30 protein-coding genes (1 of these 30 running past the window's edge) are annotated in these 46324 nt (G+C 41.8%); 18 read left to right on the forward strand and 12 right to left on the reverse strand.

Annotated features, from left to right (window positions below):
• From N5O98_RS15325 to meaB, 3 genes are all read left to right on the forward strand, one after another.
• Nucleotides 1-5172 carry the 3' portion of an alpha-2-macroglobulin family protein gene (locus N5O98_RS15325; RefSeq protein ID WP_004312096.1) on the forward strand. 564 nt of this gene lie to the left of the window's left edge, so 5172 of the gene's 5736 nt are visible here — the last part of the coding sequence; its start codon lies off the left edge, out of view; its stop codon occupies nt 5170-5172.
• Between the two features lie 236 nt (nt 5173-5408).
• On the forward strand, nt 5409-6476 hold the full coding sequence (locus tag N5O98_RS15330; protein WP_004301426.1) for a DUF1573 domain-containing protein: 1068 nt from the start codon (nt 5409-5411) through the stop codon (nt 6474-6476).
• 11 nt (nt 6477-6487) lie between these two features.
• Entirely contained in the window at nt 6488-7579 is a 1092-nt protein-coding gene (gene meaB, locus N5O98_RS15335; RefSeq protein WP_004305376.1) for a methylmalonyl Co-A mutase-associated GTPase MeaB, read from the forward strand.
• Between the two features lie 90 nt (nt 7580-7669).
• On the opposite strand, the gene N5O98_RS15340 is transcribed toward meaB, so the two are convergent.
• Nucleotides 7670-8587 (reverse strand): DMT family transporter, encoded by a 918-nt coding sequence (locus N5O98_RS15340; protein ID WP_118161049.1) that lies wholly within the window; start codon nt 8585-8587, stop codon nt 7670-7672.
• 122 nt (nt 8588-8709) lie between these two features.
• On the opposite strand from N5O98_RS15340, the gene N5O98_RS15345 reads away from it, so the two are divergent.
• The 7 genes from N5O98_RS15345 to N5O98_RS15375 all read left to right on the forward strand — a co-directional run bounded on the left by N5O98_RS15345 (nt 8710) and on the right by N5O98_RS15375 (nt 20275).
• Entirely contained in the window at nt 8710-9573 is an 864-nt protein-coding gene (locus N5O98_RS15345) for an AAA family ATPase (RefSeq protein WP_004315636.1), read from the forward strand.
• Between the two features lie 22 nt (nt 9574-9595).
• Nucleotides 9596-10624 carry a DUF4435 domain-containing protein gene (locus N5O98_RS15350; protein WP_118161050.1) on the forward strand — a complete coding sequence of 343 codons (1029 nt, stop codon included), beginning with the start codon at nt 9596-9598 and terminating at the stop codon, nt 10622-10624.
• A 37-nt stretch (nt 10625-10661) separates the two neighbouring features.
• The gene (locus N5O98_RS15355) at nt 10662-12002 is read left to right on the forward strand and encodes a mechanosensitive ion channel family protein (protein ID WP_008776530.1); all 1341 of its coding nucleotides are present in this window, start codon (nt 10662-10664) and stop codon (nt 12000-12002) included.
• Nucleotides 12003-12036: 34 nt separating this feature from the next.
• On the forward strand, nt 12037-12933 hold the full coding sequence (locus N5O98_RS15360; protein WP_004312102.1) for an AraC family transcriptional regulator: 897 nt from the start codon (nt 12037-12039) through the stop codon (nt 12931-12933).
• Nucleotides 12934-13306: 373 nt separating this feature from the next.
• Nucleotides 13307-16021, forward strand: a complete 2715-nt coding sequence (locus tag N5O98_RS15365; protein ID WP_008776531.1) for a TonB-dependent receptor — start codon at nt 13307-13309, stop codon at nt 16019-16021.
• A 43-nt stretch (nt 16022-16064) separates the two neighbouring features.
• Nucleotides 16065-17273: a hypothetical protein gene (locus tag N5O98_RS15370; RefSeq protein WP_118161051.1), complete on the forward strand. Its 1209-nt coding sequence runs from the start codon at nt 16065-16067 to the stop codon at nt 17271-17273.
• Nucleotides 17274-17464: 191 nt separating this feature from the next.
• Nucleotides 17465-20275: a sensor histidine kinase gene (locus tag N5O98_RS15375; RefSeq protein WP_195664320.1), complete on the forward strand. Its 2811-nt coding sequence runs from the start codon at nt 17465-17467 to the stop codon at nt 20273-20275.
• Nucleotides 20276-20415: 140 nt separating this feature from the next.
• Here N5O98_RS15375 and N5O98_RS15380 read toward each other — a convergent pair whose 3' ends face one another.
• From N5O98_RS15380 to N5O98_RS15430, 11 genes are all read right to left on the reverse strand, one after another.
• Nucleotides 20416-21855: an NADH-quinone oxidoreductase subunit N gene (locus tag N5O98_RS15380; RefSeq protein ID WP_004312106.1), complete on the reverse strand. Its 1440-nt coding sequence runs from the start codon at nt 21853-21855 to the stop codon at nt 20416-20418.
• A gap of 37 nt (nt 21856-21892) precedes the next feature.
• On the reverse strand, nt 21893-23377 hold the full coding sequence (locus N5O98_RS15385; protein WP_004312107.1) for a complex I subunit 4 family protein: 1485 nt from the start codon (nt 23375-23377) through the stop codon (nt 21893-21895).
• 38 nt (nt 23378-23415) lie between these two features.
• Nucleotides 23416-25305, reverse strand: a complete 1890-nt coding sequence (gene nuoL / locus N5O98_RS15390; RefSeq protein WP_009039049.1) for an NADH-quinone oxidoreductase subunit L — start codon at nt 25303-25305, stop codon at nt 23416-23418.
• Nucleotides 25306-25496: 191 nt separating this feature from the next.
• On the reverse strand, nt 25497-25805 hold the full coding sequence (nuoK, locus tag N5O98_RS15395) for an NADH-quinone oxidoreductase subunit NuoK (protein WP_004312109.1): 309 nt from the start codon (nt 25803-25805) through the stop codon (nt 25497-25499).
• 37 nt (nt 25806-25842) lie between these two features.
• Entirely contained in the window at nt 25843-26355 is a 513-nt protein-coding gene (locus N5O98_RS15400) for an NADH-quinone oxidoreductase subunit J family protein (protein ID WP_004312110.1), read from the reverse strand.
• Between the two features lie 2 nt (nt 26356-26357).
• Nucleotides 26358-26846 (reverse strand): 4Fe-4S binding protein, encoded by a 489-nt coding sequence (locus tag N5O98_RS15405; RefSeq protein WP_004305338.1) that lies wholly within the window; start codon nt 26844-26846, stop codon nt 26358-26360.
• 12 nt (nt 26847-26858) lie between these two features.
• Nucleotides 26859-27935 carry an NADH-quinone oxidoreductase subunit NuoH gene (nuoH, locus tag N5O98_RS15410; RefSeq protein ID WP_118161052.1) on the reverse strand — a complete coding sequence of 359 codons (1077 nt, stop codon included), beginning with the start codon at nt 27933-27935 and terminating at the stop codon, nt 26859-26861.
• A 26-nt stretch (nt 27936-27961) separates the two neighbouring features.
• Nucleotides 27962-29554, reverse strand: coding sequence for an NADH-quinone oxidoreductase subunit D (locus N5O98_RS15415; RefSeq protein WP_118161053.1), 1593 nt, complete (start codon nt 29552-29554; stop codon nt 27962-27964).
• 82 nt (nt 29555-29636) lie between these two features.
• The gene (locus N5O98_RS15420) at nt 29637-30239 is read right to left on the reverse strand and encodes an NADH-quinone oxidoreductase subunit B (RefSeq protein ID WP_117515150.1); all 603 of its coding nucleotides are present in this window, start codon (nt 30237-30239) and stop codon (nt 29637-29639) included.
• A complete protein-coding gene (locus tag N5O98_RS15425; RefSeq protein ID WP_004312114.1) occupies nt 30230-30580 on the reverse strand; it encodes an NADH-quinone oxidoreductase subunit A in 351 nt (116 codons plus the stop codon). Before N5O98_RS15425 ends, N5O98_RS15420 begins: the two co-directional genes overlap by 10 nt.
• A gap of 118 nt (nt 30581-30698) precedes the next feature.
• Nucleotides 30699-31076, reverse strand: a complete 378-nt coding sequence (locus tag N5O98_RS15430) for a hypothetical protein (RefSeq protein WP_004312115.1) — start codon at nt 31074-31076, stop codon at nt 30699-30701.
• A gap of 260 nt (nt 31077-31336) precedes the next feature.
• On the opposite strand from N5O98_RS15430, the gene N5O98_RS15435 reads away from it, so the two are divergent.
• From N5O98_RS15435 to N5O98_RS15470, 8 genes are all read left to right on the forward strand, one after another.
• Complete coding sequence (locus N5O98_RS15435; RefSeq protein WP_008020697.1) at nt 31337-32941, forward strand: DUF6377 domain-containing protein; 1605 nt, start codon at nt 31337-31339, stop codon at nt 32939-32941.
• A gap of 192 nt (nt 32942-33133) precedes the next feature.
• Nucleotides 33134-33658 (forward strand): RNA polymerase sigma-70 factor, encoded by a 525-nt coding sequence (locus tag N5O98_RS15440; RefSeq protein WP_004312117.1) that lies wholly within the window; start codon nt 33134-33136, stop codon nt 33656-33658.
• Between the two features lie 77 nt (nt 33659-33735).
• Complete coding sequence (locus N5O98_RS15445) at nt 33736-33966, forward strand: hypothetical protein (RefSeq protein ID WP_004312118.1); 231 nt, start codon at nt 33736-33738, stop codon at nt 33964-33966.
• Nucleotides 33967-33978: 12 nt separating this feature from the next.
• Complete coding sequence (locus tag N5O98_RS15450; protein ID WP_118161054.1) at nt 33979-36543, forward strand: glycoside hydrolase family 38 C-terminal domain-containing protein; 2565 nt, start codon at nt 33979-33981, stop codon at nt 36541-36543.
• A gap of 18 nt (nt 36544-36561) precedes the next feature.
• Complete coding sequence (locus N5O98_RS15455) at nt 36562-38901, forward strand: GH92 family glycosyl hydrolase (protein ID WP_118161055.1); 2340 nt, start codon at nt 36562-36564, stop codon at nt 38899-38901.
• Nucleotides 38902-38949: 48 nt separating this feature from the next.
• Nucleotides 38950-42039, forward strand: coding sequence for a discoidin domain-containing protein (locus N5O98_RS15460; RefSeq protein WP_118161056.1), 3090 nt, complete (start codon nt 38950-38952; stop codon nt 42037-42039).
• 45 nt (nt 42040-42084) lie between these two features.
• Complete coding sequence (locus N5O98_RS15465; protein WP_118161061.1) at nt 42085-43491, forward strand: SGNH/GDSL hydrolase family protein; 1407 nt, start codon at nt 42085-42087, stop codon at nt 43489-43491.
• A 9-nt stretch (nt 43492-43500) separates the two neighbouring features.
• Nucleotides 43501-46182 (forward strand): alpha-L-rhamnosidase, encoded by a 2682-nt coding sequence (locus N5O98_RS15470; RefSeq protein ID WP_118161057.1) that lies wholly within the window; start codon nt 43501-43503, stop codon nt 46180-46182.
• Nucleotides 46183-46324 lie beyond the last annotated feature (142 nt).

Below are 46324 nucleotides of genomic sequence, written 5' to 3' on the forward strand. Positions count from 1 at the left end.
CATGATATGTATCATTTATTGGCTTCCCGTAGCATTGAAGCACTGCAACGGGTGGAAGAATTGAGTAACAGGATTACTAATGACGGTACTGTGAATCCGGTCAAACAAGATATAATAGCTATTTATGGGAATATGATTCCCGCTTATAAAGCAACCGGATTAAAAGAAGGTTATGTGTTGACAGCACTTAACTACCTGGAATGGAGATGGAATGCTGATCGGAATATTCGACCTCTGCAGGCTAAGGGCGAACTTCCGGTACTGACGGAAGATACTTATCTGAAAGCTTTGAACACATTGAAAAGCAAGTATGCTTCCGAACCGATCTGTGCCGAAGTCTATTTGGCAGAAGCCCGGTATACTATTGGAAAACAACAGCAGCTCAATGCATTGCAGCTTTGCGATGAGGCAATCCGCCTTTATCCAGGCTATCGCAGAATCAATGCTTTGAAGAATCTTCGGGAAGAGATATTGGCTCCTTATTTGAATGTTAATGCATCCGATTTGGCTTTTCCGAACGAAGAGATAGAATTAAGGGTCTCACACAAAAATCTGGATGGTTTCACTGTCCGTCTTTATCAGGCGAAGAAACTGATAAAGGAACAACATTACGCTGTGCTTCGTCCGAAAGATTATCAGACGCAGGACACTGTGTTTACATTCAAAGCTCCTGAACTTGGATCTTACGTGATGCGTATCATACCGGATATTCGTGCGAAGAGAGATAGTGAAAGCAAGTTTGATGTAACACGTTTCAAAGTGCTGACATGCCGTTTGCCGGACAAACAGTATCAAGTGGTGACGCTGGATGGACAGACAGGGTATCCTATTCCCCATGCGAAAGTGACGATGTACAGTAATGACGAAAAAGTGTTGCAGGAGTTTACGACAAACGAAGAGGGTAAGGTCGTATTTCCCTGGAAATCCGAATACCGCTATCTGAAAGCTTCCAAGGGGACGGATACGGCAATGCCGAAACAAGGCATTTATGCAGGAAGTTACGGATATTACGGCGACGAAGATAAAGTGACTGAAAATATGACTTTATTGACCGACCGTTCTTTGTATCGTCCCGGACAGACTGTGTATGTGAAGGGAATTGCTTATTCTCAACAATCGGATACGGCGAATGTACTTCCGAACAAGGAATATACGGTGACTTTATTGGATGTAAACAATCAGGAAGTAGGGCAGAAGTCGGTACGTACCAATGAGTTCGGTTCGTTTACCACCGATTTCGCATTGCCTTCGGCCTGTTTGAACGGAATGTTTTCTTTGAAAGCGGGAAGAGACCATACAGGCATTCGGGTAGAAGATTATAAACGTCCGACATTTGATATCACTTTTGAAAAGCAACAAGGAAGTTACAAACTGGGTGATGAGGTACAGGTGAAGGGTAAGGTACAATCTTATAGTGGTGTGCTGCTTCAGGATCTTCCGGTGAAATATACGGTAAAGCGTTCTGCATACAGCCTTTGGCGGTTTGCGGAATCTGTGCAGATTGCTTCCGGTGAAGTGATGGCCAATGAGAATGGAGAATTCACGATACCGGTTCGTTTGCAGGAAAGTGACTCTTATAAGAATAATGATAAGGTATATTATCGTTATTCCATTGAGGCCACTGTTACCAATGTGGCAGGTGAAACACAATCTTCTACGGACGTGATTTCGGCAGGAAACCGTTCGTTGATTTTGCAGGTGGAATTGCAAGATAAGACTTGCAAGGATCAACCCTTCGAAACAATGTTTAAAGTGCAGAACCTGAATGGACAACCTGTGGAGGTGAAGGGGAATTATTACTTGTACCCTGCCAAAGACAAGGACTTTAAGCAGTTGGAAGAGAAACCGGTTGCAACGGGAACCTTTACTTCTAATGAAGACATGACGCTTGACTGGAAGAATCTTCCATCGGGACCTTATGTGCTGAAAGCATCAGTGAAAGATAATCAGGGCAAGGAAGTGACTGCTGACACCAACACGATTCTTTTCTCTGTTGAGGACAAACGTCCGCCTGTAGAAACGACGATGTGGTTCTATGGTGCAAATACGGAATTTGATGCTGCCCATCCGGCCGTGTTCTGTTTCGGTACGTCGAAAAAAGATGCTTATGTGATGATGAATGTATTTTCCGGTGATAAATTGCTGGAGAGCAAGACGTTGAATTTGTCAGATACGATTGTACGTTTCGAGTATCCATATCGGGAAAGTTATGGGGATGGTGTCTTTGTGAATCTCTGTATGGTGAGGGACGGACAGGTTTATCAGGAACAGGTGCGGCTGACCAAACGGATTCCTGATAAGACACTGACTATGAAGTGGGAAGTGTTCCGTGATAAATTGCGTCCGGGACAAAAGGAAGAATGGAAGCTGACGATTAAAACGCCGCAAGGACAAGCTGCTAACGCGGAAATGCTGGCAACGATGTATGATGCTTCCTTGGATAAAATATGGAATCGGCAACAGAATTTCCAAATCTATTATAACCAGATTGTCCCATATTCTAACTGGATGAGTGGATATTCCGGCAATAATTCATTCAACTACTGGTGGAATACGAAGAGTCTCAAAGTGCCATCACTGGAGTATGACCATTTTGTGATGCTATCGGACTATTATAATAATGGAAGAGATTTGGGTGAAGTAATAGTGAGAGGATATGGCTTGACGAGAAAGTTGACGGTGACAGGTAGCGTTTCGACATTGGACGTTGCAACTTTAAGGAGTAATGCGCCAAAGATGAAATCGGCTATGGCTGCTGATGCCATGACTAATGTTGAATTTCAATCGGAAATGATACCCACGGGAGAAAAAGCGGATGAGGCATCTGACAACGAAATGCTTCCCGAAGCATCTGCTGACTTGCGTACCAATTTAGCAGAAACAGCATTCTTCTATCCTCAACTTCGCACCAATGAACAGGGAGAGATCTCTTTCTCATTCACGATGCCTGAAAGTCTGACGCGTTGGAACTTCCGTGGATATTCTCATACAAAGGGAATGTTGACGGGAACATTGGATGGCGAAGCTACCACAAGCAAAGAATTTATGCTGACTCCTAATCTCCCTCGTTTTGTGCGTGTGGGTGATAAGACTTCTCTGGCAGCTTCTATCTCTAATATGACTGGTAAGCCGCAAGCCGGAACGGTCAGTCTGGTCCTTTTTGACCCGATGACAGAGAAGGTTATCAGTACACAAAAACAGAAATTCAGCCTTGCTGCCGGAAAGACAATGGGTGTGGACTTCCAGTTTATCGTTAGTGATAAATACGAAATAGTGGGATGCCGGATGATTGCCGACAGTGGTACTTTCAGCGATGGAGAACAACAGTTGCTTCCGGTTCTTAGCAATAAAGAGCATTTGGTGGAGACACTTCCAATGCCAGTGCGTGGAGAAGAAACCCGTACTTTCTCACTCGATCATCTGTTCAATCAACAAAGTAAAACAGCCACAGATCGTAAACTAACTGTTGAATTTACAGGAAACCCGGCTTGGTATGCCGTTCAGGCATTGCCTTCATTGAGTCTTCCGACAAGTAATAACGCTATTTCCTGGGCTACTGCCTACTATGCCAATACATTGGCTTCGTTTATCATGAACAGTCAGCCGAAGATCAAAGCGGTATTTGAAAGTTGGAAACTGCAAGGAGGTACGAAAGAAACGTTCTTGAGCAATCTGCAAAAGAATCAGGAAGTGAAGAATATCATTTTGTCCGAGTCTCCCTGGGTACTCGAAGCACAGACGGAAGAGCAACAGAAAGAGCGCATCGCCACCTTGTTTGATTTGAATAACATCCGTAGTAATAATATCGCAGCTTTGACTCGATTGCAGGAGTTACAGAACTCAAATGGGGCATGGTCCTGGTATAAAGGAATGAACGGGAGTCGATCTGTAACTACCTATATCGCCGAACTGAATGCCCGTCTGGCTATGCTGACAGGTGAGAAATTAAGCGGATCGGCTCTTTCCTTGCAACAGAAGGCTTTCGCTTACCTTCATCAATCAGCTTTGGACGAGTATAAGGAAATCCTGAAAGCACAGAAAGACGGTGTGAAGTTTACTGGCGTTTCGGGCAGTATTCTGCAATATTTGTATCTCATCGCTATTTCGGGAGAGCAGGTACCCGCAGCCAATAAAGCGGCTTATACCTATTATCTTTCTAAGGTAGGAGAATTGCTGACTTCTCCTTCGATGGATACAAAAGCGATTGCCGCCATTGTGCTTGATAAAGCCGGACGCAAGAAGGAAGCGCAGGAATTTGTCGCTTCTCTGAAAGAACATCTGACGAAGACAGATGAACAGGGAATGTTCTTTGCTTTCAACGAGAATCCATATACATGGGGCGGAATGCAGATGCAGGCTCATGTAGATGTGATGGAAGCGCTGGAACAGACAGGTGGCAATACCGATACAGTGGAAGAAATGAAACTTTGGTTGTTGAAGCAAAAGCAGACACAACAGTGGAATTCTCCGGTAGCTACTGCCGATGCGGTATTTGCATTGCTGATGAAGGGCGCTAATTTACTCGACAATCAGGGAGATGTACGGATTGTGATTGCTAATGAAGTGCTGGAAACTGTTAGTCCAAGTAAAACGACTGTTCCTGGATTGGGATATATCAAACGTTCTTTCACACAGAAGAATGTGGTGGATGCCCGCAAGATTGAAGTGGAAAAGAGAAATCCGGGTATTGCTTGGGGAGCTGTGTATGCAGAATTTGAATCTCCTGTCAGTGATGTGAAACAACAGGGCGGCGACCTGAATGTTGAGAAACAGTTGTATGTGGAGCGTACGATGAATAACGTGCCTCAATTACAGCCTATTACTGCCAAAACGGTTCTTCAGGTAGGTGATAAAGTCGTTTCCCGTTTGAGCATCCGCGTAGACCGTCCGATGGACTTTGTACAGTTGAAAGATCAGCGGGGCGCTTGTTTCGAACCGATCGGCAGTATCTCCGGTTATCGTTGGAACAACGGGCTTGGCTATTACGTAGACATCAAAGATGCATCGACTAATTTCTTCTTCGATCATTTAGGAAAGGGTGTATACGTGTTGGAATATAGTTACCGTGTCAGTCGTGCAGGAACTTACGAAACAGGTTTGGCAACTATGCAGTGTGCTTATGCACCGGAATACGCTTCGCATTCTGCTTCGATGACAATTATTATTAAATAGTTCCGGCAGGGGATTTTTATTCTCACCGACGAGCGAGGCGTTCCTCACCGATGAAGAGGGTGTTCCTCACCGAGGAAGGCATCCTTCGTCGGTGAGGAACTTTTTTCTTATAAACAGGGGCTTACAAGGACTGCTATTAAGTAAAGTCTTTTCCCAATCTGTGTTAATCTGTGTAATCTGTGGTGAAAAACTCATCTAAAACCCCTACATTTGTGCACCAAAATAAAAAATATCGCATGAAACGTAGTTTATTATCTATATTATCTTTACTTACTGTCGCTTTGGCAGCCGTTGCCCAACCTCGTATCTCTTCAAATAAAGAGACACATAACTTCGGACAAATTGAGTGGAAACGTCCGGTGACAGTGGAATATACCATCACTAACACGGGAAACCAGCCATTGGTACTGACCAACGTCACAACCTCTTGTGCCTGTGCCGTGGCCGACTGGACTAAAGAACCGATTGCCCCGGGAGGAAAAGGAGTAGTAAAAGCTTCTTTTGACGCAAAAGCGTTAGGACATTTTGAAAAGTCGATAGGAATATATAGCAATGCCAGTCCGAGCTTGGTCTATCTGAAGTTTACCGGTGAAGTCGTGCAGGAAATAAAAGATTATACAAAGCTACTTCCTTATACAATCGGAAATATTCGTTTGGATCGTGATGAGTTTGCTTTCCCCGATGTCTATCGCGGACAGCAGCCTTCATTGACCTTTGATATCGCCAATCTTTCGGATCGTCCTTACGAACCGGTATTGATGCATCTGCCTCCTTATCTGAAAATGGAAGCGGAACCCAAAGTCTTGTTGAAAGGCAAGAAGGGAACTATCAAACTGACGCTGGATGCGAGCCAGCTAAAAGATTACGGATTGACACAGACTTCTGTCTACCTTTCCCGTTTCTCCGGTGATAAGGTGAGCGAAGATAATGAAATACCGGTTTCGGCCATTCTTCTTCCCGACTTCTCTCGTATGACGGAAAAAGATTCTTTGAACGCTCCTGCCATGCACATTTCGGAAACGGATATTGATCTTAGTATCCCGTTGATAAAGAAGAATAAGGTAAGCCATGATATATTGATAGCCAATTCCGGAAAGACTCCGTTAGTCATCAGTAAGTTGCAGGTATTCAATTCGTCGGTAGGAGTGAGCCTGAAGAAGACGGTCCTTCCTCCGGATGGAATGACGAAGCTCAAAGTAACTATTCGTAAGCGTGACGTAGGTAATAAGAAGCATCATTTACGTATCCTGATGATAACAAATGATCCGTTACGCCCGAAAGTTGAAATCAATATCAAACGCTAAATCCTATGATTATGGAACATCCTGAAAATAGTGAAGAATATAAGGGGCTTGTTGTCAATAAAGGCATTGAGCAACCCTCATCTGTGAATCCCTACTTAAAGCGGAAACCTAAGAAACGCCAACTTTCAGTAGCAGAGTTTGTAGAAGGTATCGTAAAAGGTGATGTCACCATATTGAGTCAGGCTGTGACATTGGTGGAAAGCGTAAAGCCTGAACATCAGGCTGTCTCACAGGAAATCATAGAGAAGTGTCTGCCATTTTCCGGTAATTCGATCCGGATTGGTATCAGCGGCGTTCCCGGTGCGGGAAAGAGTACATCCATAGATGTATTCGGTCTGCACGTGCTCGAAAAGGGGGGCAAACTGGCGGTATTGGCCATCGACCCTAGTAGTGAGCGTAGTAAAGGCAGTATCTTAGGGGATAAAACGCGTATGGAGCAGCTTTCCGTACATCCTAAATCGTTTATCCGCCCTAGTCCGTCAGCCGGTTCTTTGGGAGGAGTGGCACGTAAAACACGTGAGACGATTATTCTTTGTGAAGCTGCCGGATTCGATAAGATTTTTGTGGAGACCGTAGGAGTGGGACAGAGCGAAACGGCTGTTCACTCGATGGTTGATTTCTTCCTGTTGATTCAGTTGTCCGGTACGGGCGATGAACTGCAAGGGATTAAGCGTGGTATTATGGAGATGGCGGATGGTATCGTTATCAATAAGGCCGATGGAGATAATCTGGAACGTGCCAAGTTGGCTGCCACTCAATTCCGTAATGCATTACATCTGTTTCCTGCGCCTGAATCCGGATGGATTCCCAAAGTATTGACTTACTCCGGTTTTTATAATCTGGGAGTGAAGGAGGTCTGGGACATGATTTACGAATACATTGACTTTGTGAAAGAAAACGGCTATTTTGAATATCGCCGCAACGAGCAAAGTAAATATTGGATGTATGAAAGCATCAATGAACAACTTCGTGACAGCTTTTATCATAATCCGAAGATTGAAACAATGCTCTTAGAAAAAGAACAGCAGGTATTGAAAGGCAACCTGACTTCGTTTATAGCTGCAAGAAGCTTGCTCGATACTTATTTTGAGGATTTGAAATGAGACTTTAAATGATAATAAGATTCTGATTCTTAAAGAATACATTTAGCATAAGCGGGTAGGAAACGTTAGTCTTTCTACCCGCTTGTACTATTAATGAGGCTTTTCTGCTTTTTCAAGATCAGCTCTTGATTTACTTTGAGTCACAATATATACTCCCAGGAATACAAGTGCGATAGCAATCCCTTTCTCCCAGCCGAAACTTCCGATACCCATCGCGATTGCTGCAATCGTAGCCACGATCGGTTGCATATAATTGTACATACTGACTACCGTAGGACGGAGCAGCCTCTGTGCAGTCATAATGCAGAGATACGCGAGAAAACTACCTCCTAATACGACATAAAGTACCTGTATAATGGCGACAGTGGAAACAGAAGTCCATTGAATCGTAGAAATATCATAATAAGAGAACGGAATATAGCACATTGAAGCATATATGAACATCCATTTATTAATCGTTACTGCCGAATATCGTTGAGACAATCCTTTAAATACAGTCAGGTATATGGAGAAACTGATTTGCGCAACGAGACAAAGCAAGTCGCCAATCAGGCTTCCATTTCCGTTGCTTCCTGCCTGGCTACTCATAATGAGAATGAGCGCTCCCATAGCACCTATAAAAATCCCCAGTACTTTCTTATTGGTAATAGGTTCTTTCAAGTAAATGGCCGCTACAACCATTGTTACAATCGGTAGAGTGGTAGTTACGATAGAAGCATCAATAGGAGAAGTCATAGAAAGTCCGAAGATAAACACTCCTTGATTGAATACTAGCGCAAACAGTGAAGCAAAGAAGATTTTCAGCATATCTTGATGATTCACATGTTCCTGTTTGCAAAACATGGAAAGGATCCAGAAAGCGGCTGCTGCCCCCACCATGCGGAATGTAGTGACAGAAATTGGAGAAAACTCTTGAAGAGCCGACTTACCGATGGGAGACATTAATCCCCACATAACGTTTGCTGTAAGCGCAAACAAATGACCATACAGGTTCTTACTTTTGTCCATGTTGATACTATTTATTTTACCATATCTCTGATATCATTAACAATCAAATAGAGAAAACGGTTGCAAAGGTAGTCTTTTATCGTATGATTTGTTTATATTTGCCTTGATTAAACTTGAATATTATGGAACAACAAGCCAATTATATCCGTCGTATCGAGATACACGGACTATGGGAACGCTTTAATATAGGATGGGATTTGCGTCCCGATGTGAACATCCTCTCCGGCATCAACGGAGTGGGGAAGACTACCATTCTGAACCGTTCGGTGGGATATCTCGAAGAACTTTCCGGTGAAATGAAAAGTGACGAGAAGAACGGAGTGCGTCTCTTTTTCGACAATCCCCAGGCAACCTATATTCCTTATGACGTCATCCGAAGCTACGACCGTCCCCTGATTATGGGTGACTTCACAGCCCGCATGGCCGACAAGAATGTAAAGTCTGAACTGGACTGGCAACTCTATCTCTTGCAACGCCGTTACCTCGATTATCAGGTCAACATTGGTAATAAGATGATTGAAATGCTTTCCAGCACTGATGAAGAAGAACGTCGTAAGGCAGCCACATTGTCTGTAGCTAAACGTCGTTTTCAGGATATGATTGACGAACTGTTCAGCTATACACGCAAAAAGATAGACCGGAAACGGAACGATATCGCTTTCTATCAGGATGGCGAACTATTATTCCCTTATAAACTGTCGTCCGGTGAAAAGCAAATGCTGGTTATCCTGTTGACCGTACTCGTGCAGGACAACAGCCATTGTGTATTGTTTATGGATGAGCCGGAAGCCTCCCTTCATATAGAATGGCAGCAGAAACTGATTGCTATGATACGTGAACTGAATCCGAATGTGCAGATTATCCTGACTACCCATTCGCCTGCCGTCATTATGGAAGGCTGGCTGGATGCCGTGACAGAAGTAAGTGATATATCTACCACCGTAGGGCACAAGCTCGACAAGGATTCTCCCAACTGTAATTTGTAATTCGTAACCTGTAATAGAACAAATGGCAACTTCACTACGAGATAATCTGACTTCTTCTTATTTCAATGCCGCCCATAAGCTTTATCCGAAGAAAGCCCGCCGACGTATCATCGCTTACGTAGAAAGCTATGACGACATCGCTTTCTGGCGCACATTGCTTGAAGAGTTTGAAGACGACGAACACTATTTCCAAGTGATGCTTCCTTCGGCCACCTCCCTGGCAAAAGGAAAAAAGATGGTACTCATGAACACGCTGAATACAGCCGAATTGGGGAGAAGTCTGATTGCCTGTGTGGACAGTGACTATGATTTCCTGTTGCAGGGAGCTACCAATACCTCCCGTAAAATCAACCGGAACAGGTATATTTTCCAAACTTATACCTATGCTATTGAAAACTATCATTGTTTTGCCGAAAGCCTTCACGAAGTATGTGTGCAGGCTACGTTGAATGACCGTTCCATTTTAGATTTCAACTTCTTCCTGAAGAAGTACTCCGAAATTGTATATCCGCTTTTCCTCTGGAACGTATGGTTCTATCGCCAACGGGATACTTATACTTTCCCCATGTACGATTTCCATACTTATACTTCTTTGCGCGAGATTAATCTCCGGCATCCGGAAAAGAGCTTGGAATCCCTTCAACAACGGGTTAATCAGAAGTTGGCAGAGTTGAAAAGGAAATTCCCCCATAACATCAATCAGGTGAATGGATTGCGGACTGAATTTAAAGAGCTGGGCTTGGTGCCGGAAACTACTTACTTGTATATGCAGGGACACCATGTGATGGATAATGTGGTAATGAAACTACTGATTCCGGTCTGCACCGTATTGCGTCGTGAACGGGAGCAGGAAATCAAGCGACTGGCCGAACACAATGAACAGTTCAGAAACGAACTGACTTGTTATCAGAACAGCCAGGTGAACGTAGAAATCATGCTCAAGAAGAATGTAGCCTACAAAAGACTCTTCCATTATGATTGGCTACGGCAGGATATCAGTGAATATTTGGAAGAAGGAAAGAATAAAGAAGAAAAGAAACAGAGATCATAAATAAAAGAAAAACTAAAAAAGAGAGAGACGATTGCTTATGAAAGAAGTAAAAGAAGTGGTTGATACAGTGAGTGTGGCATTGGCAAACGGGCAACCGGAAGAAGCAGGTAATGTAGTGATGCAAGAGGTGAATCATGCTTTGCTCTCGATGGGAGTGGATGAAGCTATGGCTGATAAGATTGATAACTTTATCATTTTATTGTTTATTATTGGAATAGCATTATTGGCTAATCTGATTTGCCGCAAGATTATTCTGCGTACCGTGGCTAAATTGGTGAGACAGACAAAAGCTACTTGGGATGATATTGTATTTAATGATAAAGTAATGGTGAACATCAGCAGGATGGTGGCGCCTATATTGATTTATATATCTATTCCTATTGCCTTCCCCGAACATGCAGACTCTGCTTTGCTTGATTTTCTTCGAAGACTTTGCATGATTTATATCCTTGCAGTCTTTCTTCGCTTCGTCAGTGCTTTGTTCACGGCTGTGTATCTGGTATATAGCGCGCGTGAACAATATAAAGACAAACCTTTGAAGGGGCTTTTGCAGACAGCGCAAGTCATTCTCTTCTTTATAGGAGCTATCATCATTATCAGTATTCTGATAAAGCAAAGTCCGGTAGTGTTGCTGACCGGATTGGGAGCTTCCGCTGCGGTTCTGATGTTGGTTTTCAAGGACAGTATCATGGGATTTGTCTCCGGCATCCAGCTTTCCGCCAATAATATGCTGAAGGTGGGCGATTGGATCACGATGCCGAAATACGGTGCGGACGGTACGGTGATAGAAGTAACATTGAATACCGTAAAAATACGTAACTTCGATAATACCATCACCACCATTCCTCCTTATCTATTGATTAGTGATTCTTTCCAAAACTGGCAGGGAATGCAGGAATCCGGCGGACGTCGTGTGAAACGTTCCATCAATATAGACATGACCAGTGTGCATTTCTGTACACCGGAGATGTTGGCAAAATACCGGAAGATACAACTGTTGAAAGACTATGTGGATGAAACGGAAAAGGTAGTGGAAGAATATAATAAGGAACATCATATCGACAACTCTGTGTTAGTGAATGGACGTCGGCAAACAAACTTGGGAGTTTTCCGGGCCTATCTGACTAACTATCTGAAGAGTCTGCCTACCGTCAACCAAGACCTGACCTGTATGGTACGTCAGCTTCAGCCTACTGAAACCGGTATCCCATTGGAACTTTATTTTTTTTCTGCCAATAAAGTATGGGTTGCCTACGAAGGCATACAGGCAGATGTTTTCGATCATGTGCTTGCCATTATTCCCGAATTCGACTTGCGTGTCTTCCAAAACCCGTCGGGGGCAGACCTGCATCGGATAGGGGTAAAGATAGAAAACTAATCAAACGATAAAACGCTTATAAATTGTAATTACTATGACTACACCGTTATCCAACCAGATTATCCGTGAAATCACTCCTTTGTCAGATAAGGATTGCTTTTACATTGCGGAACGTTATAAAACGGAATTCACTTATCCTATACACAACCACTCCGAGTTTGAATTGAACTTCACCGAAAAGGCTGCCGGAGTAAGGCGGATTGTAGGAGACTCTTCCGAAGTGATAGATGATTATGATTTGGTATTGATAACAGGAAAAGATTTGGAACACGTCTGGGAACAGAACGACTGCCATTCGAAAGAGATACGGGAGATTACGATTCAGTTTTCTTCCGATCTTTTCTTCAAGAGCTTTATCAATAAGAATCAGTTCGACTCTATCCGCCGGATGCTGGATAAAGCACAAAAAGGGCTTTGTTTCCCGATGTCTGCCATACTCAAAATATATCCGTTGCTGGATACGCTTGCTTCCGAGAAGCAAGGATTTTATGCGGTCATTAAGTTTATGACGATCCTGTATGAACTTTCTCTCTTTGAAGAAGAAGCGCGTACCTTGTCCAGTTCGTCTTTTGCCAAGATAGATATTCATTCGGACAGCCGGCGTGTGCAGAAAGTGCAGGAGTACATCAATACACATTATCAGGAAGAAATACGTCTGGGGCAGTTGGCTGATATGGTTGGGATGACGGATGTGTCATTCAGCCGCTTTTTCAAACTGCGTACAGGCAAGAATCTTTCTGATTATATCATTGATATTCGGCTGGGCTTTGCTTCCCGGTTGTTGGTAGATTCTACAATGTCTATTGCCGAGATTTGTTATGAGTGCGGTTTTAATAACCTTTCCAATTTCAACCGGATCTTCAAGAAGAAAAAGAGTTGTTCGCCCAAAGAGTTTCGTGAGAACTACCGGAAGAAAAAGAAACTGATTTAGTGTATTCATCCTTATGAACTAATTCGCCGAATACGGAGAATTAGGTTTCGATATGCATAAAATTAATCGTCTGACGGTTGTTATCTTTTCGTCTGACTACTGTTGAACTTTCGTCTGACAATTGTCAGACGAAAGTTCAACAGTAGTCAGACGATTAATTTTATGCATAATGAGAGATAAAAGAGTGAAGTTCCGGTCTTAAATTTGCTTATAAACAAGTTAAACTAATAGCGTAAGTGATTGATAATACGTTTGTAACATCTTGTCATCATCTTGCAACGACTCTTTCAATAGATTGTATTTATTTCGTCTTATAGTTGTAATGCTCACCCTCTATCTTTGCCGACGTAATTAAAACGTAGAGCAAAGTTAGATGAAAAAACTATTTCTTATCCGATTTTCAGTGGCGGCCTTCTTTTGCCTGTTGTGTGTACTTCCTGCATTGGCTGCCAATATCAAGATTAAAGGAGCTGTGAAAGACAAACTATCCAAGGAACCTTTGATAGGAGCTACGATACGTTTGCTCGGAACTCAAGCCGGAGCAGTGACCGATATGGAGGGCAATTTCGAATTGAACAGTATGGGCATTCTGGAAGGTATGTATGATATTGAGATTAAATATGTAGGCTACAAAACAGAAGTGCGCCATAAAGTGCGTGTGGAGAATGGAAAACAGGTGATACTGAATCTGGAGTTGGAAACCGATGCACAGGAACTTGCCGATGTGGTGGTTGTAGCTAAGAAGAATAGGGAAAATGAGAATATGCTGTTGCTCGAACAGCAAAAAGCAGTCATTGCCGTACAATCTGTTGGTGTCAGGGAGCTTTCCCGCAAGGGTGTTTCGGATGCAGAAGGTGCTGTGACGAAAGTTGCCGGAGTGTCTAAACAAGACGGAGTGAAAAATGTCTTTGTCCGTGGATTGGGAGACCGGTACAATGCAACTACTTTTAATGGATTTGCTCTTCCTTCCGAAGACCCGGAATATAAGAATATCTCTCTTGATTTCTTCGGTACGGACATTATTCAGTCCGTAGGCGTAAATAAAGCATTCAACGCGGGAGGCAGCAGCGATGTCGGAGGGGCAACCATTGATATCGTATCCAAAGAACTCATTGGTAGCGGTAATCTGGGATTCGGCATTTCCGGTGGCTTGAATACACAAACGGTAGCAGCCGATTTTCTGAAACAGGATGGAGTGAACTTCATGGGCTTTGCTAATCGCACCGAACCTGCCGATGAAAACTCATGGAACTTCAGAAATAAGTTAGACCCTTCCGCTCAACATTTGCAAATCAACCGGAGTTACAGTATTTCCGGAGGTAAACGATTCTATGTCGGAAAAGACAAAAATCCACTTTCTTTCTTCCTGACTGCCGGACATACGACGGACTATCAGTATACGGATGAAATCATACGTAATACAACTACCGGCGGTACGGTCTACAAAGATATGAATGGAAAGAAGTATGCGGAGAATATCAGTCAGCTGGCACTTGCCAATGTGGATTTCGATATGCAGAATCGTCATCACATCAGTTATAATTTGATGATGATTCATGCCAATACCCAGTCGGTGGGCGATTACAACGGTAAGAACTCGATTTTTAGTGACGATTATGAAAACCTCGGATTCACCCGTCGCCAACAAACGAATGATAATATGCTGATCGTTAATCAACTGATGACTAACTGGGGATTGACCAAATCATTAAGTCTCGATGCAGGTGCTTCCTATAATATGGTGAAAGGGTATGAACCGGATCGTCGTATCAATAACCTGACTAAAGCGGAAGACGGCTATACGTTGCTAAGGGGCAACTCACAACAGCGCTATTTCTCAACTTTAGATGAAGACGACTTGAATGTAAAAGCAGGCTTGGTCTATCGTCTGAAAGATAATATAGACGAAATTTCGAATATCCGTTTCGGATATACAGGCCGATTCGTAGATGATAACTTCAAAGCTACGGAGTATAACCTGACCGTAGGACATGTTTCTACCATCCCTTCTTTGGACGACTTCTCGCTTGACGATTATTATAATCAGGAAAACTTTGCTTCCGACTGGTTCAAGATACAAAAGAACTTAGATGAATATACCGTGAAAAAGAATATCCATTCCGCTTATGCCGAGGCTACCTACCAGTTTACTCCCCGTTGGATTGTGAATCTGGGAATGAAATACGACAAGGTAGATATTGAAGTGGATTACAATGTGAATCGTGGAGGTTCTAAAGGAAACAATACCATCCAAAAAGATTATTTCCTGCCCAGCTTGAATCTCAAATACAATCTGAATGATAAAAACTCGCTTCGTCTGGGAGCTAGTAAAACATATACGCTTCCGCAGGCAAAGGAAATATCTCCTTACCGTTATGTCGGCGTGAACTTCAACAGTCAGGGGAATCCCAATCTGAAACCTTCGGATCATTATAACCTTGATCTGAAGTGGGACTTTAATCCCACTCCGACCGAGTTGATTTCTCTCACAGCTTTCTATAAATTGATTAAGAATCCGATATCCCGCATCGAAGTGGCAAGTGCCGGAGGTTATCTTTCTTATGAGAATATAGCGGATAAGGCAACCGTGGCAGGAGTGGAGATAGAAATACGTAAGAATCTGTTTGTCCGTCCGGTGAGTAATGCTGCGCACGGAATGAATAAACTCTCTTTGGGATTGAATGGCTCTTATATCTACACGAATGCAAAAATGCCTTTGGCAACGGTTACCACCGGTTCGCAACTGGAAGGAGCTGCACCGTGGATTGTCAATTTCGACCTCTCGCATAACTTCACGAAAGGAGAACGCAGTTTTGTCAATACATTGGTACTTAATTATGTGAGTGATAAGATATATACCATTGGCACGCAGGGGTATCAGGATATGATGGAGCAGGGAGTACTGACACTGGATTTTGTGTCCCAAGCCAAACTGAACAAGCATCTTTCGCTTAACCTGAAAGCCCGCAACCTGCTGAATCCCTCTTATAAGTTAAGCCGCAAAGCGAACGAAAACGGGGAAAAGGTGATATTGAATGATTATAAGAAAGGAATAAATATAAGCCTGGGAGTGTCGTGTACATTCTAAGCCGGGTGATGAAATAAGATTATTAACTAATAATGAAAGCAAAATGAAAAGATTGTTTGTGAACTTTATGACGTTTGCCGTTATGGCAACAGCACTTACATTGACTGCATGTAGCAGTGATAGTGATGGAGACGGTGATGGTAACGGAGATGGTGGAAACAACGGTGGGACCGGTAGCTCTATTGTTGTGGGCGAAAATATCCTGTCCGGCACGCTGACCGGAGAACAGACACTGGAAGCTAAGGAATATATTCTGAACGGAACGGTAGTCATTGAAAATGGAGGCCGTCTGAATATCCCTGCCGGAACAACGATTAAGGCTCGCGAAGGTTTCAGCAGTTATCTGCTGGTAGCACAGGGCGGTAAACTTTATGCTGACGGTACAGCTGATAAACCGATTGTTTTCACTGCCAATTCAACAACCCCTACATCCGGCTATTGGGGAGGAATCATTATCAATGGTAAAGCTCCGATTTCCGGTTCGAACGCCAATAAGAGTGATACAGGTCTGACGGAAATCGACAACAACTATAAATACGGTGGTAATGTCGATAATGACAATTCCGGTTCACTGACTTATGTGAAAATCTGCTATGCCGGTGCCCGCTCTACTGCCGATATCGAGCACAACGGATTGACACTGAACGGTGTTGGAAACGCTACCAAGATTGAGAATATCTACATTCTTGAGAGCGCGGATGATGCCGTCGAATTCTTTGGCGGTACGGTGAATGTAACCAACTTGTTGGCTGTGAACCCGGATGATGACATGTTCGACTTCACTCAAGGATATTCCGGTAAATTGAAAAACTGCTATGGCGTTTGGGAAAGCGGTTATACCAGTACGGAAGCAGATCCGCGCGGCATTGAAGCAGATGGTAACTTGGATGGTGACTATTCGGATCATTTACGTCAGTCGGATTTTACGGTTGAAAATATGACAATCGTAAATAATGCTGCCAATACAACGGATAATGTAGACCGTATGCAAGATGTGATTAAAATCCGTCGTGGAGCAAAAGCTACGATCACCAATGCCCTTGTCAAAGGTTCAGGCGGTACAATCGATTTGATTGATATGAATGACAGTAAAGGTGCAGGAAATGCTGCTTCCAGCATCAGCATCACCCATACATTGAACTTTAAGAATAAGCTGAACGGTACATTGAATACATTTACCGAGCCAACTACGAATACAGGTGCAGATGCATCCCTGTTCACTTGGAGCGGATATAATATTTCCTCATTATAATAAGATATAGGTTAGCGGAGTCCGTATTTTTCAATAGGAGGTGTGGGAGAATTTGTAGCAAACAGATTCTCCCATATTCTATTTATTTATTTTCGTAATCTTCTTTTAGCTTTTTTATTTGCTCCTTTATGGTATGAGTGATTACCTTTTTTGTATATTTGTCAACCTATTGTTTTACAATGATACAAAATATGCAAACAGACAACGAGCGATACAGAAAAATGGCTTCTCTTGCACAAATCGGGTGGTGGGAAGTAGATTTAACGGCAGGATATTATTTATGTTCCGATTATCTTTCTGATCTTTTGGGATTGGACGGCGACACCATCTCTACTTCGGATTTTCTGAACCTGATACGTGAAGATTATCGCAAGCAGATTGCCCAGGAGTTCCGGGCAAATTCTTCTATCCATAAGGACTTTTATGAACAAACTTTCCCTATTCATTCAAAATATGGCGAGGTCTGGTTGCATACCCGTCTGGCTTTTCGTGAGAAGGGTACAGGTGTTGATGGAGGTGATAAGGCTTTCGGAATAATCCAGCGCGTTGAGGCTCCCAAGGAAGAAGATCAAAGGGATGCATTAAGGCGTGTGAATGATTTGCTTTGTCGTCAGAATTTTGTTTCGCAATCGTTGCTTCGTTTCCTACGTGATGAGGCAGTAGAATCTTGTATCGCAGATATTTTGAGAGATATTCTGAATCTTTATAATGGAAAAGGACGTGTTTATATTTTTGAATACGACGAAATTTATGCCCATCATAGTTGTATCTACGAAGTTGTTTCTGAAGGGGTATCGGCAGAGATAGACAATCTGCAGGACATGCCTGCCAGTGAGTCAAAATGGTGGAGTGAACAGATATTATCGGGCAAGCCGATTATTTTAAATACACTGGAGCAGTTATTAGAAGAGGCTCCTGATGAATATCAGATTCTTGTAGTTCAGGGAATCAAATCGTTAATGGTGACTCCTTTGATGACAGGCGACCGCGTTTGGGGATATATGGGGATTGATTTGGTTGAGACTTACCATGACTGGAGTAATGAAGATTTTCAATGGTTCTCCTCATTGGGAAATATTATAAATATCTGTATCGAGTTGCGTAAAACTAAGGACAAGGTAATCCGTGAACAGACTTTCCTAAATAAGCTGTTTCATTTTATGCCGATGGGATATATACGTATGTCCATTATCCGTGACGAGAATAATAAACCTTGCGATTATCGGGTGACGGATGCGAATGAGGTCAGTTCAACCTTCTTCGGGCTTCCTTTGGAGTCGTATATTGGTTCTTTGGCATCTGAAAAGCATCCTGACTATCTCCAAAAACTTAATTTTCTGGAAGAAATACTGGATAGTAATTCTTATAGAGAGAAAGATGAATATTTCCCTCGAACGGAACGGTATACGCATTGGGTTATTTATTCTCCCGGAAAGGACGAAATAGTCGGTCTATTCCTCGATTCTACGGGATCGGTACAAGCTAACCGGGCATTGGATCGTAGTGAAAAACTCTTTAAGAATATCTTTGCTAATATTCCGGCAGGAGTAGAGATCTACGATAAGGACGGCTATTTGATAGATTTGAATAATAAGGATTTAGAAATATTCGGTGTAGTGAATAAATCGGATGTGATAGGGGTTAATTTCTTTGAGAATCCGAATGTGCCGCAGGGGATTCGTGATCGTGTGCGGAATGAAGATCTGGTGGATTTCAGACTTAATTATTCTTTTGAGCAAGCAGGAGGATATTATGAGACAAGCCGTTCTAATGTGATAGAACTATATTCGAAGGTTAGTAAACTATATGATAATGAGGGCAACTTCAGCGGATATATTTTAATAAGCATTGACAATACGGAGCGTATTGATGCAATGAACCGTATTCGTGATTTTGAGAATTTCTTCTTGATGATATCCGATTATGCAAAAGTAGGATATGCCAAATTGAATCTCTTGAACCGCAAAGGTTATGCTATAAAACAGTGGTATAAGAATTTAGGTGAGGAGGAAGATATTCCTTTGAGTGAGGTGGTAGCAGTTTATAGCCAAATGCATCCCGAAGACCGCAAGCGTTTCCTCGATTTTTATGATGGAGTCAGAGACGGAAAAAGGAGGCATTTCCAAGGGGAGATGCGTATTCGTCGTCCCGGAACGAAGAACGAATGGAATTGGGTCAGCAGTAATGTGATGGTCACCAATTATAAACCGGAAGAAAATGAAATAGAAATCATCGGTATCAATTATGACATTACAGAATTGAAGGAGACTGAAGCCGAATTGATTCAGGCACGTGATAAAGCAGAGATGATGGATCGTTTGAAAAGTGCTTTCCTTGCCAATATGAGTCATGAAATCCGTACGCCGCTGAATGCCATTGTCGGTTTCTCCGATTTGCTGGTAGAAACTGAAGAGCTGGCAGAACGTCAGGAGTATATTAAGATTGTACGTGAGAATAATGAACTTTTGTTGCAATTAATTTCAGATATACTCGATTTGTCAAAGATTGAAGCGGGTACATTTGAGTTTACTAACGGAGATGTAGATGTAAATCTGTTATGTGAGGATATTGTCCGCTCTATGGGGATGAAAGCGAAAGAAGAGGTGGAACTGGTGTTTGATGATCATCTTCCGGTTTGTCATGTCATTAGTGACCGTAACCGTATACATCAGGTGATCTCTAACTTTGTTAACAATGCAATGAAGTTTACCTCTGAAGGTAGTATTCATGTGGGATATAAACTAAAAGATGGCGAATTGGAATTCTATGTTGAAGATACAGGCATCGGTATTGAAAAAGAGCAGTTGCCACATATCTTTGAGCGTTTTGTGAAGCTTAATTCTTTTGTACACGGTACAGGATTGGGACTTTCTATCTGTCAGAGCATCGTTGAACAATTAGGTGGGCGGATTGGCGTTGATTCTGAAAAAGGAAAAGGATCAAGGTTTTGGTTTACTATTCCCGGAGTGATCGTGACGGAAGAGATGAACTGTGCCCGGTAGAGTGGTAATAAGGCAGGTGAATATCTTCCTTCCTCATTAATAAAAGCGGCTTTTATATAGAAGAAACGGTCTTGGTTTTGATGTCGATTGATACTGACATGAAACCAAGACCGTTTCTTTGGTGAAAAGGTGTAGTCCGTTTAAATTCCGAACGACAGTTTATCGATAGATTGATATACGATACTTGCAATACCCAGTCCGATGATACCCAATGTGCAAAGTGCCAGTCCCCATTTTGTGCAACGATCGCTGCGGAAAGTAGGAATCGGGTTGTCGGAAGGAGTGATGTACATTGCTTTTACAATCAATAGATAGTAATACAACGAAATCACTGTATTTACCAATGCGATGAATACCAGCAAGTGGAAACCTGCATCGAAAGCAGCCATGAAGATAAAAAACTTAGAGAAGAATCCGGCAAACGGAGGGATGCCTGCCAATGAGAACAGAGACAGAGTCATCAAGAGAGCGATTTTAGGATTCGTTTTATAAAGTCCTGCGTAATCTTCGAGCGTGAATTTCTGACTGCGTAATGCCACGATAGTGATAACGGCAAATACTCCGAGGTTGGCGGCAGCGTACACTAATACATAATATACCAATGCCGTCATGCCTTGTGCTGTGCCTCCGATAACGCCTAACATAATATATCCCGCTTGCGAAATACTGGAGAACGCCATCAAACGTTTCAGGTTTTGCTGACGGACAGCAAATATATTTGCAATAGTGATAGAAGCGATGGTTACCCAATAAAGTACTTCCTGCCAGTCATTAATCATTGGAGCGAATACTTTGATAAGGACAGCCAATAAAACAAATGCTGCCGATCCTTTTGATATAACACTCAAATAAGCGGTAACTGTACTCGGAGCGCCTTCGTAAACGTCTGCTGTCCATAAGTGGAACGGAACCAGTGACAACTTGAATGCCATTCCTGTGAAGAAGAATATAAATGCCATGATCTGTAACGGATTTCCGTCGATATGGGCAGGGAGGTCATCGAAATAAAGAGTCCCGGCAGAACCATAGATCATGGACAGACCAAACAACAGCAATGCACTGGAGAAAAGAGCTGTCAGAATGTATTTGGCACCTGCTTCGGCAGAGTTGTGACGGTATTTATCGAAGGCAATCAATGCTGCCATCGGAATAGAAGCTGTTTCAAGACCGATGAAGAACATCAGGAAATGTCCGGCGGAAATCATGAGATACATACCAAACAAGGTAGAGAGTGTAAGCACATAGAATTCTCCTTGTTTGAATGAAGTGTCTTCTCTTTTCATCCACTCGTGCGCCATCAGGAAAACAATCAGTGTACCGACATTCAGGATCGATTTAACAACTGTGTGCATCGGTACATAGTGATACATACCACCGAATGCATCGGTAGCAGTTCCCGGAATCAAGTTGATAGCCGTATGGATAGCCATCAGAATAACGGGCAACATAGTGTTCAGGCGTGCTTTCCCACTATTTTTGTGTGCATCCGGACTCATGAAGAGGTCAGCTAGAAATAGCAGCAGTAAGACAGCTATGAGCGACAGCTCTTCTCGCATATTTAGAAATTGTGAATAATCCATCTTGTTTATTTATGAATTAAGAATTATGATTTATGAGTTAGGGGATTAGTTGTGAGACAACCGGTAATACGCTTTCACCAATCATGTGGCTAACCCAGAAAGGAGCCATACCTAGTCCGGCAACGCAAACGATGAGGCAGATAACGGCTACACGTTCGTCCCAAGTTGCGTCGGTCAGTTCGAGGTGATGTTTGTTGGTGCAGGTTCCGTATAGAATCTTACCTACCAGGCGCAGGATGTAGACTGCGGTAATCACAATCGAAGAGCAGGCGATGATGGTCAGTGTGCGGTGAAATACGTCGTTGTTCTGGAAAGAGCCGACGAAGATGGTCATTTCAGCAATGAAACCGCTTAATCCCGGCAGACCGAGGTTGGCAAGACCGGCAATCACATAACATACACTAAGGAACGGCATAATTTTCATTAAACCGGCAAGTTCGCGAACGTCACGTGTGTGTGTACGTCCATATATCATACCGATCAGAGCAAAGAACAAGGCTGTCATTAATCCGTGTGAAAGCATTTGAAGGATTGCTCCTGTTGCTGCTGTCTGGTTTAGCATCAGAATGGCGAAAAGAACCAGTCCGCAGTGAGATACGGATGAATAAGCATTGATATATTTCAAGTCGGTCTGTACGCAAGCGGAGAAGGCTCCGTAGACTACAGAGATACCTGTCAGTATCAGGAATATCCAGGAAAGTTCGTTGGCTGCTTCCGGCATCAGATACATGGCGATACGGAAACATCCGTAACCTCCCAGTTTCATCAATACTCCGGCATGAAGCATGGATACGGCAGTCGGGGCAGAAGCGTGACCGTCAGGACTCCATGTGTGGAACGGGAAAAGGGCGCCCAATACACCGAAGCCGAGGAAAGTCAGCGGGAACCAGATGCATTGCTGTGCAAAAGGTATGTTGTGCAACTGTGCAATTTCGAGAAGGTTCATGGTGGTTGCTCCCGAGCCGAAATAGATTCCGAGAATACCGATCAATAGGAAAGCGGAACCGCCCATCAACATAAGGGTCAGTTTCATGGCTGCATATTCTTTACGTCCTGATCCCCATACACCAATCAGCAGGTACATCGGTATCAACGCAATTTCATAGAACATGAACATGGTGAACAAATCGACGGATATAAAGAATCCGAATACTCCCATAGACAACAGGGTGAACCAGAGGAAATATTCTTTCGTCAGCGGTTGCAGGCGCCAGGAAGCGAATGTACCGGTGAATACGATGACAGCAGACAATAACAACATGGCTACCGAAATTCCGTCAACACCTACTGAATAAGATATGTGAAGCGGGGCATACCAAAGCGTATCTGCACGGAAAAGCATTTCTGCCGTGTTTCCGGCGCTACGCTCTCCCAGATACAGGAATGTAAGTACGACGGAGGCAATCAGAAGTGCCGATGCGCCAGTAACCATAACCCCCCGGATGGCTTTGATTCCTCGTGCTGCCCAAAGTCCGGCCAGCATCAATAAGGGGATAAGTACGAATATGGATAAGAAATTCATCTTTATGATTTACTATTTAAAGATTTACTATTTACTATTTAGAGAATCAGCAGTAGGATAAGTGCCAATGCACCGCAAAGGAACACATACGCATATTGTTGTACCTGACCGCTCTGCAAACCACGAATCTCGTCGCTTGTTGTGTTAGTGGCCCATGCCAGGAAGTCAAAGAATCCATCCACTACATGACGGTCGAACCATGCGATAGGAGTAGAGATGCAGCGGAAGATAATCTTATGCGTAATAAACTGGTAGATATCATCAATATAGAAGCGATTATAGGCTGCCTTGTGCAGACCTTTGAATCGTTTTGCCAACGAATCAGCAACAGGCTGTTTGGCATTCTTGTACATCCATGTAGCGATTGCAATCGAAATAATCGCAATAACAACGCTCGTAATAGCTACTGACGGATCGAGATGGATAGAATAAGATTCACCATTCGAACTGATGAAGTGTCCGAAAGGAATAAATCCTGCTCCACAAGTTACAACAGCCAGGAACATTAACGGGAAAGTCATAGCCAACGGACTTTCGTGTGGTGTGTGATGTGCATGAAGTTCTTTGTTTTCCTTGCCCCAAAAAATACCGTAGTAAAGGCGGAACATATAGAAAGCTGTCATTGCAGCGATGACTGTCATCACCCATCCCATTACAGGGCTGTATTGGAAACAAGCAGCCAGAATTTCATCTTTCGAGAAGAAGCCCGAGAACGGAGGAATACCGGCAATAGCCAGACAAGCAATCAGGAATGTCCAGTGAGTGATCGGCATATATTTGCGTAAACCTCCCATAGCGGACATTTCATTAGAATGTACGGCATGAATGATGCTACCTGCACCGAGGAAGAGCAATGCCTTAAACATGGCATGTGTGAAAAGGTGGAACATGGAAGCCATGTAGCCCAAACCTCCTTCGTGTGGATTCATGGAAGTACAAACACCCAGAGCTACCATCATAAAGCCAATTTGTGAAATGGTAGAGAAAGCCAGTACACGTTTAATGTCTGATTGTACGCAAGCCACACTTGCCGCGTAGAATGCTGTAAATGCACCTACCCAAGCAACCATGTGCAGCGTATTCGGTGCGTATGTAATGAAAAGTGGGAACATACGTGCCACCAGATATACACCGGCAACTACCATGGTAGCCGCATGAATCAATGCGCTGACCGGAGTAGGACCTTCCATTGCATCCGGCAACCAGATATGCAACGGGAACATGGCACTTTTACCGGCACCACCGACAAACATCAGTCCGAGAGCCAACGGAAGCATAGAAGCTCCACCGCTTATCAAGGATACTGTATCCGGAGTGAATCCGAATGTACCACCGTAATATCCGTAAATCAGGATACCGATCAGGAAGCCCAAGTCAGCAAAGCGAGTAACAATAAACGCTTTCTTGGAAGCAGCGATGGCAGCCGGTTTTGTATAATAAAAACCGATTAGCAGGTAAGAACTTACCCCCACCAGCTCCCAAAAAAGGTACATCTGGAAGATGTTGGTTGCAACGACCAATCCCAGCATAGACATGGTAAATAGGGATAGGAAAGCGTAATAACGTTGAAAACCGACTTCTCCTTTCATGTAACCGAAAGAGTAGATATGTACCATCAGTGACACTGTAGAGATGACGATCAACATCATTACCGATATAGGATCGAGCAAGATGCCCAAGTCGAAGTGTAAAGTCTCTGTAAAAGGAAGCCACGTGAAGTTGTAAGGCATCAGTGTGGCGAATGTTCCGTCTTCCAGTCGTGGAGCGGAGAAATATTGGATAGCTGTAACGTAGGATAGTACTGCTACTGCTCCCAGTATCAGCGTACCGATTGTACCCGCTGTCCGGTGGGACATCCATTTACCTCCGATTCCCAATATGAGAAAGGAGAAGAAAGGAAGAAGGAGTATTAGAATTGTTAGTTCCATACAGTTTTATTTAATTACTTGAGTTATTATTATTAATTCTTGGTCTTATAGCTGATAATCACTATACTCGGACCTTCTGTTTGGTTTCCCGGTGTGAAACTAGTTGTTCCTCGGTGAGAAACACTTTGTTTCTCGGTGTGAAACGAAGTGTTTCAAGGGATGAAACACCTTGTTCCTGGGAATGAAACAAATCACCACTTCAACTCGTCCAGATTGCGCACCTGAATGCTTCGAAGATTACGATAAATGTTAATCATGATGGCGATAGCTATTGCAGTTTCCGCAGCCGAGATGGCGATGGAAAAGAGTGCAAAGAAATAACCCTCCATTCCCCCCGGAAAAAGGAAACGATTGAATACGGCGAAGTTGATGTCCGTAGCATTCAGCATTAACTCTACAGAAATCAGGATAGCCAGTGTATTTCGGCGGGTAAAGAATCCATAGATTCCTGCAAACATCATGATGGTAGAAACTACCAGGTAATATTCCATGTGTATCATATTCGAACTCTATTTTGATAGTTAATACTTAAAATTCCTATCTCTTACGTGCAATCATGATGCCACCGATGATACACGCCAGCAATAATATGCTGACAGCTTCGAAAGGCAATACATAACCGTATTTGTCACTACTTAATAAAGCGTTCCCGATAGCATGAATGCTAATTTCTTGCGGGGCCAAATTAGCTGTCTGCATGAAATCGTGCTTCAGTGTGATAAAAAGGATAATGGCTAAACCGGCAATCATAGTGAAGAGTCCGGCTAAGACTTTACTTCGTTTTGCTTTCTCGGCCCGGTCGCCTTCTCCACTGGTCAACAGGATGGAGAATACATAAAGAACGACGATACCACCGGCATAAACCATAATCTGAACGGAACCCAGAAAGGTGTAACCCAGCAAAAAATAGATGCCGGCCGTGCCGAAGAGCACGAAGAGCAGGTAGGTGGCCGAGCGTACGATACGTTGGGTAGTCACCGTCATGATGGACATAGCAATAATAAATGCTGCCAAAAAGTAGAATACTACTGTTTCAAGTGTTGATCCCATATCTAAACTTCTTTTTTCTTTTCTATTACTTTACTACCGTCGTGGTTCAACTTCAGGACAAGTTTCGTCCGGTCGAAGACTGCATGTTCGAAGTTCTGATCGAACGTGATGGCATCGTGCGGACAAGCATTGACACAGAGCTGGCAGAACATACAGGCACCCAAATCATATTCATAGGTTGCCAGGATTTTCTTCTTCTTTCCATCTTCTGTTTCGACGGTTTCGCTGGTCACTTTGATTGTATCGTTCGGACAGGCCATTTGACACAGTCCGCAAGCTACACAGCGATGTTCATTATTCTCATTGTGGGGCATATTCAGCGTACCACGGAAACGGTCGAACATTTTCAGCTCTTTCCGGTTTTCGGGGTATTGCTCGGTCACTTTCTTACGGAAGTATACCTTGATGCTGGTTTTCATACCCGTTGCCAGTGTACTGATGCCATGCACCAGACCACCTAAGTACGTATATTTTTTATCTTTATATTCCATAATTTTCATTTATCAAAAGTGGAAGCCGAAAGCTACGCAGCATGCCATTAGTAATAGATTTACCATAGAAATTGGGACCAGGTATTTCCATTCCAGATTCAAGATCTGGTCGATACGCAAGCGTGGGAAAGTCCATTTGATCCACATCAAAAGGAATACCACAAAGAATGCTTTGGCGAAGAACCAGATAAAGCCCGGAATATAATCCATTACAGCATTAAATCCATCCAAACCAACAATGTGCAGCGGCATCCATCCTCCCAGGAAGATAGTGGCGGCAACACTGGCTACGATAAACAGATTCAAATATTCTGCCAGATAGAAGAAACCGAAGCCCATACCAGAGTATTCAGTATGATATCCGGCAGTCAACTCACTTTCTGCTTCGGGAAGGTCGAACGGGCCACGGTTACATTCTGCATTTCCGGCAATCAGATAGATGATGAAAGCAATGACCGCAGGAATATGTCCCTTGAAGATGAACCAACCATTAGCTTGTCCTTCTACGATTTCAGAAAATTGCATGGTTCCCGTCAGCACTACCATTGTCATGATACTCATACCAACCGAAAGTTCATAACTGATAATCTGTGCACCACTTCGCATGGCACCAATCAAAGAGAATTTGTTGTTACTACCCCAACCGGCCAGCAAGATACCGACAACTCCAATGCTGGAAGCTGCCAACAGGAAGAACACGCCTACATTAAAGTCCAGAATCGCCGCACCTTTATTAAAAGGAATACAAGCGAAAGTCAGGAATGAAGCGATAATCACCATGAATGGAGCAAGATTGTAAAGGAAATGGTCGGCGCCCTTCGGCATGAAGATTTCTTTGGTCAGCATTTTGAGCACGTCGCAGACCACTTGGATAGAACCCCATTTACCAACACGATTCGGACCAAGACGGCACTGGAAGAAACCGCAAACCTTACGCTCCATGTAGATCAATATGATAGCCAGGATGGCATACAGTGCTACGAGGCACACGCCGACAGTTACACATTCTATAAAGATGGCTAGTCCCTCCGGCATAAGGGAGAGTAGTAGCTCATGTATCCAGTTTGTTACTATACTAAAGTCGAACATATATTTTAAGACCTAATAATTAATACTTATCTATCAATATCCGGAACGACATAATCTATTGTTCCGCCAATAGCAATTAAGTCAGCAATCTTCGTTCCCCGGCAGATGGTGTCAATTGCGGCAACAAGCGGCAATCCCGTAGCACGGTAGTGCAGGCGGTAAGGCGTTTTGTCACCCTGACTTTCCAGGAAGACACCAAATTCACCACGACTTCCTTCTACTGCTGCATAGTAACTGCCTTCCGGAACACGGATGATAGGTTTCATCTTCTCCTGATAAGGTCCCTCGGGAATATTGTCTATTAATTGCTCAATGATGTTCAGACTTTCCATGATCTCATCCATACGCACCAGGTAACGGGCAAAGCAGTCACCTTCCGTATAAACGATTTCTTTGAAATCGACTTTGTCATATACACCGTATGGCATTCGTTTACGTACGTCACACGCCCATCCTGATGCACGGCCTGTACCTCCGGTACAACCGAAAGAGATGGCATCTTCACGGCTTAACACACCGACGCCTTTCATACGGCTCTGTGCGATGATGTTACCCGTGAATATATCGTGATATTCGTGGATAATTCCTCTCATATATGGAATGAACTCTTTTACTCGTTTGACGAAGTTAGGATGAAGATCAGCCTGTACACCGCCAATCGTATTGTAGTTCATAATCAGACGTCCGCCGCAAGTTTCTTCAAAGATATCGAGAATTTTCTCGCGGTCACGGAATCCATAAAAGAATGCTGTCAACGCTCCTAAGTCCATAGCAAGACAAGAGTAGAACAGCAAGTGAGAATCGATACGTTGCAACTCGTCCATTATGGTACGGATGTACTGTACGCGTTCACTGACCTCAATGCCCATGGCTTTTTCAATACACATACACAATGCGTGACGATTTTGATGCGCGCCCAAATAGTCCAGACGGTCTGTCAAAGCTAATGTTTGAGGGTAAGTGAGGCTTTCATTCATTTTCTCGATACCTCGGTGGATATACCCGCAGTTCGCATCAATCTTACGAATAATTTCACCTTCCAGAGAAACACGGAAGCGCATTACACCATGAGTAGCAGGGTGTTGCGGACCGATGTTGACTACATATTCTTCTTCGCCGAACAGTTTCTTCTCTTTGTTCTTGATGGTTCCGTCCGGGTTCAGTTCTATTTCTTGCGTCGTATCAAACGTCTCTTCATTGGTCATGCACAGTGGGTTATCCTTTTCCGGATCGTTATCTTTACGCATTGGATAACCGATCCAATCGTTGCGCAGGTAGAGCCGGCGCATATCAGGATGACCGACAAAGGTGATGCCATAAAAATCAAAAACTTCACGTTCGTAGAAGTCGGCTATCTTCCAGATGTCGCTGACAGACGGAATTTCCGGTAGCTCGCGGTTGGTTGTCGCTGTTTTTAGTGCTATCCGTTCGCCTGTAATGGTAGATTCCAGATGGTAGACTACGCCTAAACCGCGGAGTTTTTCCGGAGCGTCTTTCTCATCGGCTACTCCCCAGTCCATACCGGTGAGGCTTTCGAGAAAGTCCATCTGTTTTTCATTTCGCAAGCGCAGCATCTCGTCGTGTAACGCTGCAGGAGCTATAAATTGTATTTCTTGCATAAATCAAATTAAATTAAGAATGAAAAATTAAGAATGAAAAATCTGCCGGGATGTTGCATGCGAATTCTTCATTCATCATTCATCATTCTTCATTTCTTAAATAATCCGGTTTCTTCTCTTTTCTGTTTACTCCACCAAAGAACTTTTCTATTTTCACTTTGCGTTGCAATTGTATCATGCCATAATAGAATGCTTCAGGACGTGGCGGGCATCCGGGAATATATACATCTACCGGAAGAATCTTGTCCACTCCGTTCACTACGTGATAGGACTTCTTGAAAGGACCTCCGCTGACAGCGCATCCGCCTACGGCAACCACATACTTCGGATCGGGCATCTGGTCGTAAAGTCGTTTCAGTACCGGAGCCATTTTATTGGTGATTGTTCCGCATACCATAATCATATCAGCCTGACGCGGACTGGCACGTGCTACCTCAAACCCAAAGCGGGCCATGTCATAACGCGCGGCACCCAGTGCCATAAATTCGATACCACAACAACTGGTTGCAAAGGTAAGCGGCCACAGTGAATTGCTGCGCCCCCAGTTGATAAAGTCGTCAAGTACTCCGAGGGCAACATTGGCTCCTCCAGCATTAAGTTCTTTGACCAACTTTTCCAATGATTCATTGTCGATAAACTCATCATACGGAATAGATTTTATTTTTGGCTTTTTGGTTATTTCCATTCCAAAGCTCCTTTCCTCCAGGCATAAGCAAGACCTAGAACTAAAATGATAAAGAAGAAGAGAACACTAATAAGTCCCTGTGGTCCCATGTCACGCATAACTACCGCCCACGGAAACAGAAAAGCTGTTTCGACATCGAACATAAGGAATAAGATGGCAAACAAGTAGTAGCCTACACGGAACTGCATCCATGATTTACCACGTGTCGGTATACCACATTCATAAGCCTCAAACTTTTGCAGGTTGTATGAACGGGGAGAGATAGCACGCGAGAGGGCTATTACTACACCGACAAAAGCAAGCGCTGTCAGTAAAACAACAACTAAAAATGTAAAATTCATAATTCAATAGCTGTTTAGATTGAATATTATATAGAAATAAGCAATTAGTCTATTCGCCCTATGGAGAATAAAACCAACTGTAATAAATGACGAGCAAAAGAGTCTACTGTACTGTAGGCTAAATGACAATCTTTCTCAACCCATATATATAATAGGAGATAGGATCGTAATAATATGTAGGAGAATGGGATGAAACAGGGTAAGGTGGACTTTGATGTTTGTAATGGTCACAGAAATAAGCGATTAACAAAAACATGCTTTTATCTGTCGGAACATGTGCGACGTCTGTATGACTCATGTCACAGGTTTGCGTCGTATAAAGATTATAAAGGCGTTCCAAAGCATCCTGAATCGGACGATCTTGTGATACATAGCATTTCTCCTGCCGATAAGTCGGGGAGGAAACTTTGCACATATCTTCCATTGCTCCATTAGTTGCACAATGGATGAGCAAAGCCAACACTAAAAGTAGTCCGAATTTTAAGCTTTGTTTCATCTTTCTCTTTTAACGGCTGCAAATATAGAACTAATATTTATACTTTTTGCAAAGTCCGTATAGCAAAAAAGCTTTTTTTAACTCCATATCTTTTAGATTCATTTTTTAGTCAGCATGGTTTCACAAATATCATTTAGAATGGGGTAATTTCTCCATCTTCATTTGTTAAAAGATGCAATAAAAAGAATGATTTACGCTCTTTTTGGCGAATAACACAAAGAAAATACATTTTTTTGCAGATTAAGAAAGAATACATGATTATGAAACGCACACTTTGGTTTATATTTTTCCTTCTAAACTCCTTGTTTTACCTCTATGCAGATAGTGAGAATGATTCTTTGTTGAAGGTGTTGGACAAAGTGATTTCTGAACGTTTGATATATACCCAGAAAAAAGAAGCTACCATAAAAGAATTAAAGAAAAAGAAAGTTGGCCTTAATTCGTTGGAGGATATATACAATTTAAATAAAGAGATTATCCATCAATATGAGACTTTTGTCTGTGACTCGGCAGAACAATACATTCATGAAAATATTGATATAGCAAAAACGATCGGTAATAAAGAATATCTTTTGGAAGAGCAGCTCCGGTTGGCTTTTGTCTATTCTTTATCCGGTTTGTTTATTCAAGCAAATGATATTTTTAAGTCGATAAAATGTGCGGATTTACCCGATCATTTGAAAGCTTTGTATTGCTGGAATCGTATACGTTATTATGAAAATCTCATTAAATACACGGACGATGTACGGTTTTCAAACGAGTATATATCGGAAAAAGAGGCTTATCGGGATACTGTGATGAGCATCTTATTTGACCAGTCGGATGAATATAGAAAAGAAAAAGCTGTGAAGCTTCAAGATAAGGGAAGTACCAAAGAGGCTCTTCTGATTTTGACAGAGATATATGATAAACAAGAGCCGGCATCTCATGGCTATGCTATGATGGCTATGGGACTTGCCAGGGCTTATCGGTTGATTGGGAATTATGCATTGGAAGAAAAGTTTCTAATGCTGGCTGCTATGACAGATACAAAACTGGCTGTCAAAGAGAATGAGGCATTATTGACATTGGCAGTTAATTTATATCATAAAGGAGATATAGACAGGGCTTATAATTATATTAAAGTAGCGTTGGATGATGCCATCTTTTATAATTCCCGTTTTAAGAATACGGTAATTGCCCGCATCCATCCGATTATTGAAAATACATACTTGATCCGGTTGGAAAAACAAAAGCAGAACCTCCGTTTCTATATATTTCTGACTAGCTTGTTTGTGGTAGCTCTTGCTATCACCCTGTATTTTACATATAAACAAACAAAAATTGTATCCCGGGCTAAACGGCATCTTAAAGCTATGAATGAGGAACTGGTCGGGCTGAATAAGAATCTCGACGAAGCTAATCTGATTAAGGAAAAATATGTGGGGTATTTTATGAATCAATGTGCCGTTTATATTAATAAACTCGATGAGTACAGGAAGAATGTGAACAGGAAAATCAAGACCGGACAGATTGATGATTTATATAAGTCATCCTCCCGACCTTTTGAAAAGGAACTTGAAGAACTTTATCATAACTTTGATAAAGCGTTCCTTAATTTGTATCCTAACTTTGTGGAAAAGTTCAATTCTTTGTTGAAACCGGAGGAACGTTATAAACTGGAAAAGGACCAACTGAATACAGAATTACGCATATTTGCATTGATACGGTTAGGAATTACCGATGTTGGACAGATCGCTGTATTTTTGCATTATTCTGTGCAGACAATCTATAATTATAAGAGTAAAGTGAAGAGAATGTCCACTCTTGATAGTAATATCTTTGAGGAGGAGGTAAAAAAGCTTGGTTCTTTGTCTCAAAAATGATTCTATCCGGTTTACCAAAACTAAAAAATGGTCTTGTTGTAAACTATTGATTATTAAGTGTATATACAATAATTGATCTATAAAACGTTTACTTTCCCGCCTACTTCCACTAAGAAGTAGGCTTTTTTCATCTCTATATTTGCATCACAAGATTTTTGATAACTGAATACTAATCTAAAGAAACACACAACTATGAGTTTTTCAGAATTGTATCTTATTTATTATCCCAAACTAGTTCGGTTTGCAAAAGAATTTGTGATGTCGGAAGAGGATGCTGAGAACATAACGCAAGATGTGTTTACAGACTTATGGGAAAAGAGAGAGTCAATGAATCATATTGAGAATATGAATGCTTATCTTTTCAGGCTTGTAAGAAACAAATGTTTGGATTATTTAAAGCATAAAGTATTCGAGCAAAAGTATGTCGAGAATGTGAAGGCTTCTTTTGAGATTGAGTTGAATCTGAAATTGCAATCTTTGGATCGTTTTGATGTATATGATATATCAGAAAGAAATCAGATGGAGAACCTGATACGGGATGCTATCAATAGTTTGCCTAAAAGATGTCGTGACATATTTTTGTTAAGTCGCATGGAAGGATTGAAGTATAGGGAAATATCCGAACGTTTAGGCATTTCGGTAAATACAGTGGAATGTCAGATGGGAATAGCACTAAAAAAGTTGAGAGCAAAACTCAATGTAACATTGGCTGCATAACTTTTTAATGATTTTATCGGTATTTTTTAGGGGTATTTATTGAGATAATCGTTCTTTGATAAAAAAGGACTGTGTATATGGAGAATTGTCTGAATAAATATTTTGCGGATGAATTTACTTCTGATGAAAAAACAGAGTTTCTCATAGAAGTGGAAAACAACGAAAGGCTGAAGGAAGAATTTATAGAAAATCAGACTTTGCTGGCACTCGTTGATTGGATATCTCCGGAATATGAAAATAATAAAGAAGTTGTCCAACATAAATTATATGAATTTATGTGTAGAATGGAGCAACACAAAGATAAATAGGTTTAGGATACCATGAATAAAATTTATATCATATTACTGACTGTTTTCTTTTGTGCAAATGTTTATTCTCAACAAGCTTATTTTGTTGATGGGTATCATGGCGGGATATATGGCCATTATCCGGTAAAGTGGAAAACTCAATTTATTGTGGATCAGCTGGCTATGCATCCGGACTGGCGGATTTGTATGGAGATAGAGCCTGAAACATGGGATACAGTCAGAGTACAGACTCCGGAGGCTTATTTGCGTTTTAAAGAGATGGCTACCAGTGACCAGGTAGAGTTTACGAACCCTACTTATGCACAGCCTTATTGCTATAATATCTCGGGAGAGAGTATAATAAGACAGTTTCAATATGGTATTGCTAAAATAAACAAACATTTTCCGGGGGTGGATTTTGTAACCTATTCGGTAGAAGAACCTTGCTTCACAAGTTGCTTGCCACAAATCCTTAAACAGTTCGGCTTTAAATATGCTGTATTGAAATGTCCCAATACCTGTTGGGGAGGGTATACTGCTGCTTATGGCGGAGAATTGGTTAATTGGGTGGGACCGGACGGGACTGCAATCTTGACCGTTCCCAGATATGCTTGTGAAAAACTAGAGCCGGGATCAACTTGGCAGACAACTGCTTGGGGAAATTCGGATGCTTATTTAAAAGATTGCCGTAATGCAGGTATCAAACACCCCGTTGGTATGTGTTTTCAGGATGCCGGATGGAAAAACGGCCCATGGCTGGGGAGTGGAAAGAACACAAAAAATAACTCTATATATATGACATGGAGAGATTACATTGAAAATGTCTCCATCGGAAAAACGGATGATAACTGGTATTTTTCACAGGAAGATATACATGTGAATCTTATGTGGGGAAGTCAGGTTTTGCAAAAAATAGCGCAAGAAGTACGCGTTTCAGAAAATAGAATTGTCATGGCAGAGAAAATGTCTGTAATGGCTTATCTGGAAAATAAATATATTTGTCGACAGGCAGATATGGATGAGGCTTGGCGTACACTGATGTTGGCACAACATCATGATTCATGGATTGTGCCTTATAATGGACTGAATAGGAAAGGAACATGGGCTGATCAGATTAAGCGATGGACAGACAGTACCAATCATCTTGCAGATGGAATTATTGAGGCATCTATGCGGAGCTTTAATGAAAAGTTTATTCCGCAAAATAATGCTCAACAGCAATATATACGTGTTTTTAATACATTAGGAATGAGAAGAAAGGAAATCGTAAGTGTTCTTCTGCCTACGGAATTTGAAAATGCGGATTTAAGTGTTTATGACTGGAAAGGTAAAGATATAGGTTGTTTGGTAGAAAATGGAGGTAAAGAGATAAGATTATTTTTTGAGGCAGAGATTCCTCCCTTTGGTTATTCCACGTATTGTATAAAAAAGAAAGAAGCCGGTAAGAAAGAGGCTTCGGAGAGTAGATTCGTTTTGGAAGGTAATAAGGTGAATAAACAGGAATACGTGGTTGAAAATGATATGTATAAAATTGTTTTTGACTTATCAAAGGGAGGAACCATAAAAAGCCTGATAGCTAAAAAAGAAGGGAATAAGGATTTTGCAGGTAAAACGGAGAAATATGCCTTAGGGGAGCTACGAGGCTTTTTTTATGAAGAAGGTAAATTTCGTTCTTCTATAGAGACTCCGGCCAAGCTGACAGTAGTAAGGGATAATGTATATGAGCAAAAAATTAAGATAGAGGGTGAGATTGCTTCCCATCCGTTTACACAGGTAATCACTCTCACTAAAGGAACGAGACGGATCGATTTTGATTTGACGGTTGACTGGAAAAAGAATGTAGGTATTGGTGAATATAAAGAGGAACGTTGGCGTGATAATCGTCGGGCTTATTGTGACGATCGGTTTAAACTAAGTGTATTATTCCCGACTGATTTACATTCTCCCCGTGTTTATAAAAATGCACCGTTTGATGTATGCGAAAGCAAACTGACTGATACTTTCTTTGACTCTTGGGATCAAATCAAACATAATATTATACTTCATTGGGTTGACTTGGCTGAACAGGAAGGCGACTATGCTCTGGCTTTATTATCAGACCATACTACTTCTTATTCTTATGGAGAGGACTATCCGCTAGGACTGACTGCTCAATATTCGGGTGGAGGACTTTGGGGACCTGATTATAAAATAACACACCCTTTGAGGATGAAGTATGCAATTATACCTCATCGTGGCAAATGGGACAAAGCATCAATCGCAGATGATAGCGATTGTTGGAATGAACCATTGCTGCATTCTTGCTATCCAGTGGCGAAACCGGAATCGAAATCATTTATTGATTTACAGAATACTGGTTATCAAGTGAGTGCTCTTCAAATGAAAGATGGAAAGGTACTATTGCGCCTGTTCAATTCTGAAGGAGACGAAAGATTACAAAAGGTTACCATTGACATGCCATTATCCGGAGTGGAGGAAGTTGATTTGAATGGACAATGTATCGAAAGAAAGAAGATAAAAACACGTGCAGGTAAATCGGAAATGACGATTTCAATGCCTCGTTTTGGTATTAAGACTTTCGTTCTTAGTTTGACTTAAAATAATTAGATTATTGTTATGTATAAAGCGACTGCTAATCTTTTAATTGTTTGCTTTTTGTGTTGGATGACGGGTTGCTCATCAACCAATACCGTATCGGAAGATTGGGTTCCGACCGATTATGTAAACCCGTTTATTGGTGCCAGTACTAGTGTAGGGGCTGCCGGTGTTTATCACGGATTAGGTAAAACTTTTCCCGGAGCTACGACTCCGTATGGTATGGTACAGGTTAGTCCTAATACAATAACGGGAGGTGATAACGGTTCCGGATACAGTGATGAACATAAGACAATCGAAGGATTTGCCTTTACCCAGATGAGTGGTGTGGGATGGTTTGGTGATTTGGGCAATTTTCTTGTGATGCCTACAACTGGTGAATTATATAAAGTGGCAGGTAAAGAGAATAATGATAGTATAAAAGGATATCGTTCGGCTTATAACAAAGCCACTGAAACGGCTAAGGCCGGATATTATTCGGTAGAATTGACTGATTATCATATCAAAGTAGAAAGTAGTGCGACACCGCACTGTGGAATTTTACATTTTACTTATCCTTCTAGTGACCAATCGCGTATTCAGATTGATTTAGCTCGTAGAGTAGGGGGAACATCTACTTCACAGTATATTAAAGTTGTAGATGATTACACTATTCAAGGATGGATGAAGTGTACACCTGATGGTGGTGGATGGGGTAATGGTGAAGGAAAAGCCGATTATACCGTTTATTATTATGCACAATTTAGTAAACCTTTGACTAATTATGGCTTTTGGAGTGCAGATATTCCCGAACATTGGGTTCGGAAACGTGATGAAGTAGTGAGTATTCCTTATTTGACTCGTGTATCACAAGCTCCGGTTATAAAAGACAAGAAAGAACTGACGGGTAAACATCTGGGCTTTTTTACTGAATTTCCAACGAAGGAGGGAGAGACTGTAGAGATGAAAGTTGGTATCTCTTTTGTTGATATGGAGGGTGCTGCAAATAACTTTGAACAAGAAATAGCCTCTAAAAATTTTGGACAAGTAAAGCAGGAAGCTACTGAATTGTGGAACAAAGAACTTAATCGTGTCCGGATATCCGGTGGTACGGATGATGAAAAAACGATATTCTATACTGCCATGTATCATACGATGATTGATCCTCGTATCTATACAGATGTAGACGGACGTTATGTAGGTGGTGATTATAAAATACATACGGCTGACAGCACTTTTACAAAACGTACTATATTCAGTGGATGGGATGTATTTCGTAGTCAGTTTCCTTTGCAGACTATAATTAATCCGCGTTTAGTAAGTGATGAACTGAACTCATTGATTACTATGGCAGATCAGAGTGGGCGCGAATACTATGAACGTTGGGAATTGCTGAATTCCTATTCCGGCTGTATGTTGGGAAATCCTGCTTTGTCTGTTTTGGCGGATGCTTATATCAAAGGGATTCGTACGTATGATGCAGAGAAAGCGTATCGTTATGCCATTAACACATCCCGTCGTTTTGGTAATGATTCATTGGGGTATGCTCCGGAACCATTGAGTATTTCAACCACTTTGGAGTATGCTTATACTGATTGGTGTATATCTCAATTAGCGAAAGCTATGGGGAAAGAAGACGATGCCAAATGTTTCTATGAAAAGGGACAGGCATATCATTCTATTTTTGATAAAGAAAAGGGGTGGTTCCGTCCCCGTAAAGCAGATGGTGCATGGGTAGAATGGCCGGAGAATGCACGTCTTAAAGAATGGTATGGGTGTATAGAAGCAAACCCTTATCAGCAAGGTTGGTTTGTACCTCACGATATTCCGGGAATGGTGAATTTGATGGGTGGTAAGGAGAAAGTTATTGCGGATTTAACAGATTTCTTTAATAAAACTCCTTCTAATATGCTGTGGAATGAATATTATAACCATGCGAATGAACCTGTGCACTTCGTTCCTTTTTTGTTCAATCAGCTTGAAGTTCCCTGGTATACTCAAAAATGGACACGCTATACATGTGAAAAGGCTTATGCAAACAAAGTTGAAGGGATTGTTGGCAATGAAGATGTAGGTCAGATGTCAGCGTGGTATGTGTTGGCTGCTTCCGGTATTCATCCTTCCTGTCCGGGAAATACACGTATGGAGATTACAAGTCCGGTTTTTGATAAAGTAGAGTTCAATCTTGATCCCAGCTATTATACTGGTAAGAAATTCACGGTAATAGCTCATAATAACAGCATAAATAACGTCTATATACAAAAGGCCTTGTTGAACGGTCAGGAATACAATAAATGTTATCTTGATTTTGCGGACATTGCAGCCGGAGGTACATTGGAGCTGTTTATGGGTGATAAACCTAATGTTGAGTGGGGACTTTGATTGAATAACATACTCTAAAACAAATTGTTACTTTAAAATCTTGATAGTATGATGAATAAACTTGGGCTTATCATTGTATCGGTTATATGTACTCTAATCCAGACAGGGTGTGCAGAGCAGAGTACATGGATGTCTTTGAACAGCTCTAATCCTCGGATTATCTGGGAAGTGAAACCCCAGGCAGATTTAGAGAACATAACCGGAGAACAGATTTCTACTCCGGAATTTAAAATGTCCGATTACGTTAAAGGTGTGGTTCCCGGAACTGTTTTTACTGCTTATGTTGAAGCAGGAATCGTTCCTGATCCTAATTATGCCGATAATATTTATAAAGTAGACGAAACGTTTTATAACCGTCCTTTCTGGTATCGTACGGAATTCGAACTCCCGTCTTCTTATTCGGAGGGGAAGCGGGTATGGCTTCATTTCGACAATACGAATCGCTTTGCCGATTTTTATTTTAATGGCGAAAAGATATCAGGGACTAAAACATCTACTAAAGATGTAAGCGGTCACATGTTGCGTTCGAAGTTTGATGTAACCAATCTAGTAAAGAAATCCGGTAAGAATGTGATAGCTGTTCTGATTACCGATGCCGATCAGAAAAAGACGCGTAAGGCTAAAGACCCGTATGGAGTTGCGTGTAGCCCCAGTTATCTGGCTGGTGCCGGTTGGGACTGGATGCCATACGTACCGGGACGTCTGGCTGGTATCACAGGCAATGCTTATCTTGTGGTAACGGGAGATGTAGTGATGGAAGATCCTTGGGTACGTTCAGAGTTACCGACCTTGCAGAAAGCAGAGCTTTCTGTCTCAACAGATATTAGAAATGCTTCTTCTTCCCCCAAAGATGTCGTTGTATCCGGAGTGATTCAGCCGGGGAATATTTCTTTCTCTAAAGACATTCGGGTAGAAGGAGGAACAACAGCCAGACTATCTATTAACAAAGATGACATAGCGCAATTGGTCGTTGACCATCCGAAACTTTGGTGGCCGAATGGTTATGGTGATCCCAATCTTTATACTTGTAAGCTAACTTGTTCTGTAGATGGAAAAGTGTCGGATGTAAAAGAAATGACATTCGGTATCAAGAAGTATGAGTATAAAATGGTCGATAATGTAGTGGGATATCCTGTTCTTACATTCTTTATCAACGGACAGAAGATCTATCTGAAAGGTGGAAACTGGGGAATGAGCGAATATCTGCTTCGCTGTCAGGGTAAAGAGTATGAAACGAAAATCAGACTTCATAAGGAAATGAACTACAATATGATCCGTCTATGGACAGGGTGTGTTACTGATGATGAGTTTTATGATTATTGTGATAAATATGGGATTATGGTATGGAATGATTTCTGGTTATATGTAGCATACAATGACGTGGCGCAACCGGAAGCATTTAAAGCGAATGCTCTTGATAAAGTCAGACGCCTTAGAAACCATCCTTCTATTGCTATTTGGTGTGGAGCAAATGAAACGCATCCGACACCTGATTTGGATAATTACCTGCGTGAAATGATTGCGAAGGAGGACAATAATGACCGTATGTATAAGTCTTGCTCCAATCAGGATGGACTGTCCGGAAGTGGTTGGTGGGGAAATCAACCTCCAAGACACCATTTTGAAACTTCAGGCAGTAATCTGGCATTTAATACACCGGCTTATCCATACGGTATTGATCACGGTTATGGTATGCGTACAGAAATAGGAACGGCCACTTTCCCCACATTTGAAAGTATCAAAGAGTTTATCCCGCAAAAAGACTGGTGGCCTCTGCCTACTGATGAGCAGTTGAAGAATGATGATGACAATGTATGGAACAAACATTTCTTCGGTAAGGAAGCGTCTAATGCCAACCCGGTTAATTATAAGAATTCAGTGAACACACAGTACGGAGAATCATCCGGATTGGAAGAATTCTGCGAGAAAGCGCAAATGCTGAATATCGAAGTGATGAAAGGTATGTATGAGGCTTGGAACGATAAGATGTGGAATGATGCAGCCGGACTTCTGATCTGGATGAGCCATCCGGCTTATCCCTCGTTTGTATGGCAGACTTATGACTATTATTACGATCCTACAGGTGCTTATTGGGGAGCAAAAAAGGCTTGTGAACCTTTACATATCCAATGGAATGCTTCCAATAACAATATAAAAGTAATAAATACTACAGCAAAGGACTTGAAAGGTGCAATAGCTAAAGCTGCAATTTACAACTTGAATGGAAAAGAAGTGCCTGCATGCGGACAGGCAAAACAGGTCGATGTGGCAGCCAGCAACATTGCAGAAGCATTTTCTTTGAACTTTAACCCTTTCAATCTGGCTTATGGAAAGAAGGCTGTAGCTTCTTCTTCAACAGGTGCCTCTAAAAGTGCTTCAATGGTTACTGACGGAGGAGCGGGAAGTCGTTGGGAAAGTGCATACAGTGATCCTCAATGGATATACATTGATCTTGGTAAAGAAGAAAAGATAGAAAAGGCTATTTTGAAATGGGAGGCAGCTTGTGCTAAGAAATACGAACTGCAAGTATCGAATGATGCGCAAGAATGGAAAACCGTTTATGCCAACAAAGATGGAAGAGGTGGTACTGAACAGATTGAATTGGAACCTGTTACAGCACGTTATGTGAAATTGGCAGGCATCAGCCGTGCCACACAGTTTGGATATTCATTGTTCGAATTCGAAATCTACGGTGAGAAACCAAAAGAGATAAAAGAACTGACTCCGCTTCATTTTATCAAGTTGGAACTGACAGATGTCAAAGGTAATCTAATCTCTGAAAACTTCTATTGGCGGAATGGTGTGAATGATCTTGATTATACATTGCTGAATACACTCCCAGAGGCCGATTTGTCTTGCCAATTGGTGGATAAATCGATGTCTGACGGAAAGATGAAGATCGCTGTAAAGAACAATTCCGAGACTGTGGCTTTTGCTAATCGGGTGAGGCTTGTTAATAAGGCTACGCAGAAAAGAATACTTCCAATAATTATGTCCGATAATTATGCGACGTTGATGCCTGGTGAAGAAAAGGTTATCACTATGGAGGCAACTCCCGAACTGTTGAAAGGAGGCGTAAGTGTATTGGTGAAACAGTATGGGAAAGCAGAGAAGAATAAGCTGGATATAGCAGATTGATTGTTGTACGGTTATCTTTATGGTTTGATTAAAAGAATAAAGAAAATGGCTAATAGACTAAAAATGAGGATACTCTTGTTGTTATCTTTAGTTTATATAAATTGCGATTACTTACAGGCACAAATAACAATACCTCGGTTTGAAGAAGGGGAACGTGTGGTATTTGTAGGAAACAGCATTACTCACGGCGGACATTATCATTCATTTATCTGGTTGTATTACATGACTCGTTTCCCGGATAAACCGATTACTATCATGAATGCCGGAATTGGTGGAGAGAGTGCGTGGGATATGAAGGATCGCTTGGACTATGATGTTTTCAACAGGAAACCAACTTATGTGACTCTAACTTTCGGTATGAATGATACCGGTTATGATATTTACATGAAAGACGATGCAAAAGAACTGTCGGAACAACGGATTGCAAAGTCATTGGAAAGCTATCGGGAAATAGAAGAACGTTTATTGGCTAAAAATAAAATAAAGAAAGTTTTGATTGGTGGTTCTCCTTATGATGAGACTTCCCGGTTTAATAATTTTATATTGCATAATAAGAATAACGCCATTTTAAAAATCATAGATGCCCAACGTACATCGGCTAAAAAGAATGGCTGGGGTTTTGTTGATTTTAACCAACCGATGCGTGAGATAAGCAGAAAGGAGCAGGAGGCAGATTCTACATTTACATTCTGCAGGATAGATAGAATTCATCCGGATAATGACGGACAGATGGTTATGGCCTATTTGTTTCTGAAAGCACAGGGATTGGCTGGGGATGAAGTGTCGTCAGTATCTATTGATGCATATCATTCATCTGTAATAACCCATAAGAACTGTAAGATTTCAAAACTAAAAAAGAACGGAGCTGATCTGACTTTTGATTATCTGGCGTATGCTCTTCCTTATCCGCTGGATTCTATTTCTAGAAGTGGCTGGGGAAATAAAAGGTCACAACGCGATGCAATGCAGTTGGTTCCATTTATGGAAGAGTTTAATCAGGAACGTTTTCAGGTAACAAACTTAGAGAAAGGAATGTATCGGTTAACTATAGACAATCAGTTTATTGACAATCTCTCATCCGAAAAGTTGGCGAATGGTGTGAATTTGGCAGATTACCCAAATACTCCCCAATATCAACAAGCTGCGAAAATCATGTATCTGAATGAAGAACGGTTTGAAGTGGAGAAACGTTTTAGAGAATACTTGTGGACCGAATATTCATTCCTGAAAAAAGAAGGATTGTTGTTTGCAGACGATCAGAAGGCTATTGATAAGCTAAAAGAGTACTTACCTAAAGATGGGTTTCTCAGGATGAGCTACGACTGGTATATAAAAGCGATGAACCCCGAAATACGGGAAGTTTGGAGCAATTATATAAAGAGTCTCGTTGAAACAATTTATAAAATCAATAAACCTGTCACTCATAAAGTGAGGCTGGCAAGAGTTGAATAATAATAGAAGATGAATAGAATGAAACGATTGTTATGTTTAGGTTTGATTTATTATTTCTGTTGTCTGTCGATGATAGTATATGGAAATGAGAAAACTTCGCCTTTCTATTTGGCGGAATTAAAATGTGAGAATCTTATTGATCCTTTGGGGATTGATAATGTAACTCCTCACTTTAGTTGGAAGTTAAAGGGGGACGGCTGGAAAGGCGGGCAAACTTATTATGAAATACAGGTAGCTCCGGATAGTATTCTGTTGGTGCAGAATAAAGCTGATTTATGGAATACCGGAAAATTGAAATCCAAAACTTCGGTTATGGTACCTTATCGAGGGAAGACTTTAACTTCTCGTTCTTTGTGTTATTGGCGGGTACGTGTTTGGGATGCTAAAAAACAAGCTTCATCATGGAGTCCTGTTGCCCGTTTTGGAGTTGGCATCTTGGATCAGTCACAGATGAAAGGAGAATATATAGGGGCTTCTGTTGAAGGTGGTAAGATTTGTGCTCCTATTCTTCGCAAAAAAGTGAAACTGACTCAAGGGGAGACTTCTTTCTTGCATGTAAATACGTTAGGTTATCACGAAATTTATATCAATGGGAGAAAGGTTGGGGAGGACGTTCTGACCCCTGCTGTATCACATTTATCTAAACGTTCACTAATTGTTACTTATGATATTACTCCTTATTTAAGAGAAGGAGAAAATGATCTGCTTATCTGGCTGGGACAAGGTTGGTATAAAACGACGACTTTCGGAGCAGCTTATGAAGGTCCGCTGGTAAAAGCAGAATTGGATGTGTTGAGAAATGGTAAATGGGAAGTCGTAACGAAGACAGACGGATCATGGTACGGACGTGAAAGTGGCTATTCTGATACAGGTACTTGGCGTGCTTTGCAGTTTGGAGGTGAGAGGGTGGATGGAAGGATTCTTCCGCGAGATCTTTCAACACAAGCTTTAGATAAAATGAAATGGACTCCTGTTGTGAAAGTGAATGTTCCCGATCATATCGCTTCCCCTCAAATGTGTGAGATAAACAAGATACATCAGATTTTGCAGGCTGTTTCTGTAAAGAAGCTGGGTGAAGGTCTCTGGCTGGTAGATATGGGAAAGGTTCAGACCGGATGGTTTGAGATGCAAATGCCTATATTGCCGGCAGGTCATGAAGTTATTATGGAATATAGTGATAATTTGACGAAAGACGGTGAATTTGACAAGCAAGGTGAAAGTGATATTTATATATCTGGTGGTAAGCAAGGAGAATACTTCAGAAATAAATTCAATCATCACGCTTTTCGATATGTGCGCATCTCCAATCTTCCTCAAAAACCGGAAACAGCTGCTATGAAATCTCTGCAGATTTATGGAGATTATAAACAGACCGCAACTTTTGAATGTTCGGATGCCGACTTGAATGCTATTCACCAAATGATTCAGTATACGATGAAATGTCTGACTTTTAGTGGATATATGGTAGACTGTCCGCATTTGGAACGTGCAGGATATGGTGGTGATGGAAACTCCTCAACGATGTCTTTGCAAACGATGTACGATGTAGCCCCTACTTTTGAAAACTGGGTGCAAACATGGGGAGATTCCATGCGTGAAGGAGGAAGTTTGCCGCATGTTGGTCCTAATCCGGGTGCCGGTGGCGGCGGTCCGTATTGGTGCGGATTCTTTGTACAGGCTCCCTGGAGAACGTATGTCAACTATAATGATCCCCGCTTGATTGAGAAGTATTATTCTCAAATGAAAGAGTGGTTTAAGTATGTTGATAAATATACAGTAGATGGTTTGCTGAAACGTTGGCCCGATACCAAATACCGTGACTGGTATTTGGGTGATTGGCTGGCACCCATGGGAGTAGATGCAGGTAATCAGGCTTCAGTGGATTTGGTAAGTAACTGTTTTATCAGCGAATGCTTGAGCACTATGTATAAGACAGCCTTAACATTAGGAAAAAGAGAAGAGGCGGAAGAGTTTGCTATGCGTAGAGAAAAACTTAACAAGTTGATTCATCAGACGTTCTACCGTGCGGATGAAGGGATCTATTCTACCGGCTCACAATTGGATATGTGCTATCCTATGTTGGTAGGTGTTGTACCTGATTCTTTGTACAATAAAGTGAAAGAGAATGTTGTTATGATGACCGAAGAAAAATATAAAGGACATATTGCTGTTGGTCTGGTTGGAGTATCTATTTTGACAGAATGGTCTGTTCGGAATAAACAAGTGGATTTCTTCTATCAAATGATGAAGAAACGTGATTATCCCGGTTATCTGTATATGATTGACCATGGTGCAACAGCGACTTGGGAATATTGGAGCGGAGAACGAAGTCGTGTGCACAATTGTTACAATGGAATTGGTACTTGGTTTTATCAGGCTGTAGGAGGAATACGTCTTGACGAGGCTAACTCTGGATATCGTCACTTCTATGTCGATCCTCAAACTCCAAACGGTGTGACCTGGGCAAAAGTAACGAAAGAATCACCTTATGGCACAATTGCTGTTAATTGGAAGTTGAAAGATGATAATCAGTTGAATCTTCAATTGACAGTTCCTGCCGGAACAACGGCTACAGTTTGCATCCCTAATAATGCTGTCTCATGTAAAAAGAATAAGAAGAAAGTGAGCGTTAAGGAGCAGACTGTTGATGTAGAAGCAGGGCATTATGATTTTCTATTTAATTTGAAATAGATACCCTACTAGAGTGTATTTATGGTTCTTCGTCAAATTTGGTGGTAATCTCTTTTTTATTTCAACTGTCTTCTTCTTTCTTAATCCTATTAAAAGTTGTAGATATGTTTGCTTTTTAGTAACTTTAAAGACACCACATCAT

This window comes from Bacteroides sp. LFL-34 (genome assembly GCF_027257075.1).
Lineage (GTDB): Bacteria > Bacteroidota > Bacteroidia > Bacteroidales > Bacteroidaceae > Bacteroides > Bacteroides ovatus.

Coding starts and splice junctions, on each gene's coding strand:
- N5O98_RS15330 (WP_004301426.1), top strand. CDS start 5,409: ATGAAACGTAGTTTATTATCTATATTATCTTTACTTACTGTCGCTTTG.
- meaB (WP_004305376.1), top strand. CDS start 6,488: ATGGAACATCCTGAAAATAGTGAAGAATATAAGGGGCTTGTTGTCAAT.
- N5O98_RS15340 (WP_118161049.1), bottom strand. CDS start 8,587: ATGGACAAAAGTAAGAACCTGTATGGTCATTTGTTTGCGCTTACAGCA.
- N5O98_RS15345 (WP_004315636.1), top strand. CDS start 8,710: ATGGAACAACAAGCCAATTATATCCGTCGTATCGAGATACACGGACTA.
- N5O98_RS15350 (WP_118161050.1), top strand. CDS start 9,596: ATGGCAACTTCACTACGAGATAATCTGACTTCTTCTTATTTCAATGCC.
- N5O98_RS15355 (WP_008776530.1), top strand. CDS start 10,662: ATGAAAGAAGTAAAAGAAGTGGTTGATACAGTGAGTGTGGCATTGGCA.
- N5O98_RS15360 (WP_004312102.1), top strand. CDS start 12,037: ATGACTACACCGTTATCCAACCAGATTATCCGTGAAATCACTCCTTTG.
- N5O98_RS15365 (WP_008776531.1), top strand. CDS start 13,307: ATGAAAAAACTATTTCTTATCCGATTTTCAGTGGCGGCCTTCTTTTGC.
- N5O98_RS15370 (WP_118161051.1), top strand. CDS start 16,065: ATGAAAAGATTGTTTGTGAACTTTATGACGTTTGCCGTTATGGCAACA.
- N5O98_RS15375 (WP_195664320.1), top strand. CDS start 17,465: ATGCAAACAGACAACGAGCGATACAGAAAAATGGCTTCTCTTGCACAA.
- N5O98_RS15380 (WP_004312106.1), bottom strand. CDS start 21,855: ATGGATTATTCACAATTTCTAAATATGCGAGAAGAGCTGTCGCTCATA.
- N5O98_RS15385 (WP_004312107.1), bottom strand. CDS start 23,377: ATGAATTTCTTATCCATATTCGTACTTATCCCCTTATTGATGCTGGCC.
- nuoL (WP_009039049.1), bottom strand. CDS start 25,305: ATGGAACTAACAATTCTAATACTCCTTCTTCCTTTCTTCTCCTTTCTC.
- nuoK (WP_004312109.1), bottom strand. CDS start 25,805: ATGATACACATGGAATATTACCTGGTAGTTTCTACCATCATGATGTTT.
- N5O98_RS15400 (WP_004312110.1), bottom strand. CDS start 26,355: ATGGGATCAACACTTGAAACAGTAGTATTCTACTTTTTGGCAGCATTT.
- N5O98_RS15405 (WP_004305338.1), bottom strand. CDS start 26,846: ATGGAATATAAAGATAAAAAATATACGTACTTAGGTGGTCTGGTGCAT.
- nuoH (WP_118161052.1), bottom strand. CDS start 27,935: ATGTTCGACTTTAGTATAGTAACAAACTGGATACATGAGCTACTACTC.
- N5O98_RS15415 (WP_118161053.1), bottom strand. CDS start 29,554: ATGCAAGAAATACAATTTATAGCTCCTGCAGCGTTACACGACGAGATG.
- N5O98_RS15420 (WP_117515150.1), bottom strand. CDS start 30,239: ATGGAAATAACCAAAAAGCCAAAAATAAAATCTATTCCGTATGATGAG.
- N5O98_RS15425 (WP_004312114.1), bottom strand. CDS start 30,580: ATGAATTTTACATTTTTAGTTGTTGTTTTACTGACAGCGCTTGCTTTT.
- N5O98_RS15430 (WP_004312115.1), bottom strand. CDS start 31,076: ATGAAACAAAGCTTAAAATTCGGACTACTTTTAGTGTTGGCTTTGCTC.
- N5O98_RS15435 (WP_008020697.1), top strand. CDS start 31,337: ATGAAACGCACACTTTGGTTTATATTTTTCCTTCTAAACTCCTTGTTT.
- N5O98_RS15440 (WP_004312117.1), top strand. CDS start 33,134: ATGAGTTTTTCAGAATTGTATCTTATTTATTATCCCAAACTAGTTCGG.
- N5O98_RS15445 (WP_004312118.1), top strand. CDS start 33,736: ATGGAGAATTGTCTGAATAAATATTTTGCGGATGAATTTACTTCTGAT.
- N5O98_RS15450 (WP_118161054.1), top strand. CDS start 33,979: ATGAATAAAATTTATATCATATTACTGACTGTTTTCTTTTGTGCAAAT.
- N5O98_RS15455 (WP_118161055.1), top strand. CDS start 36,562: ATGTATAAAGCGACTGCTAATCTTTTAATTGTTTGCTTTTTGTGTTGG.
- N5O98_RS15460 (WP_118161056.1), top strand. CDS start 38,950: ATGATGAATAAACTTGGGCTTATCATTGTATCGGTTATATGTACTCTA.
- N5O98_RS15465 (WP_118161061.1), top strand. CDS start 42,085: ATGGCTAATAGACTAAAAATGAGGATACTCTTGTTGTTATCTTTAGTT.
- N5O98_RS15470 (WP_118161057.1), top strand. CDS start 43,501: ATGAATAGAATGAAACGATTGTTATGTTTAGGTTTGATTTATTATTTC.